Raw genomic sequence first — 56,927 nt, forward strand, 5'->3', positions numbered from 1 at the left:
TGGTGGCCTGTTTATGCAGTTTGATGTTCATGAATACGCTCCTGAATGATCTGCTGAAGGAGACCCTTTGCAGCAAGCAAAGGATAACTCCTCAATGAGATTTGATCATCCGGAATCTGACAGCTAAGAGCAAGTGAGTTCAAAAGACTGGCTAGGATACCTCTGATTAACTACTGTGCTTGGTGATGCTGCGTTTAAATTGACCTCAAAATGCTCATTTACTTTATGTAAACTCCGCTTTCTCGGCCAATTTTGCCTTGCCTGACCTGCGCTCGTGACGTTGATCAGAGGCTCCCTAGGACAATTAAAAGCAGTCGAGCTGGTCAGTTGGCTGACCAGCTGCTTTGGGCTCTATTCAAGGTTTCCTGGGAGGATTCAGGGGGTGAGAGGGGTGACCCACTGGGGGTCAAGGTCGGCATCGATATAGGCCAAGCCCAGTTGGGTTAGATAATCCATGCGGTCGGCTTTTCTCAGATCCACCAGGGGCGGTTCCAAGCCATTTTCCTGATAACAACCTGCTAGGTAGGCCAGGTAATTTTCACCTTCCTGAAGCAATAGCAGGCTGGCAGCGCCTACATCGGGTTTAACGGCCTGGTTGAGTGCATCAGGCAAGTTGATTGCCAGTACCAGAGGCTCTTCTTCGCCCTGAATGCGCAAGCTACGGTTGCGAACCGTTTGCTCGGCCCAGTAGTAGGCCAGCTCTTTACTCGGGGTCAGGAAGACAGGTTCAGTGGTTTCTGTGTAGCTGTTACCGATGGTTTGCATCGTCTTGCGTGTCGCTTCCCTGATCGCCTGGTCCCCGGAACCTACCAGTCCCTTTTCCTGAATAGAAGAAAGGAGTGCGGAGGAGGTGCCGTGATACCAGGTATTGCTGGTGGTAAATCCTTGTTGGCTCAATACTTCCTGGCAATCTTTAAGAAAAGCGGGGGTGGTTGTCATGATTGAATCACTTCATTGGGTTGCAGATAAAAGCAGGCTGCTATTCTAACGTAAAACCTGTCCGGCTTCTGTAAGCAAAAAAGGCGGCACCTGCAAGAGGGCCGCCTTTTTTAGGAGACTGCTGATTCAGCGAGGCTGAATCAGCAGTGTTCCTAGACCAGCTTAGCTGAACTGGTTGGAGGTGTTTTTCGCACCACCTGCTTTCAGAGCCATCTCACCGGCGTAGTATTCTTTGTGATCATCGCCAATGTCGGAACCGGCCATGTTCTGGTGCTTAACACAGGCGATTTGCTGACGGATCTCTTTACGCTGTACACCTTCTACGTAGCCCAGCATACCGGCTTCACCGAAGTACTCTTTCGCCAGATTGTCTACTGACAGTGCAGTAGTGTGGTAAGTCGGCAGAGTGATCAGGTGGTGGAAGACGTTCGCTTCACGTGAGCAGTCAGCCTGGAAGTTACGGACCCAGCGATCAGCTTCTTCAGAGATTTCCGAACCGTCGTACTTGGCATTCATCAGGTCAGCACGGTCGTAAGCGGAAACATCCTTGCCTTCTTTTTCCCAAGCATCAAATACTTGCTGGCGGAAGTTCAGTGTCCAGTTGAAGGAAGGTGAGTTGTTGTAAACCAGTTTAGCATCTGGATGAACCTTGCGAACTTCGTTCATCATGTCACGGATTTCGTAAACTGTAGGAACAGCCGTTTCAATCCACAGGAGGTCAGCACCGGCATTGATGGCTTCGATACAGTCGAATACACAACGCTCGTGACCTGTACCCTGACGGAACTGATACAGACCGGAAGGCAAACGCTTGGGACGAACCAGCTTGCCATTACGGCTGATCAGAACATCACCTTCAGCCGTGTCTTCTGGAGCCACTTCTTCGCAATCCAGGAAGGAGTTGTAGATATCGCCCTGGTCACCGGGTTCGCGAACAACAGCGATTTCCTTGGTCAGGCCAGCACCTTCAGAGTCGGTACGGGCAACGATAACACCGTCATCAACACCCAGCTCCAGGAATGCATAACGCAGAGCGCGGATCTTGGCGTGGAAGTCAGCGTGAGGCACGGTTACCTTGCCATCCTGGTGACCACATTGCTTCTCGTCAGCAACCTGGTTTTCGATCTGCAGGGCACAGGCACCGGCTTCGATCATCTTCTTGGCCAGCAGGTAGGTCGCTTCAGCGTTACCGAAACCAGCGTCGATATCAGCAATGATGGGGACAACGTGGGTTTCGTGGTTGTCAATCTTGTCCTGGATTTCAGCTTCCAGTTTGGCATCGCCAGCTTCGCGGGCCTTGTCCAGCTCACGGAACAGACCGCCGAGTTCACGGGCATCAGCCTGGCGCAGGAAGGTGTAGAGTTCTTCAACCAGGGAAGCAACGGCTGTTTTTTCGTGCATGGATTGGTCAGGCAGAGGACCAAACTCGGAACGCAGGGCGGCAACCATCCAGCCGGAGAGGTAGAGGTACTTACGTTCGGTGGTTCCAAAATGCTTCTTGATGGAGATCAGCTTCTGCTGACCAACAAAACCATGCCAGCAGCCCAGAGACTGGGTGTACTTGGTTTTGTCCTTGTCGAACTCGGCCATGTCACGACGCATAATGCCTGCAGTGTACTTAGCAATGTCCAGACCCGTCTTGAATTTGTTCTGAGCACGCATACGGGCCACGAATTCTGGGTTGATCGCATCCCAGGCAGAACCGTTGGCTTCTTTCACTTTTGCTGCTGCATCGATGTCTTGCTTGTAAGTTGACATGCGTTTTCCTCTACTCGGATTAAAATCAAACAAATGCTGTTAAGCAAAGAGCACAAATAATAATTAGTGGGTCACTTATCCATCTGTGCTTTTATGCTCTCAGGGATCCAGGGATTACCCGAAGAGCCAGGCCTGCCGTAGCGGGCGAGATGGGATGCATCTTGATTGAAGTCCGAGGGCTACGCAAATAGGCATTAGTCGATGCTATTTGGTTGTAATTTGACTACAGTGTTATTCAACTACAAATGGTTGCTTTGTAAGTGTTTTACCACTTCACCTTTCTGCCAGTGAAGCTTGAATTTCTGGCTCTGGCGATAGGCTTCACGATGGTCTGCAGTAAAGAGTTCAACCCGGGGTTCCTGGTAGTGAGGCCACCAGAGCAGATGCTTGTCATCAACCAGTAGATAGGCTTGCTGGCTGGGCCGATAGAGGCTGTGGGCCCGGCGGATTTCGATATGTGAAGGTGCCCGCTGATGCAGGTTGAGCAGTGGGCTGGACTGGCGGGAGAACTGACGGGTCTCGCCCAGCAAGAATTCCACGCGGCTGTGGGCATGGCGCTTGGCCAGACTTAATAGTGGGGTAAAGGCTTCGGATGCAAACCAGCGTTGCATGAATTCCGGTGTTTCCATACGTAAGCTGCGCGCAGCCTGATGAATGAGTAGTTCAACGGCTAGCTGAATTTGCTCGCGTCCCTGTAGCCTGACTTCCTGCGTTGTCTGAAGTGCTTCAAGTAGCTCTTCACGTGTCAGTGAAGAATCTTTCTGTAGGTCAGCTACCAGACTTTTGCTCATGGGAAGATGGGGAATGCCCACTTCCAGGTATTCTTCACCGGAAACCCGGTAACCCAGGTGGCGGTAAAAATCCGCCACTTCAGTTTGCGCATTTAATTCCAGCTTTTTTAAACCCTGGCGACGCGCATCCTCTTCGATGCGCTGCATCAGGCGCAGGCCGAGTTTCTTGCGACGCAATTGTGCCAGTACCGCAAAGCGTCCCACCTTGCCATCCGGAGTGAGGCGCGCAGTGGCGGCAGGCCGGTCATTGAGTAGCAGCAGATAGTGGGTGCTGAGCGGGTCCTGAGCATCCCATTCTTCTTCTTCAGGAATTTGTTGTTCTTCTACAAAAACCTTGTGACGAACCTGGCGACACCAGGAACCCAATTGCTCCCAGCTACCCTGGCGGGCAGTCAGGCGTAAACTCTTCTTATCTGCTGAGGTTTCACTCATTGCCGTATTTCCTGCAACATCAATCAGTCGCTGTCTTCTTCCTGTTCAGCATAGATACTGCCTTGATTGATCAGCTGCAGCAAGAGATCCCTGGCTTCGGGGTGTTTCAAGGCGGTGGTAATCAGGGCAGCATCCAGCTGGTAACAGCGGCAAAGATCCTCGACCCAGCCTTGTAGCTCTTCGCTATAGGGCCAGGCTTCGCCATCGGCAAACAACCAACGACCCTCATCGCCGGCACGAAAAGCCAAGCGACTACCTTCAGCAATTCGCAGTAGTGGAGAGGCATCCCCGCTATCCACTTCAGCCACCAGCGCCTGCAAGTCTTCAGGCTGCCAGGGTTCTTCCGGGGGCAAGAGTTGATCTGGATACTTGGTTTGGGTCATGGCCCGGCCAAACCATTCATTGATGGCTGCAGGCTGGTCGATCACCTCCAGCAACAATTGGCGTAAACGCGAGACGGCTGCTGCATCGATTTCGGCCGGATGCTGCAGAGGTTCCAGATCCGCATCGGTGTAGCGTTGATCTTCCTGAAGTTTTTCACCGACAAAATCAGCAGCCCCGCAGAGGATTTCTTCGGCACTCAGGGCACGAAAACCGACCGACCAGGTGGTGCAGTCTTCACTCAGCGAAGTGCCCCAATGAGCCAGTTGTGGTGGCAGATAGAGTAGATCACCTGGTTCCAGCACCCAATCGGCTTCGGGGTCGGCCTGAAAATCAGTCAGGATTTTCAGGGAGGTGTCCTGACGCAGTGGAGTGCTTTCATCACAGAATTGACCCAATTGCCAGCGCCTTTGTCCACTGGCCTGGAGCAGGAAGACATCATAGTAGTCAATATGCGGGCCGACACTACCACCCGGTGGTGCGTAGCTGATCATGATATCGTCCCGGCGCCAACGTGGCAGAAAATCAAAATCCTTAAGTAGCTCAGCTACTTCGGGCAGGAGTTGGTCAACAGCCTGAACCAGTAGCGTCCAGTCTTTGGATGGCAACTCTTGTAGGAAACTTTCTTCAAAGGGCCCGTTAAACAGTTGCCAGGGACCTTCCGGCCCCTGTTCCATCACAATTCGCGACTCCACGGTTTCTTCGCAGGCCAGTCCGGCCAGTTCATTGATATCCAGCGGGGGCTGAAACCCCGGGAGGGCCTGACGGATGAGCAATGGTTTTTTCTGCCAGTAGTCGCGCAGAAATTCTTCAACTGAAAGCTGACCGAGAAGTCGCGTTTGCATATTAAATGGCCTTGGCCTGGGCGATGGCATTGCCCAGATAGTTAGCGGGGGTGAGCTTTTTCATCTCGTCTTTGGCTTCTTCCGGCAGGGCCAGGGTATCGATAAAGGCGGTCATGGCGGCCTGATCGATGGTTTTACCGCGAGTCAGCTCTTTCAGCTTTTCATAGGGTTTTTCAATGCCGTAGCGACGCATCACTGTTTGGATGGGCTCAGCCAGAACTTCCCAGGCGGCATTCAAATCGGCTGCTAGGCGCTCGGGGTTGGTTTCCAACTTACTGATGCCTTTAAGGCTGGCCTGGTAGGCAATCAGGCTGTGGCCCAGGCCTACACCCAGATTGCGCAGAACAGTCGAATCAGTCAGGTCGCGCTGCCAGCGGGAGATGGGCAGCTTGGCAGCCAGGTGATCAAAGAGGGCGTTGGCAATACCCAGGTTGCCCTCGGAGTTTTCAAAGTCGATGGGGTTGACCTTGTGAGGCATGGTGGAAGAGCCGATTTCACCGGCAATGGTCTTCTGCTTGAAATAACCCAGGGAGATGTACGACCAGATATCCCGGTCAAAATCGATCAGGATGGTGTTAAAACGGGCCAGGGTATCGAAGAGCTCGGCAATATAGTCGTGAGGTTCGATTTGGGTGGTGTAGGGATTCCAGCTGAGGCCCAGCTGCTCGATAAAGGTTTTGGCATTGGCCTGCCAGTCAATCTCCGGGTAGGCACTCAGGTGGGCATTGTAGTTGCCTACGGCACCATTGATTTTACCCAGCAGCTCTACGCTTTCCAGTTGGGCCAGCTGGCGCTCCAGACGATAGACGACATTGGCCATTTCCTTGCCCAGGGTTGAAGGGCTGGCGGTTTGACCATGGGTGCGGGAGAGCAGGGGGACTTCGGCATTGGCGTGGGCCAGGCTGCGAATGGCTTCGGCTACTTCGCGCATGCTGGGCAGGAGAACCTTCTGCAGGCCGCCTTTGAGCATGAGGGCATGCGAGAGGTTGTTGATGTCTTCACTGGTGCAGGCAAAGTGCACAAATTCAGTAATGGCCTTGAGTTCGGGGAGGACTTCGATCTTGTCCTTGATAAAGTATTCAACGGCCTTAACGTCGTGATTGGTTACTCGCTCATGGGCCTTGACCGCTTCGGCATCCTCGACCGAGAAATTGGCCACCAGCTGGTCCAGCAGTTGTGTCGCTTCGGCCGAGAGGGCTGGTACTTCACTGATTTGAGGGTGTTCAGCCAGACGCTGCAGCCAGCGGACTTCCACTTCCACCCGGGCCCGGATCAGGCCGTATTCGGAAAAATGTTCACGCAGGGCAGTGGTTTTGCTGCCGTAGCGGCCATCAACAGGAGAAATAGCAGTCAAGGCGGTCAGTTGGTCAAGTGACATGAAGAGTTCCAGTTCGTTGGTTAGTTAAATCTTGGGTTAAAGGAGATAGGTGGTCTCGTCGATCAGCTTTTGAAGCCGAGTTGATCCAGATCGCGCAGCAGTCTTTTGCGGGCAAAAATCAGTTTCCAGCGTTTACCGCCTGCCTGCTGCCAGAGCATGGCTGAGCGCACACCGGCCAGAAGCAGTGCCCGGATTTTATCGGCATAGACCTGCTGCTGCAGTATCTGGGGATCACCCTGGACTTGAACCCGAAAAGAAAAGGTGCTCAGGGTATCCTGATAGAGTCCAGCCAGCGCAGCGACTATGTTTTCATGAGTGGGATTAAAATGCTGGGCCTGGGCCTGGATAGCATTCAGCCGCTCGCCCAGAGCCGTGAGCATGGCCTTGTCCTTGCTGAGCTTGGTTTGCAGAACCAGAATGCCCACCGCATAACGTAAAATATTGGGGTGAATATCCTTCTTTTTGAGCAGGATTTTGCGCAGGGCTGAGGCACCAGGGCGCAGATTGAAAAGATCACCGCCGTAAATTTCCTCGAAAGTTTCCGGGTCGGTGACCAGGATGCTTTCAATGCTGGTAGCAAAGGTGTGCTGGTCAACCAGGCCGCGTTGCGCCATTTCATGCACTAGCTGGGCCGCTTGCAGTACCCCGGCCAGAGCCAGGGTTTGGCGCCTACCAGCATCCAGATTATTCATGCTTACTTCACCTTTTTTGTAAAAAAGTTTCTTCGATAACCCCGCCACCCAGGCAAACCTCGCCCTGATAGAAAACGACCGACTGGCCGGGGGTTACGGCTCTTTGCGGATGGGTAAAGGTCACCCGGCACTGACCTGAATCCAGCACCTCAAGGTGGCATTCCTGATCTTCCTGGCGGTAGCGAACCTTGGCCGTGCAGGACAACTGCTGGGCAGGAGGCTGGCCAGCCACCCAATCAGGGGCTGAGGAAATCAGGCCATCGGTAAATAGCAGAGGGTTATCTTCGCCCTGAACCACGGTCAGCTGGTTGGTCTCCAGATTTTTGCCTGCGACAAACCAGGGGGCGTCCGGATAGCCTTTGACACCGCCAATGCCCAGACCCTGACGCTGTCCCAGAGTGTAGTACATCAGGCCGGCATGCTCGCCGATAACCTGGCCAGTATCGGTGATGATCTCGCCGGGTTGTGCGGGCAGATAGCGTTTAAGAAAATCACTGAAGCGCCTTTCGCCGATAAAGCAGATGCCGGTGGAATCCTTTTTCTTGGCCGTGACCAGGTCGTGTTCTTCGGCCAGCTGTCGAACGCGGGGTTTTTCCAATTCGCCAACAGGAAAAAGAGTCAGGCCGATTTCCTTGTGGCCCACGGCATGCAGAAAATAGCTTTGATCCTTATTGGTATCCAGGCCTCGCAACAGCAGGGCCTTTTCAGCCTGATCATCCCAGCCCCGACGAACATAATGGCCGGTGGCAATCAGGTCTGCTCCCAGATACTGGGCGTATTCCAGGAAGGCTTTGAACTTGATTTCGCGATTACAGAGGATATCCGGGTTGGGGGTGCGTCCAGCCTGGTATTCAGCAAGGAAGTGTTCAAACACAAAATCCCAGTATTCAGCCGCAAAATTGGCTGCGTGCAGCTTGATACCGAGTTTGTCACAGACGGCCTGAGCATCGGCAAAGTCTTCCTTGGCCGTACAGTATTCCGTTCCATCGTCCTCTTCCCAGTTTTTCATGAAGAGGCCTTCAACCTGATAGCCTTGCTGCAACAACAGCAAGGCGGATACCGACGAATCTACACCGCCGGACATGCCGACGATGACACGGGTGGATGCAGGATCGGATGTAGGCATGGCAGTCGCCTGGGGCACAGGAATCTCCGCTGGTTAAAAAAGCAGGATTATACCCTAACGAAAGTCCTTAATCAGCTCCAGCGGGTAGCTTTGTCCTGCTAAAAAGTCTCGACAGCAGGGGAGTACCATGGGGCTGCGCAAACGTGCCTGGCGCTCTTCCTGTTCAAGTTCTTCCAGCGTCAGCCACTGGGGGCCGATGATGCCATCATCCAGTTGGGCTCCAGGCACTTCCGACAAAGGCCGGGCGATAAAACAATGCCGATGGTAGGTGATGCCATTGGGTGCAGTGTTGATGTAAAGCCCCAGGTAGGACTGGATTTCCACCAGCCAGCCGGTTTCTTCCAGGGTTTCCCGCTCAGCAGCTTCGATCAGGGATTCATCCTCTTCCAGGTGACCGGCCGGTTGGTTGAGAACCGGTTTGCCCGGCTGGGAGATGCGATCATATTCCTCGACCAGCAGGAAGCGCTCGCCATCGTGAACCAGGGTGGCAACGGTGGAGTTGGGGGTCCAACGGCTCATTTGGCCTCCTTCTTTATACCTTTTTTACGTGGCTTGAGAGCGACCTTGCGCTCTTTGCTGGGCAGATGTACCCGAGTCTGCTTGATTTTGCCCGGTTTCATATTCTGCAGTGACCAGTTACCAATGGACCAGCGTAGCAAGCGCAGTGTGGGAAAACCAACATGGGCTGTCATACGTCGCACCTGACGATTGCGGCCTTCGATCAGGGTGATTTCAATCCAACTGGTGCCCTTGCCCGGGCGAGGGCGCACCGGCTCTTCGCGTGGAGGCAGTCCTGGATCTTCCATTAAGCGGGCCTTGGCGGGACGGGTACGTCCGTCATTCAATTCCACCCCTCGGCTCAATTCTTGCAGAGCTTCCTGGGTGATTTGCCCTTCCACTTGTACCCAATAGGTTTTGGGGAGTTTGAATTCAGGATGGGTGATACGGGCCTGAAGTTCCCCGTCACCAGTAAGCAGCAACAGGCCTTCGGAATCATAATCCAGGCGCCCGGCCGGATAGATATCCGGGGTTTTTATAAAATCAGCCAGGGTACGGCGCCCCTTGTCATCGGTAAACTGGGAAAGCACCTGCCAGGGCTTGTAGAACAAATAAAGGTCACTCATGGATTGTCCGCTTGTGTTTTTTTGGTGTCTTCACTTGTGATTTTACCAAAACATCCCTATTTTCTAGTTAATACCAGTGAAATGACAGTGCTAGTTTGCAAGGCGGATGGAATTTATCCGCCGATTCAGTGACTAAGCTTGAGTATAAAGTAAAGAATTGACGAAAAGAGGATTGAGCAGTTGAAGTCATCGATGTTGGCAGCGGAGAGGATAACCTCTTCTCGGGTTTCAGGAAATGATGATAGCGATCCGTATGAGGATGATGGCTTGGCGACAGCAACGGCCAAGCCCCAGATCAAGAAGCCACCGCTGTACAAGGTTGTCATGTTGAACGATGACTTTACGCCCATGGAATTTGTGGTGGAAGTATTGATCCGTTTTTTTCATATGGACATGGAAAAAGCTTCGCAGGTGATGTTGACCGTACATACGGAAGGCAAAGCCGTCTGCGGAGTCTTCACGAGGGATGTCGCAGAAACCAAAGCAGCGCTGGTGGTCGATTTCGCTCGCGAGAACCAGCATCCATTAATGTGCAACGTAGAAGTGGCGGACGAGTGAGACCTGAGATCAAAGCTCCGAGTCCACTAGAAATCAAAATTGGTTCCCAGGCGGGTAAGTGAGGGTAGGCTCATGCTTAGCAAAGATCTTGAACATACGCTGAATGAGGCGTTCACCCTGGCAAGACGCCAACGTCATGAATTCATGACCGTCGAGCATCTGCTGCTGTCCTTGTTGGATAACGAGTCTGCTGCTCAGGTGCTGAAGGCTTGCGGTGCAGATCTGGGGGAGATCCGCAGAGATCTCGATGATTTTATCAATGCCACAACGCCGCTTATTCCCGAAGATAATGTCGACCGGGAAACGCAACCCACTCTGGGATTCCAGAGGGTGCTCCAGCGGGCTGTGTTCCACGTTCAGTCTTCCGGTAAAAGTGAAGTCACTGGTGCCAATGTCCTGGTTGCTATTTTCAGTGAACAGGAAAGCCAGGCGGTTTATTTCCTCAAACAGCAGGATATCGCTCGGGTAGATGTCGTCAATTACATCTCTCATGGAATCTCCAAGGTGTCTGACGATCCCGAACAGGATCACGGCATGCTGGGTCATGATCAGGAGGAGGCTGCCGAAGGCGTCAGCTCCAATCATCCACTACACAGTTTTTCTACCAACCTGAATGAACAGGCCCGTATTGGTCGTATCGATCCTTTGGTGGGTCGCGATCATGAAGTGGAAAGAACCATTCAGGTGCTGGCGCGTCGCCGTAAAAATAACCCCCTGCTGGTGGGTGAAGCCGGTGTGGGTAAAACAGCCATTGCCGAAGGTCTGGCCAAGCGCATTGTCGATGGTGAAGTACCGGAAGTCATTGCCGATGCGGTCGTCTATTCACTGGATTTGGGTGCTTTGCTGGCAGGTACCAAGTACCGCGGTGATTTCGAGAAGCGCCTCAAGGCCCTGCTGCACGAATTGAAAAAGCAGGACAATGCCATCCTCTTTATTGACGAGATCCACACCATCATCGGTGCGGGTGCTGCCTCGGGTGGAGTGATGGATGCCTCCAATCTGCTGAAGCCCATGCTCTCCAGCGGTGAGCTGCGTTGCATCGGCTCCACGACCTTCCAGGAATTTCGCGGAATTTTTGAAAAGGACCGTGCTCTGGCTCGGCGTTTCCAGAAAATCGATGTGGTCGAACCCAGCGTGGAAGACACCATCGCCATTCTCAAGGGGCTCAAGAGCCGCTTCGAGGAGCACCATCATCTGAAATACGATGATATGGCCTTGGAAACGGCTGCTCGTCTGGCTGCACGCTATATCAATGATCGTCACCTGCCCGATAAGGCAATTGATGTTGTTGATGAAGCGGGAGCTTACCAACAGCTACTGCCCGAAGACGAACGGGTTGAAGTGATCAGCATGGCGGAAGTAGAGGCGATTGTATCCAAGATTGCCCGCATTCCACCGAAAACCGTGTCCACCAATGACAAGGAAGTGCTGCGTAACGTGGAAAGGGATCTCAAGATGCTGGTGTTTGGCCAGGATCAGGGGATCGAAGCCTTGTCCAATGCCATCAAGCTGTCACGGGCGGGTCTTAAATCACCCGAGAAACCCATTGGTGCCTTCATGTTTGCTGGTCCTACCGGGGTGGGTAAAACCGAGGTGACCAAGCAGCTGGCACGTACGCTGGGCATAGAGCTGGTGCGCTTTGACATGTCCGAGTACATGGAGCGGCATACCGTATCCCGCTTGATTGGTGCACCTCCCGGGTATGTCGGTTATGACCAGGGTGGCTTGCTGACCGAAGCCATTACCAAGAATCCTCACTGTGTTCTGCTGCTGGATGAGATTGAAAAAGCCCATCCGGAAGTCTTTAATCTGCTGTTGCAGGTGATGGATCACGGTACTCTGACGGATAACAACGGCCGCAAAGCCGATTTCCGCAATGTAATTCTGGTGATGACCACCAATGCCGGAGCCGAGGTGCTCAACAAGCGCTCGATCGGCTTCAAGAAGCAGGACAATTCCACTGATGGTATGGAGGCACTGCGTAACTTCTTTACGCCGGAATTCCGCAACCGTCTGGATGCTGTGATTCAGTTCAAGGCATTGGATACCGAAGTCATCAAAAATGTGGTCGACAAGTTCCTGGTTGAACTGCAAGCCCAACTGGATGACAAGCGGGTGGTACTGGATGTGGATGACAAGGCCAGAGCCTGGTTGGCAGAAAAAGGCTATGATCAGGCGATGGGTGCAAGACCCATGGCCCGCTTGATTCAGGAGAAAATCAAGAAACCCATGGCCGAAGCCATTCTCTTTGGCGAGCTGTCGGAGAAAGGCGGCACCGTGCATGTCACGGCCAAATCCAGTGACAGTGAAGATCTGCAGCTGGAGTTTGAAGCCGCTGCCGAGCCGGAAGAAGAAGGCGCCGTTTGATGCCTGCAAGGCAACAACAAAAAACCCCGCTGCGGCGGGGTTTTTTATTAGCTAAGCTGCTACTGATTAACGGGCGCGGTAGGTGATGCGGCCCTTGGTCAGGTCATAAGGAGACAGCTCGACCTTGACCTTGTCACCGGTCAGGATGCGAATGTAGTTTTTACGCATTTTTCCGGAAATATGCGCAGTCAGCACGTGGCCGTTTTCAAGCTCAACACGAAACATGGTATTGGGAAGCGTATCAATAATGACGCCTTCCATTTCAATATGGTCTTCTTTTGCCATTCGGTAAGAACCTCTGAATTGGCTGTTTAAATTTTGCCAGAATAAAAAATCGCCAGTATTTTGCCTGAATTTTCAGGAAAGCGCAAAATTTCCGCTTGTTAGCGGTTTTCTTCTGGATGAAAGGGAACCCATTCCTGTTGTTGCAGAATTTCAAGAGGCTGGTAATTCTGTTTGTAATTCATTTTCTGGCAATCCTGAATCCAATAGCCCAAATAGACGTGAGGCAGGTTCAGTTTCTTGGCCAGCTCAATCTGCCAGAGAATGGCATAAACACCCAGGCTTCGCCGCTTTTCTTCCGGCGCATAAAAGGTGTAGATCGCCGATAGACCGGCATTTAGCCGATCCATGGCGGCCACCGCCAGAAGGCGATGATCGGGGTCTCGAAACTCGACCAGGCGTGCCCAGGATGCATTAAGCAGTAAGAAACTACGGAACTGATCGACTGAGGGAGGATACATGTCACCATCAGCATGCCGTACTTCCAGGTAGTGCTCATAGAGATCGTAGTATTCCTCCTTGAATTGAGCCTCAACCACCCAGGTGGTTAAATCCTGGTTACGATTCCAGACCTTGCGCTGCTGGCGGTTGGGCTGAAAGTCTTCGGCCCGGATACGCACCGATTGACAGGCATTGCAGTTTTGGCAATGGGGACGGTAGAGGTGACGTCCACTGCGGCGGAAACCTACCTGGGAGAGGCTGTCATAGACATCCTGCGTCAAAGGCTGCTGGGGGTCCAGAAACAGCGTGGTCGCCTCACGGTTGGGAAGATAGCTGCAAGTGTGCGGCATGGTTTGGTAAAAACGTAGAGAGAAAACCTCTTCACCGGGACTAGGGCTGGTCACACCTCAACTCCTTGCTGCAATAAACGCAAAAACTCATTTCTTTCTAATTCCCGCGCTCCCAGACTGGCCAGATGCGGGGAATAGACTTGGCAATCAATCAGGGTAAAGTCCAGGGCTTCCAGTTTTCGGGCCAGGCTGACCAATGCAATCTTGGAAGCATCAGTGATACGGCTGAACATGGATTCTCCGAAAAACACCCGACCTAATGCCAAACCATAAAGACCACCAACCAACTGATCGCCCTGCCAGACTTCCACAGAATGCGCATAACCCTGTTGATGTAACTCATTATAGGCTAATTCCATGCCTGGCGTGATCCAGGTGCCTTCACGGTAGCGGCGTACTTCACCACAAAGATGGATCACCTGGGCAAAATCCTGGTCAAAAGTCACTTCCAGATCACCACGCTTCATGCGCTTGCGCAGGCTGCGGCTGACATGAACCTCGTTGGGGAAGAGCACCATGCGCGGGGCAGGTGACCACCAAAGCAGAGGTTCACCTTCGCTGAACCAGGGGAAAATCCCCCGGCTATACGCTAGAAGCAGGCGCTGGGGCGAGAGGTCACCACCGACTGCAAGAAGGCCATTGGGTTCTTCCAGTGCCTGATCAACAGGGGGAAACCAGAGTTCATCATCCAGTTGCCAGATTTCCAGCATAAAGGGGCCTTTTACAGTGGAGGGTGCAGATCTATCCAGCTTCAATGCGTTATGATAAGACTTTCACCCAGTCATCAACAAGCGGGGATACCCAGGCCGGTTACTTGACAGGAGGCCACCCCCAACCAAATGGAATCGCCAGTGAGTGATCAGGACAAAACAGTAACTTCAGCCGACTCAGCCCATCTGAGCAGTCGTTTGCGCAAGGTTTTACATGAAGCCGGTGCCCTGAGCCTGGTGCTGGTGGGTAGTATGCTGGCGCTGGCCCTGTTTAGTTTCAATCCCAAGGATCCGGGTTGGAGTACAACGGCTCAGATACCGGCCAGCAATTTAATGGGCTTGAGCGGTGCCTGGCTGGCTGATGTGCTCTTGTCACTGGTTGGTGCCAGTGCCTGGCTACTCCCTATGTCGCTGATTCATCTGGCCATTCAGGTATTGCGTAAACCCTGGCAGCAGGAACACTGGGATCCTTTTATCCCCTCACTGCGATTTTCCGGTTTTCTGCTGTTATTAGTGAGCCTCTCCAGTCTGGCGGCCTTGCACTTTTATGCTTCCGAAACAGGTTGGTCCTATGGTGCCGGCGGCATCCTGGGAGAAAGCCTGGCGAGTCTGACACGTCCCCTGTTGGGTCACCTGGGCGCTACCCTGATCTTTCTGGCAGCCTGTATTGCCGGTTTTTCTCTGGTCACCGGCTGGTCGTGGTTGATGATTATGGATGAAACCGGCCACCTACTGATTGCAGCCGGTGAAAAAATTCGTCAGCTCTGGTGGCAGGCCGAAAAATCTAGACGTCAGGAAAAAAAGGATTATTACCAACAGCCCGAAAAGGCTATTCAGGATAATACCGGCTGGCTGGCCGGGCTTCAGGAAAAGCTTCCCAAGCCCTCGGCTCCGGTAAAGAAAAACAAGGTATTGGAAGAGCCGCGCCTGGGATTTGATGAACAGGATGAGCCAGCTGAACCGGAATTATCTTTGAACCCTGCTGGCGATAAAAATGAACCCCGTCTGGTCACTGCACGGGATCTACAGCCAACGCGGCCAGCTTCCCAGGCTCCAGTGGAAGGCGAAAAACCCGGTCTGGGTCTGTTGGATGCTCGTCAGCCCCAGCAAGCCGGTTTTACGGCTGATGAACTGGTGGATCTGGGGGAGCTTCTGCAGCAACGCCTGATCGAATTTGGGGTTAAGGCCGAGGTCGTGGATGCCCATCCAGGCCCAGTGATTACCCGTTTTGAGCTGGAATTGGCTGCAGGGGTGAAATCCAGCAAGGTGGCCAATCTGGCGTTGGATCTGGCTCGTGCCCTCAAGGTGCCCAGTGTTCGAGTGGTGGAGGTCATCTCGGGTAAGTCCACCATCGGTATCGAACTGCCCAACGCCAAGCGGGCGCTGATCCGCCTGACCGAAGTCCTGGATCATGAAGTGTTTACCCAAGACAAGCATCCTCTTCCCCTGGCGCTGGGTCAGGATATTGCCGGTAATCCTGTAGTGGCCAATCTGACCAAGATGCCCCACCTGCTGGTTGCGGGGACCACCGGCTCGGGTAAATCCGTGGGCGTCAATGCCATGATCCTGTCTTTGCTGCTGCAAAGAACCCCTGAAGAATTGCGCCTGATCATGATAGATCCCAAGATGCTGGAACTGTCCGTGTATGAAGGCATTCCACATCTACTGGCTCCTGTGGTCACCGACATGAAAGAAGCCGCCAATGCCCTGCGCTGGTGTGTAGCCGAGATGGAAAAACGCTACCAACTGATGGCCGCCCTGGGGGTGCGCAATATCAGTGGTTTTAATGCCAAGTTACAAGAAGCCGAGCGCGCCGGTAACCGGGTTCAAGACCCTCTGGCTGATCCTGAGCTGGGTGAACCGGGTCATCTGGAACCCCTGCCTTATATCGTGGTGGTGATTGACGAATTTGCCGACATGATGATGCTGGTGGGCAAGAAGGTGGAAGAGCTGATTGCACGCCTGGCCCAAAAAGCACGTGCTGCCGGGATTCACCTGATTCTGGCAACCCAGCGTCCTTCGGTGGATGTAATTACCGGCCTGATCAAGGCCAATATCCCCACCCGGGTGGCTTATCAGGTCTCCAGTAAAATTGATTCACGCACCATTCTCGATCAAGGCGGTGCTGAACAGCTACTGGGCAATGGCGATCTGCTCTTTCTGCCCACGGGGGCGCCTCAACCGGAAAGGGTGCATGGAGCCTTTGTCGATGATGATGAAGTTCATCGTGTGGTTGAGGACTGGAAGCAAAGAGGCACGCCGGACTACGAAGAAGCCATTCTATCCGGGGATGTGGAAGCCGCCAGCCTGGCCGGATTGGAAGCGGAAGGCCAGGATAGCGATGATGAATCCGATCCTCTCTATGATGAGGCCGTGGCCTTTGTGATAGAAAGCCGCCGAGCCTCAACGTCTGCTGTGCAGAGACGCTTCAAGATAGGTTATAACCGGGCCGCCCGGCTGGTGGATGCCATGGAAAGAGCTGGTCTGGTTTCGCCCTTGCAGGCGAATGGTCAGCGGGAACTGCTAGTCGGGGATTAGGTCTATTTAGCTTGGAAAGCGCTGATTAACTTTTGCACTCATTAGGTTGATCGGAGGCTTCCTGATCATCATTCAACAAGGAACCTTATGTTTAAACGCTTGATTCTTCTCGTGGTGCTTGTTTTTCTGGTTCAGCCACTGCATGCAGCGACTTCTCCTGAAGCTCGCCTGGAAACCTACCTGGAAAACCTGGAAACGGTGGCCTCCGAGTTTGAACAGCAGCTGCTGGATGCCAGTGGGCAGCGTTTACAGGAAACCCGTGGCATCATGCGTTTGCAAAAGCCGGGGCGTTTCTACTGGGAGACGCAGTTTCCTTTTCCGGAAATTCTGGTGACCGATGGCGAAACCCTGTGGCTCTATGATCCGGATCTGGAACAGGTGACCCAACAACCCCTGGATCAACGCCAGGTCGCCACGCCTGCCCTGATACTTTCGGGCGAGGCGTCACAACTGAGTGAACACTTCCAGATCACCTATACTGAGGGGCAAATAGAAGAAAGTTTTACCCTGGTGCCCCGCGGCGAGGAAAGCCTGTTTGAAGAAATGAACCTCTACTTTGAGGAGGGACAGATCAGGGCGTTACGTCTGGTTGACAGCCTGGGGCAGAAGACCCGGGTTGATCTGATTAACCCGCAATACAATCAAAGCCTGGACCCGGCCATTTTCGATTTTACCCCGCCTGAAGGCGTGGATGTGATTCGTGACCCTTCGCTGAATAGCGACAACAACGGATAAAGAAATCAGCCTCTTTCCTATGTCCGAAGATCTTTTTGCACAAGCAACTCCCGGTTGGCAGCCACTGGCCGCGCGTATGCGCCCCCGTGATCTGGGTGAATTTCTGGGTCAGGAGCATCTGCTGGGTCCGGATAAATCCCTGCGCCAGGCGCTGGAGGCGGGACAGCTCCACTCCATGATTTTCTGGGGCCCGCCGGGGGTCGGCAAAACCACCCTGGCGCGCCTGTTGGCCGAACAGGGTCAGCTTCGCTATACCAGCCTTTCTGCGGTTATGAGTGGGGTCAAGGAAATCCGTGCGGCCGTGGTCGAAGCCAGGGAGCACCAGGAGTTTACCGGCAAACCCACGCTCTTGTTTGTCGATGAGGTGCACCGCTTTAATAAATCCCAGCAGGATGCCTTTCTGCCTTATATCGAGGAAGGGCTTTTTGTATTTATCGGAGCCACCACAGAAAACCCCTCCTTTGAGTTGAATTCGGCTCTTTTATCGCGGGCCAGGGTTTACGTGCTCAAGTCTCTGGGTGAAGAGGTGTTGTTAAGACTCCTGCAAGAAGGTTTGCAGGAGCCGGAGAGAGGGCTGGGTCAGCAACAACTGCAAGCTGACGAAAACGCCCTGCTGGTATTGGCAAGGGCTGCCGATGGTGATGCCCGACGGGCTTTAAACTTTCTGGAAATTGCCGCCGATCTGGCTGAAAACGGGCAGATTACGGAAAAAACCGTGGCCGAGGTGGTCCAGGAAAGCCTGAGGCGTTTTGATAAGGGTGGCGAAGCCTTTTATGACCAGATTTCTGCCCTGCATAAATCCGTGCGTGGCTCCGATCCTGATGCGGCTCTCTACTGGATGTGCCGGATGCTGGATGGCGGTTGTGATCCCCTGTATATCGCCCGACGGGTTGTACGCATGGCCAGTGAAGACATCGGTAATGCGGACCCGCGCGGGGTGCAGTTGGCGCTGAATGCCTGGGATGTTCAGACTCGTTTGGGCAGTCCCGAAGGTGAATTGGCGATAGCTCATGCTGTGGTGTACCTGGCTGTAGCTGCCAAATCCAATGCCGTTTACAAGGCTTATAACGCCGCCATGCAGACGGTTAAAAACTCGCCCAGCTACGAGGTGCCACTACATTTGCGCAATGCACCGACCAGCCTGATGAAAGATCTGGGCTATGGTCATGAATACCGCTATGCCCATGATGAACCTGAAGGCTATGCTGCCGGAGAAAACTATTTTCCCGAGGCGATGGGCGTGACACGTTTTTATCAGCCGGTGGAGCGGGGACTGGAAATCAGGATTGCAGAGAAACTGCGTCACTTGAGGCAACTGGATGCCACCTGGGCGCGGGGTAGTAATTCAGAAGTGTGACAAGCTTAGGCAGCAGAGTGCTTCTTGTTGCCCAGATTTTTATTCTCGTAGAGGTCTTCCAGTGAAAAGCAGAGATCATAGTCATTCCATTGCAGATCACCATCACTGATTTCAAAACCGGCAAAAACTTCAGGGTCCTGGTATTTTTGGATATGAGGGTTGGTGGATGAAAACAGGAAGTTCTCCAGGTCAACTTCCTGAATATGACCATCACTGAAGTACAGCCTCAGGCGGTACTCAGCAATCTGCTCTGCTTTTTCAATACTCAGGGGTACACTTTCTTCAATCATTTCACTTTCTCATCAATGCGCTGACACTCAAATTGGCGATGATAGACAAAGTAATCAACCCATTTGGCTACTATCTCATCAGCATAAACGGCTGTAAAGGATTTGAAATCACGTAGCTGAGCTGGTGGCAAGGGCTTGCGGCCCTTAACTGCTTTAATCAGGATGTCCTTGATCTGTCCATTGACCAGAATAAATTCAGCTTTGGATTCATGACCCTGATACTTGCCGTGGACATGGACGGGCTCATGCTCATTACTATAGAAAAGCAGGATGATTCCAAAGTACTCAAATATCTTGGGCATAACACCCCCTTCGAATCAGAACGCCCAGCGGGTCATCTCCAGCCAGGGTGTCAGTTGTAACCAGCCAGCCAGCTCACGGCCACCCAGCAAGAGTGCCAGAGCTGCCACCACCAGGTGGGGGCCAAAAGGCAGGCTGCTGCTGTTCATCTGGCCTGTGGCTTTACCCAACGCAGCCGTGATCAATCCGGACAAGGAGGCCAGGAGAATCACCGGCACCAAAGCGGGGGCGCCCAGCCAGGCTCCCAGGGCAGCCAATAGCTTGAAGTCACCAAAGCCCATGCCTTCACGACCTGTCAGCAAGCGGAAAACCCAGTAGAGAGACCAGAGGCTCAAATAGCCCCAGAGGGCACCGGCAAAAGCCTGATCAAAAAGGGTGGCGGATGAAAACAGCCAGTGGTAAATCAAACCAGCCCAAAGCAGCGGCAGGGTGAGGTGATCCGGCAGCAGTCGGGTCTGGGCATCAATGGCTGCCAGAGCCAGTAAAGTCAGGGCAAAGCCGGTCAAGGCCAGTCCCTGAAGACTGAATCCATAGCGCCAGATCAGCCCGACAGCAAGCAGGCCTGCTAGTAATTCCACCAGCGGGTAGCGCAGGGAGATGGGCTGCTGGCAGGCACTGCAGCGACCTTTTTGCAGCAGCCAACTGAGTAGAGGAAGATTGTTGTACCAGTGCAACTGAGCCTGGCATTGCGGACAGTGAGAGGCGGGCCAGGATAGGGAGAGCTGGGGAAGATCGGTTTCACCCCAGCTGCGCCTCAGCATCAGTGGCAGCCGGTAAATCACAACGTTCAGGAAGCTGCCCAGTATCAGGCCAAAAAGAGCAGCAAAAGCCAGCTGTAATCCGGTTGGCCAGGTTGCCAAGCCCAGAGGATCGAGTAAATCCATTACATGATGCTTCCCATCTGGAAAATAGGCAGGTACATGGCAATCACCAGCCCCCCTACAATGACACCGAGTACGGCAATCACCAGAGGTTCGAGTAGGCTGGTCATGCTGTCGACCATGGTGTTGACTTCCTCTTCAAAGAACTCGGCTACCTTGAGCAGCATGGTATCCAGGGCACCGGATTCTTCACCGATGGCCACCATCTGGTTAACCATGGTGGGGAAGATGCGCGCCTGACGCATGGCAAAATTCAATTGCTGACCGGTCGCTACATCCTCCTTGATGTTATGGATGATTTTGCGATAAACCAGATTACCGGTGGAGCTGCCAGCCGAATCCAGGGCATCCACCAGAGGTACACCGGCAGAAAAGGAGGTGGCCAGGGTACGGCTAAAACGCGCTACCGCGGATTTATGTAAAAGCTGTCCGGCAATCGGCAGACGCAGGGTAAACTTACTCAGGTTGTAGGCAAAGGTTTCCGAGCGCTTGCGCCAGAAAAAAACCAGGTAAAGGGCCACGCCCAGACTACCAAAAACCAGATACCACCATTCCTGCATAAAGCGGGACAGGTTGATTACCATCTGGGTGTAGGCGGGCAGTTCCGCGCCAAAGCTGGCAAACATGCGTTCAAATTCCGGTACTACCTTGATCAGCAGCAGCGCAGCAACGGCCAGACCAATGACCATGACAAAAATTGGATAATAAAGGGCTTTTTTGATCTTGTTCTTGAGGGATTCCATGCGCTCCTTGTACATGGCCACCCTTTCCAGCATGTCTTCCAGAGCACCCGAGGCTTCACCGGCTTCGACCAGGCTGCAAAAAAGATCATCAAATATAAGCGGATGGCGGCGTAGCGCCTGGGCGACCGGAATACCTGCCGAGACCTGATCACGTAGATCAATCAACAGATCACGCATCTTCTTTTTGGTTTGACCTTCAATGGTAATGGTCAAAGCCTGCACAACAGGAACTCCGGCCTTGATCATGGTAGCCAGCTGGCGCGAAAAAAGGGTGATATCGCGCGCAGTGACCTTTTCACCCAGCTTCAGGGAAAAAGACGACTTCTTGCGAATGCGCTTGGGAGAAATCCCCTGTTCTCTCAGTTTGGCACGAACAAAGTTGATGTCTTCCGCTTCAATTTCGCCTTTGATGCGCTCACGGCGGGCGTTAGTGCCTTCCCAATGGTAGAGATGAATCTTGGGTGGTTTCTTGGTAGCCATAAGGGGGAACCTATTCCATGGTGACGCGTGTGAGTTCATCAATGCTGGTCAGACCTGCCAATACCTTCTGTCGCCCGGACTGGCGCAGGTCTTTGAAGCCCTGCTCCCGGGCTAGCCGGTTAATCTCCAGGGCACTGCCGGATCGCATGATGAGATCGGCCAGCTCGGGAGTGATTTTGACCACTTCATAAATCCCCAGGCGGCCTTTATAGCCCTTGGTGCATTGGCTGCAACCAACAGCTTGATAGATAGTAGTGTTTTCCACCTCTTCTGTGGTAAAGCCCAGCTCCAGCAGGGTTTCCACGGGTAGATCCGTTGGTGCTTTGCACTTGGAGCAAAGGCGACGCGCCAGGCGCTGAGCAATAATCAACTGAACCGAGGCCGCCAGGTTGTAGGGAGGGATTCCCATGTTCATCAAGCGGTTGAGTGTAGCCGAGGCTGAGTTGGTGTGCAGGGTGGAAAGCACCAGGTGCCCCGTCTGGGCCGCTTTAACAGCGATTTCAGCCGTATCCAGGTCACGGATTTCCCCGACCATGACAACATCCGGGTCCTGACGCAAAAAGGCTCGCAGGGCCGAGGCAAAATCCAGCCCCACCCGGGTATTGATATTGACCTGGTTGATCCCTTCCATATTGATTTCCACGGGATCTTCAGCACTGGCAATATTACGCTCCGGGGTGTTGAGCAGGTTCAGGCCAGTGTAAAGAGTGACGGTTTTACCGCTGCCAGTAGGGCCGGTGACCAGAATCATGCCCTGGGGGTTGGCCAGTGCCTTCTCATAGAGTTGCTGCTGATCGGGGTCGAAGCCCAGTTGCTCAATGCCCATTTTTGCGGCATTGGCATCCAGAATCCGCAGTACGATTTTTTCCCCCCAGAGTGTCGGGAGGGTGTTAACACGAAAATCAATGGCTCGGGTCTTGGACAGGCGTAGTTTAATGGCCCCATCCTGAGGTAAACGCCTTTCAGAAATATTCAGTTTGGCCATAACCTTCAGGCGAGCTGCTAGGCGGCCGCGTAAAGAAAGAGGCGGGCGGGTCATTTCATGCAGAATACCATCAATCCGGCAACGAACCCGGTAGCTGTGTTCATAGGGTTCAAAATGGATATCCGAGGCTCCCCGGCGGATGGCATCCAGCAGTATCTTGTTCACAAATTTGACGATGGGAGCATCATCCTTGCCACCCACCGAATCAGCCAGGGATTCTTCTTCAACCAGATTGGTTTCACCGCTTTCCAGGCCTTCCAGCTCAACATCATCCAGATCGCCCAGGGCACCGATATCCGTTTCTAGTGAGGCCTCCAGAACCTGATGAAGCTTGGGTTCGGAGACAATCACCGGATTGACCACCAACCCCGTTTGAAACTGGATTTCATCAATAGCTGCCAGGTTGGTCGGGGTCGTCAATGCCAGTGCCAGCTGATTTCCTCGCAGCAGCAGAGGCAGCGCCTGATGCTTGCGAAGCAGGCTTTCATCCACCAGCTTTTTGGGGAAAAGTTTGGGATCAAAAGCCTCAAGATCCATGTAGGGCAGACCAAACTCTTCGGCAATGATATTGGCCAGTTGATCACTGTCGACATGACCGGTTGAATTCAGGTAGTGACTGTAAGACTGGTTATTTTCTTTAGCCTGAATCTGGGCCGCCAGGGCTTCTCCTTCATCCAGGATTCCTTCACGAATCAGGCGTTTGGATAAAGAACTGAGAACATGCGGGTTGGAGACGTCCACCATATAGCAGGAATCCTTGCACGGGGGAAACTTAAAGGTAATGAACTGATTATGACATTGGCTACCTAACCTAGGCTAGGTAACTTTATTCTTGTGTTTGTGTGACTTGATCGAAATCATGGTTGCATTAAGTAACAAAGTGTTTCATAGTTGGCAGGTAAGCTCAAGCCTTCCCGCAGGGAAGCTGGAGAGTCACCCAAGGCCCCTGACATTAATGGAGAAGTAACCAATGAAAGCAACTCAACAAGGCTTTACTCTTATCGAACTGCTGGTGGTCATTGCCATCATCGGTATTCTGGCTGCTGTAGCTGTGCCTCAATATCAAAAGTATGTAGAGCGCGCAGAAGTGACTGCTGATTATTCAACAGTCCGTGCTTTTCAAACAGCTGTTGATGCAGAAGTATTCAGTAGTTCCTCTATTACTGAGACACAGTTAGTGTCCAACTTGGGTTCTGAAGTAACTGCAGATGGATCCAATGACACCATTAATCTTTCTGGTTCAGGTGGCAATGAAATCACCTTGGTAAAAGGCGTTGTAACATTAACTCGGGCTGCTGATGGTGGTTGGAGTTGTTCTTACAATAAAGCTGGTGTAACTCTTGAAGGTTGCACAAATACTGCAAGTGGTAGTTAAGCAATAATTTTAAAGCCACTTTTGCTTAAAAAGTGAAGGTGGCTTTTTAGTATGTTGACAGGGAAACAGTCATTGCAGATTTGGCTAAAAACTGCCGCTGTATTGGTAGCTGTTAATTTTCCTTTTTTCTTTCTTGCTTCTTACCTAGCTGTCCCTCGCCCCTGGTTGAACCTTGATTATGCTTTGCTGTTGGTTATTTTTGCGCTGGGATATCGCTGGGTGGGGATAATCTTGACCGGTTTGTTCGTCAGCCTGGATCTACTAGCCATCTTTGTGCAGGTATTTCCTTTTATACGGGTCACCGATGCCTGGTACCTGCTGCAAATGTTTTTTCTCACCTCGGCTTCCTATCAGTGGTATACGGTTTTTTTAGGTTTGTTTTTGATTGCCAGCTGGTGGCTGGTGGTCAGATTGCAGAAATATGCTAAACGTCTGCCCGCTTTAGTTATTTTAAATCTGCTGCTTATTATCTATTTGTTCTTACAGCTCTCGGGATTTAATGATGAGCGAAACCATCGCAATGTAGATCCCGATATGTTTGTTCAAAGTCAAAGTGAATACTTTGTCGCAACTCGTTTTTCCGGTTTTGCTCAAATGTTTGAAGGTGAAATTGACCCCTTTAAAGCCTACTCTGGAAAAAGCCTGTCGCGCTTGATGAGTTTCAATGAACCCTCAACAGATAAGATACTGTTTATTATCGCTGAATCCTGGGGTGTTCCTAAAAACCCTCAAATACAAGAAGCTCTACTGCAACCTCTTTTGGATTTGCCTGCTGTTAAATTTGAGCATGGAAATTTCTTATTTACCGGAGCGACTGTTGCTGCCGAATTTCGCGAACTCTGTGGATTGCAACTCCAGCATTTCAACCTTAAAGATTTAGATCGGGATTATACGGCCTGTCTGCCTCGGCAGCTCGCACAAAGAAACTTTTCCAGCCTAGCGATGCACGCTGCAACTAGTAACGTTTACGATCGCTATGCCTGGTATCCGCAAGTAGGCTTCGATAGCACACTTTTTTATGAAGACAAGGAATGGGAAAGGCAATGCTATTCCTTTCCGGGTGCTTGTGACCCCGATATGTTGCCAGAAGCCTTTTCTTATCTGAATCTTCCGGGTCGACGCTTTGTATACTGGTTAACCTTGAATTCACACGCCACCTACGATGCCCGAGACCTTTTTATCGAGCGTTTTGACTGCAGTGCTTTTAACATTCCTTCAGGAGAGAGCTGTCGTAACCTAAAACTTCAAGCGCAGTTTTTTGCTTTGCTGGCGCAAGAACTGCAAACGACAGGCTTGGAGGGCTTACAGATTGCAATCGTCGGTGATCATGAACCCCGCATTATGAATCTAGAAGAAAAAAATACCATTTTTATATTATCTCGCGTTCCCTGGGTGTTTTTTGCTCTTCCCTAACCCTTTTCTAAGTCCTTGGTTTTTCTAGGATAGTTAATAAAATATTCATGTTCGGTAAAGTTTTGCTAAAATTAGCCGATATGTCCCTATATCCAGAAAAAATTCCTTATGAGGGCAATTTTATGTCAAATGATAATTTTGCTGTTGCTTCCAGCCAGCTAACGACTCCGGGGCAGGCCAACCCGTCGCAGGCGAAAGCTGTTGAAATGCAAGCGGAAAAAGCAGCACAAGCACCAGGACTGGAGGGTAAGGAATCAGGGACAGATTGGAATGCACGTAAGGCCGAAGCCAAGGTTGAAGCCAATCAGGGTTTGTTGAACAGCATGTTTGGCAAGGCGGCACGCACTAGCACCTCCAATGCACAAAAGATCAACTACCAGGAAGTTGCAACCCAGATCGAAGACGTTCTGCGTAAAGAGCTGGGTGATGAAAACTTCAGTCTGGATAAGCTGGCTGAATCTACAGCAGCCGTTGAAGGTGAAGAAGACTACTGGTCGCCTGAACGTACTGCTGAGCGCATTGCTGTTGGTGCCACCAGCTATTTTGAAACCTTTAAAAAGCAGCACCCCAACCTATCCGAAGAAGAGCTGATGGATCGTTATATGGCGGTGATTGCACCGGCTATTGACCGTGGTTTTGAAGAGGCCAAGGATATTCTCAAGGGCTTTAAGGTTTATGACGGCGAGATAGAGGCCAATGCAGAACGCACCCAGGAATTGGTGCATGAAAAGCTGGCTCGCTTCCGTACAGAAGTACTGAATCCACCCAGCCAGGAAAAACCACTGATTGATGATGCCCAGGGACTAACGAATCAGGGTTAATCAGCAGTCTTCTGCTCTTTTGGAAACCTCATCAACCAGTTTTTGGCTAGCCTGGGTCAGCATACTGACCTGGGCTTTTCCCTGATGAAGAGCATCGGCTAAAACTTCCGGATCTTCGATATATTCATGGATCATCTGGTTACGAAGCTGGCGACTAAGTAGCCAGTTTTCGCTGGATTCGATCCAGCCAAAGCGCTCGGCTTTGTCGAGGTTATCGATTGCCGCTCCCTTGGGTTCCCCCAGAAACTCCAGTAATTGCGGCAGTAGCTTGTCACCCAGGGTGTCCTGCAAGCGTCCAAAACGCGCCACAAAAGCATCCAGTTGTTCGGCAATCAGGTTATCCTGAGTCCATTCTTTGACCCTTTCCGGGGTAACCCTATCTACACCTTCAAAAAGCCGGTTGGCAGTAAAGCTCAGCAAATCGGCTTCTTTTACTGCAATTCTTTTTAAGAAGATCAATCTTTCCTTGAGAGTTTCACGGCTCATAAGAGTTCTCCCTGCTCTTCAGCAATCCTGTGGATGGGCAGATATTTCAGGTTAGGTGCGATCAGAAGGACATCCACCTTGCGCCCCTGGAGTAGACGACTGACTCGGGTGCTCAAAAGTGCCGACTTTCTGGCTGGCTCCGGGATGGGCTTTAGTGATTTTACCAGGAGATCGAGATCTCCCCCCTTGAGTTGGTCATCCAGGCGAGAGCCGAAAACTTTGACAGACACTTCCTGGCCAAAGATCTCTGCGCAGAGGTGTTGGATGCTTGTAGCCTGCTGGGGGGTTAAGCGCATGATTTTTCCAAGTACTTAAATCTTCTACGCAGTTTAGCAAAAAATAAGGCGGCAACCAGAGGTTGCCGCCTTGCCAGTGGAGATTAAAGCCTTAGCTATTTTTGGCAGCTCTTTGGCGGCGCTCTTCCAGTACCGGGCGCAGTTTATCGGCCATTTCGGTCAGGGTCTTTTCGGTGGTTTCCCAATCGATGCAGGCATCGGTGACTGACACCCCGTATTCCAGCTGGGTTTTATCTTCAGTAATCTTTTGATTGCCCCAGCCCAGGTTGGATTCAATCATCAGGCCGACGATGGATTCGTTGCCATCCATGATCTGGTGGGTAACATTGTCTAGCACTAGCGGCTGCAGGCCAGGGTCCTTGTTGGAGTTGGCGTGGCTGCAGTCGATCATGATGTTCTGTACCAGGCCTGCCTTGTGCAGGTCGGCCTCGCACAGCTTGACGCTGACCGAATCATAGTTGGGCTTGCCGTTACCACCACGCAGAACGACATGGCCGTAGCTATTGCCCTTGGTGCGGATAATCGCGACCTGGCCTTCGTTATTAATACCCAGGAAGTTGTGGGGGTGAGCCATGGATTTCAGAGCATTCACGGCCACATCCAGGCTGCCATCGGTACCATTTTTAAAGCCGACCGGGCAGGAAAGGCCACTGGACATTTCCCGGTGGGTTTGCGATTCGGTTGTACGCGCGCCAATGGCACTCCAGGCAATGCAATCCTGCATATACTGGGGAGAGATGGGGTCCAGGGCTTCGGTAGCCAGCGGTAAGCCCATTTCGGAAAGATCCACTAGCAGCTTGCGACCAATGCTGAGGCCTTCTTCAATCTGGAAGGAATCATCCATGTGGGGATCATTGATCAAGCCTTTCCAGCCAACCGTGGTGCGAGGTTTTTCAAAGTAAACGCGCATAACCAGATAGAGGGTGTCGCCGACTTTTTCTGCCAGCTTTTTCAGGCGCTCGGCATAATCCAGTGCGGCATCGACATCATGAATCGAGCAGGGGCCGACCACTACGAACAGGCGAGGATCTTCACGATCCAGAATCTTCTGGATGACCTGGCGGCCTTCAAGAACGGTTTGTTCGGCAGCCTCGGTCAGGGGCAGCTTGTCTTTCAAACGATCCGGGGTGATCAGGATTTCCTGGGAAGCAACGTTAAGATTGTCGACCCTTTTACTATCGGTCATAGAGTTTCCTTGGTTAAGCTTAAAGGCATGAAAAATTTAAGGGACATTGTATTGCAACCCGCGAAGGAAGGAAAACCGCTACGGCCTATCCATAAGAATTACTTGGGCGTGGCGCGCTAGGCAGCCGCACAGCTGATGGAGCTGTAACCCGGCGATGTTAAAGACAGTTATCCGGTTTGGGCAAGCCTGCTAGCCGCGCTGCTTCCTTGGCCGGGCTTTCTCCAAATAATTGCATCAGATAAATGCTGCGGGCCTGATCAGCACCCAGGTGCTGGCGCAGGTATTTACTGAAAGGGCGCATGGCCGGCGACATTTCAAATTCCTGATAAAACTGGCGCAGCAGCTTAAGAATCTCCCAGTGAGCCGGTGTTAGCTGGCGTTCTTCTTGCGCGGCCAAGATTTCTGCGACTTCTTCGGACCAATCCTCAAGATGGATCAGATAGCCTTCAGGGTCGAGGGGAGGGAGGTTACCAGCTGCAGACACTCTTCACCTCCAGTGTTTTGGCCACCCAGTCACTGTCCTTGAGTAGTGTGATTTCATCACCAAGAAAGCGGCTCAGCCCTCTGGCCGCTACATCGGCTTCCAGCGCCAATAACTCGATGGACTCGGGAAGTTCTTTTAGCCAGTGGTCCTGAGTTAACAGGCTCACAGCAGCTTCCATCAATAGCAGGTTGTCACCCGGGCGCAGCAGGGGCAGGCAGAGTTGAGCCTTGTCGCTGGTATTGAGTTGATGCAGGGTCGCCATTTAAAACACCAGGTGGTTGTTGCTGGAGGCTATCAGATCAGCCAGGGCTGTATCACTGAGAGGTTCTGCCTCCAAGAGGAGTTCATCAGCCTTGAGTTTTCGGCTTTCCAGGCTGGTTTGCTGCACAAAAACAGCGTCCAGATCATACAGAGGAAGGGCCTTGAGCATGGCCTGAATGCCCTTGCTATCGACGCGATCCGGCTGCTGGTCGGGCAGCAGTTGCAAAACCCCTTCTCCCACAAAAGCCAGGGCGGTTTTGCGGTCAAAGGTAGCACTGACCAGCGCGGTATCCAGTGCTTCTTTGCTTTGAGCACCAATCAGGGGTGGTTGCGTCATGACCACCAGTAAATCGTAGTGAGCCTTTGTCATGAGGTAAACGTCAGGGTTCGGTCGGCCTGCGCCATTGCGGCAATCAGCTCGCCCAGACCAGCCAGGGTAAAGCCCTCGGCCAGATTGTTGGTATCCAGCCCGTGGCGCAGGGCTTCCTTGGGATCCACCAGACCGCGTTTGAGAGCGGCTGCGACACAAACGAGTAATTCCAGCTGGTGTTCCTGGGCCAGTTGCTGCCAGGCCTGGGTCAGATGGATTTCATCCTGGGGCGGACAAGCCAAACGGGTCGCCAGTTGCACGCCTTCCTGGTAGAAAAACACCTTGTCGATCTGATGACCGTCAGCCAGTGCAGCGCGAGCAAACCTTAAAGCGGAAAGGGGCGCCCCACTGGCGTAGGGCGCCCCGCAAATATTAAGAACAAAACGGGCCATGCGCTTAGTCGTTGCTCATACCCAGCAGTGACAGCAGGCTCAGGAAGAGGTTGTAGATAGCAACAAACAAGCCCACGGTGGCACGGATGTAGTTGGTCTCGCCGCCATTGACGATCTGGCTGGTTTCAAACAGGATCAGGGCGGAAGAGAAAATTACAAAACCGGCACTTATGGCCAGGTGCAGACCAGTCAGACCCAGGAAGAGGTTGGCAATTACGCCACCCATTAGAACCAGGCCACCGACCAGCAGGAATTTACCCAGGAAACTGAAATCCTTTTTGGTGATCAGCGCAACGGCAGACAGGCCAAAGAAAACCAGCGCAGTCATAGCCAGGGCAGAAACCACGACACCACCCATGCCCGCGCCAATATAGGCATTCAGGATGGGGCCGATGGACAAGCCCATAAAGCCGGTGAAACCGAAAACACTGAGCAGGCCCCAGGCCGAGTTGGCCAGCTTGTGGGTCAAAAACATCAGGCCATAGGCACCGATAAAGAAGACAAAGATGTTCAGACGCAGGCCAGTGCTCATGGCAAAAAAGGCCGTGAGTGCACTGAATGCCAGGGTCAGGCCCAACAGCATGTAGGTGTTACGCAAAACCTTCTGGGCTTCGGGGTTGATCGCCCGGGAATCGCTGTAGGTGGTTGTTTTAGCGTCGTAACGCATGGTGTCTTCTCCGTTGATTGATGACATTTCAGCTTATTAGATAGTGAAACAGATTAAGGGTTCCCACCTAAAATGGCAAAACCCTGTTTGTAACCCAAACCGCCGTTGCCGTGAACGCCGCCCAGCAACTCGGGTTGTTGGTGCAGTGCCTGGGTCATTTCTACCAGAGCTCTTAATGCTGGCAGGTTCCAGGGCGCACGGTTCAGATTCATACCGCCCTTGAGAGTCAAGGGGTGTTTTTCCAGCCAGGCAGGCAGGGCTTCCAGGCTGTCCACAAATTTACCGCGCAAGAGGAGGGCAAGGGGGACCACTGGATAGCAGGTATAGGCTTCCAGCAGAGCACGCCCCTGATTGAATTCTTCAGCGAACTCCAGGCCGGCTTGCAGATTGGCATAGTGGACGGCCTTTTCCAGATGCCAGTAATCGGCCAGCTCTTCCAGATGATCGGCACCATCGCCCTGGGCAAAGCCCATGCCGACACCACGGACCGGGACAGGAGGAAATTCGGTATCAAACGAACCCAGGAGGTCATCGCGGGTGAGCAAGAGAGCCCCCTTGTAATCCGTGTAGGGGTTGGCGCAATCTACCCCGCGGAAGAGCTCGGTGATTTCTGTATACCAGCGTTCATCCACCTTAACCTCGGGTGCTGAGCCTTGGTAGTTGCGAAAAAGGGTATCCCGCAATTCCTTGAAGCGGGTGAAATCGATACCCTGTTGATGGCAAAAGGAGCGGGCCAGATCGGTATAGGCTTCGGGTAGAGGATAATCCGGGCCGAAAACCTCCTGCATGAGTTCATCACGCTGCTCCCGTGAATAACCCGTTTTGATGGCATCCTGGCCTTCGATTAAAACAGCTTCAAAGGCGCCTTCACGCAGCTGCGTCTGGGCAAAAGCCAGGGCTTCCAAGGGGCCGCAGCCAGAACGAAAATGATGCCTGGCCAGAGGTGAAGACCAGCCGCTGGACAGCGGATCTATAACCAGTCTTTCCAGCTTCAGACCGGCCTGGGTGACTTCTTCGCGCAGGCGTTCGACTTCGGTTAGTTGGCCCTGGCCGTCCTGACGGCCACCGGCAGCAATGATATAAACCTGGTGCATGGACAATCCTGATTGTTGTTATTGGGCGATTTCCGGATAATCTTCGGGATGGGCTAGCATCGTTTCTGTCAGATCAACATCCAGTTCCGGCCAGTAAAAATGCCCAGGGCGTATTTCTTCCACAGCAATAATAGCGGCTACTGGCTGCTCTCGAAACCAAGGAAACTCAGAATAAGGCAGAAAGAACTCATGATCTCTGACCAACAACCAGATTCCATGGGTAGAAATATTGGTGACTTCAACATCCGAAATGCTTTTGCCAAGCGTTGATAAGCTCATCTTTGTGTGCTCCAACCAGATTTTGTATTTCCTTGAGTTGTGGTTGATTGAAACCATAATCCCGAGCAAGGGCAATCTCGGGTTCCAACCAAAACTTTGCTTCTCCATCAGACGAAATTACATGAACATGCATTCTTGACTCTTCACGAGAAAAGAAGAAAAAACGGTACCCTCTTTCCTTGAAGACTGTCGGACTCATAAGCAGTCACCTTTCTATTCCGTTGCTTCCTCCAGCCATTGAATATTGTCCAGGGCTTCTTCCCGCTGCTGGCCGCAAACACTGGTATCAAAATGAAAATCTGCACAGGCCCGGGGTCTTGCTGCCTGACCAAAGAGGTCACAGAGCAGTTCCTGGTTTAAGTGGACGCAGCGAAGACCGGCCTTTTTTCCCTGGGGGTGACCAGGTGTTGCGGTGCTGATGGAAGGGGCGATGCAGCAGGCTCCGCATCCAGCTCGGCATTGATGTTCATTTGATTGGCTCATGGGCGTTAATATAGCAGAAAACCATGTTAAGATACTCGTTTAACCCAGCTTAACACTCAGGTATTGTTTGTCATGAAATCTCCCGAGCTTCTTTCCCCGGCAGGAACCTTCCGCAACATGCAGTATGCTTTCGCTTATGGTGCGGATGCCGTCTACGCTGGCCAGCCCCGCTATAGCCTGCGGGTGCGCAACAATGACTTCAAGTTGCAGAATTTGGCCAAGGGGATCGATTATGCTCATGAGCGTGGCAAGCTGTTTTTTGTGGCCAGCAATATAGCGCCGCATAACACCAAGGTGCGCAGTTATCTGAAAGACATGGAGCCGGTAATCGAGATGAAGCCGGATGCCCTGATCATGTCCGATCCTGGCCTGATCATGATGGTTCGGGAAAAATGGCCGGACCAGGAAATCCACCTCTCGGTTCAGGCCAATGTGGTCAACTATGCCTCGGTGCGCTTTTGGGAAAAACTGGGGGTGCGCCGGATCATTCTTTCGCGCGAACTCTCGCTGGATGAAATTGCAGAAATCCGCCAGGAATGCCCGGATATTGAGCTGGAAACCTTTGTTCATGGTGCGCTTTGTATCGCCTATTCCGGCCGTTGTCTGCTTTCCGGCTACTTCAATCATCGTGACCCCAACCAGGGCACCTGCACCAATGCCTGCCGCTGGAAATACAACACGGTACAGACCACTGAAGATGCCACTGGGGATTTGATTCCCGTGACCCAGGCCGATGCCCAGGGCATCTGGACACCGGACCAGGGATCGACCCAGACTGCAGGCGGTAGTGAAGGCCAGGAAGAGCTGTCAGCCCTTATCGAAGAAGCCGGTCGTCCCGGCGAACTCATGCCCATTTTTGAAGATGAGCATGGCACCTACATCATGAACTCCAAAGACCTGAGAGCCGTCCAGCATGTGGCTCGCCTGGCGGAAATGGGCATTGATTCTCTGAAGATCGAAGGTCGTACCAAGAGCCACTATTATGTAGCGCGAACCACCCAGGTTTACCGCAAGGCCATTGATGATGCTGTAGCAGGTCGCCCTTTTGACATGAATCTGATGAATGCCCTGGAAAACCTGGCCAACCGCGGCTATACCGAAGGCTTCTATCGTCGTCATGTGCATGATGAATACCAGAACTATGAAACCGGTAACTCCATTGGCGTTCATCAGCAATTTGTTGGCCAGGTACTGGACACTGATGATCGCGGCTGGCTGGACATTGAAGTCAAAAACAAATTCCAGTTGGGTGACACCCTGGAAATCATGACCCCCTCCGGCAATCGCCGCTTCAAGCTGGATGCTCTGGAAAACTGTAAAAATGGCAAGTCCTTGGATGTCGCTCCGGGAACCGGCTACTTCGTGCGCATTCCCTTGCCCGGAGAGGGCCTGAGCGAAGAAGACATGAAATACGCCATGATCATGCGCGATCTGCCGGGTGCTTGATTTTACAAAAGTCTTTTCTTGAGCTGTGATGAGTCAGTAACTGCTAGTTAGCCTCTTGTCGGGCGGCTGCTTGTGGACCGCTGATTACAGGAGTCAGGATGCTTTTAACGGATGCCCATTGCCACCTGGATTTCCCTGATTTTGAAAAGGATCGGGAAGCCATGTTGGAGCGTGCCAGGAAGGCGGGTATCAAGCGCTTTGTGCTGCCGGGAACCACAGCTGCCACCTGGCAGCATACCCTGGATCTGGCAGCCAGCCATGACGATCTTCATCCCTGCCTGGGGCTGCATCCCTACTTTATGCAGGAACACCAGGGAGATCAGCTCAGTCATCTGGATGAGCTTTTGGAAGCCCATTCTGAGGTCGTGGCTGTGGGTGAAATCGGTATCGATTTCTGGGAAAAACCTTCCCAGGAAGAACGAGACAAGCAGTGGGCGCTTTTGGATGCCCAGTTAAAACTAGCTAAAAAACATCGCCTGCCAGCTGTTCTGCATATTCGTAAAGCCATGGATTCTGTCAGTAAGCGCTTACGACAGCTGGATCTACCTCGTGGTGGTCTCGCCCATGCCTTTTCCGGTAGCCCCCAACAGGCGCGTAAGTTGGTCGATCTAGGGTTTAAACTGGGTCTGGGTGGTGCCATCACCTATCCGCGTGCCAAAAAACTGCATGAAGTGGTTCGCCAGCTGCCTGTCTCCGCCTTTCTGCTGGAAACTGATAGCCCGGATATGCCGGTTTGCGGCTACCAGGGGCAACGTAATGAACCAGCGCGAATCACTAAAGTTTTCCAGGCCTTTTGTGATCTGCGTCAGGAGTCACCGCAAAAGCTGGCCGATCAACTGGAAGAGAACTTGCACCAGCTTTTTTACTTTCCCTAACCTAAGGTATAGGCGGCAGAGCAGCTTTGTTGCACACTGGTTGTTCACGGTTTCTTGTTTTTGCAGGTGATGAACCCTTATGACTCGACATCCGATCACTGTGGCGCTAGTGGAAGACAACCCCGCCGTTCGTCAACGTTTCCAGGCATCCATAGAAAACCAGCCCGAGCTGATCTGGATGGGAGCCGCAGGGAGTGTCGATGAGGGAAAAAAACTGCTGCTGGAAACCTGTCCACGAGTCCTGCTGGTGGATCTGGGGCTGCCGGATGGCTCCGGTTTGGAGGTGATCCAAGAGGCCGCTCGTTCCTGCCCGGCAACGGAAGTACTGGTCATTAGCATGTTCGGTGATGAGGGGCATGTCATCCAGGCCATCGAAGCCGGTGCCAGCGGCTATCTGCTGAAGGATAGCGAAGATGCCAGCCTGGTTGAGCATATCGTGCAAGTTGTGGATGGTGGCAGTCCCATGAGTCCCATGATTGCCCGCCACCTGCTAAAAAAAATGCAGCAGGATGCCGGACTTGGAAAGCCGGAACCAGAAATTGCCCTCACCAAACGTGAGTTGCAATTGCTGAAACTCCTGGCCAGAGGCTATACCTACCGGGAAGTGGCTGAAGATCTCTCTGTTTCCAGTCATACCGTGAATTCTCACATCAAAAATCTTTACCGAAAACTTTCGGTCAAAACCAAAAATGAAGCCGTTTTTGCAGCTACCCGCCACGGCCTTCTGGATATGCGCAATCTGGATTGAAAATGCGCTGGTGTAGTGGCTTGCTGCTGGTCTTGCTGTTCAGCCCCTTTATCCAGGCAGGTGCTGCTGAACTCCTGCAGCCCGACGCTTATTACGGTCAAGCCCTTTTACAGACCGATTATTATCGCGATGCCAGTCAGCAGCTAACCCTGAAGGAGGTTCAGGCCCTGGCTGCCTCAAGCTGGACCCCCCAGCAACCTGACAATCGCGGTTTTGATTCGGCCGCTCACTGGTATCGCTTTCAGGTGCATCCCCGTCAGCCTGGCTATCTGGTGGCTCCCTTTACGCTTTTGGACAGGCTAGAGGTTTATTGGCTGGATACCCGGGGGCAGGTGGTATCCCATCAGCTTTCCGGAGATCATCAACCTTTGTCCAGGCGCCCTGACTGGCGCAAGCGTTTTGCCTTTCCTTGGCCTGAGCAAACACTGTTAACAGCCTATGTGCGCATTCAGACCCTGGGGTTGGCCAATAACCGCCTCCTGCTCTGGCCAGCGGATGCCTTTCATCATTTCAGTCAGCGAGAAGCGCGGTGGTTGAGTTGGTGTTATGGCCTTTTGGGTGGTTTGGGCTTTTTTTTCGTTTTTATCTATCTGGCACTCAGAGATCGGCTTTTTTTGTATTTTGGTGGCATGGCCCTCAGTGTGCTGGTGATGTCCATGAGTATTGCTGGTGAATTTTCCGTTAGCCACTGGGTGGATTTCTGGCCAGGTCTTAATGATTATCTGCTGGTTATTTGGCCACTGGTGACAACACTTGCCACCATCCTTTTTTTACGTAGTTTTTTTCAACTGGACCACCTGGCACCGGGCATGGTGAAAGTTTTTTATGGACTCTTGGGTTGTATGCTTTTGGCTCAGCTGCAACTCTTGCATGATTATGCTTTGGCTTACCGTCTGACTTTTTTGCTGGTTTTAACCGTCACCCCTTTGACGCTGGCCATCATCTACCTCAGTTGGCGACGGGGGCAGCAGCCTGCCTACCTAATTCTTGTCGGTCTGGCTTTTTCCCTAGTGGGCGCTTCTGTGGATATCAGCCGGGCTTTTACTGACAGTCTCGAACCTTTTCTGCTGGGAGACTATGGTTTTGAACTCCGCTTTTTCAGCCGGCACGCCACCCTGACCGGAATGACTCTGGAGATGGCCTGCTTCGCACTGGCTGTGGCCGGAAAGATTTTTCAGGAAAGACGTGCGCGGGAAGTCGCTCTGGAGCAGCTTATCCTGGCAGAAAAAGAACAAAAACAATTGCAGGAAACCAGCCAGCAGCAACGTGAAGAATTGCTTCGGGAAATGCATGATGGCCTGGGTTCACAGTTGACTACAGCTGTTTATTCAGCCCGTAACCCGGTAACAAAAAAAGAGGATCTGGTAGCCGAACTGCAGGAAGCACTGGAAGATTTGCGCATGATGATGGATAGTCTGCAATCACCAGGTGGCAATCTGGCAACGCTTTTGGGGCAACTGCGCTATCGACTGGGAAGGCGTCTTCAGGCTGCAGGCCTGAATTTGCACTGGCAGGTGGGTGATCTTCCACTTGAAAAGGATCTCACTCCTCGCCAAGCGTTGCATCTGCAACGGCTTGTTCAGGAGGCCCTAGCGAACGTAATTAAACACGCGCAAGCTGATGAAGTCCGTTTTGAGGCACACCAGACCGCAGACAGGAATATTGCAATAAAAATTTGTGACAATGGTCAAGGTTTCAGCCTGCCACCCATGACAAGAGGGCGGGGTCTGGATAACATGCGCTACCGCGCTAAAGCGCTGGATGGTCGGCTAGAAATCTCTTCTTCAACATTAAAGAAGGGAGGGACCTGTTTGCTGTTATTACTGCCCAATTAAAAGGTATTTTCCAAGTTTACAGAGGTAGTTATGTTTAATCTGGGTCGCTTTTACCAGTTATGGCAGAATTTTGTGACCTGTAATCAAGGGATCACCAATCAGCATCCAGATTATCGTAAGGCCTACCTGGTCAATGTCATGCTATTGGCTGCTCTGGGAGTGTTTGGGCTATTTACCCTGCTGAACATCACCTATTTTTTTCTCTACCACGTCGCTATTCTGGATTTTATTGCCTTTGTTCTGGTGCTCTCGCTACTGCTCTGGTTTCGTCGCAGTCGTCGAGTGGGCTTGGCCAGCCTTCTCACCAGCTTGGTGATAGCGATCGCTCTGTTTGGTTATGTTGCCTTGGAAAGGCACCATGATTACAGCTTTTTCTGGCTGGCCACCTTCCCGCCCTTTGCTTATTTTCTAAATGGCCTCTATCGCGGCACCCTGATCATTGCTCTGGTCTACTTGCCTGCCTACCTGTTGTTATTTTCTGGTCTGGGGGCTTGGCCTGCTGCTGACTACACCCCGGGTGCCTTTTCCAATATTCTGGTCGCTTCCTTCGCTTTGGCTGCGCTGGTTTACTTTTATGAAAAGAGCCGTTCGGCGGCCGTTGAACAGCTGCAAAAAATTCAGGCTCGGGAAGCAACCGAACAGGAGCGTAACCGCCTGCTGAGGGATATGCATGATGGTCTGGGATCACAATTGACCACTGCTGTTTATATGGCCAGGAATAGTAAAACTTCAGTGGAAGAGATAGGTGCTTGTGTTCAGGCTGCTTTAGATGATCTGCGACTGATGATGGATAGCTTGCAAACCTTTGATGGTGATATTGCGACTCTTTTGGGGCAACTGCGTTATCGTTTGGAAAAACGTTTGCAGGCGGCGGGTTTGCAACTGCTTTGGAGAGTCGATGATCTCCCTGCTTTTGCAGAGTTAACCCCTCAAGATGCTCTGAATCTTCAGCGTTGTGTTCAGGAAGCCCTGACTAATGTGATCAAGCATGCCCAAGCGACCCGCGTTGAGGTGGCGGCAATCCAGCAAGGACAAAGGCTGGTTATCAGCATTAGTGATAATGGTCAGGGCTTTGATGCTGACCATATTTATCCGGGGCGAGGACTGGACAACCTCTTTCACCGTGCCTCAGAATTGGGCGGCCAGTTGAATCTTCTCAGCCAGGCTGGTGGCGGGGGAACCCGCGTAGAATTGATACTGAACTTCAGGACATGACGACATCCCATGAATGAACAAGCCAGCGGTTATAAACCCACTTTCACTTCCTCCGGTTCAGCTTTGAGAACCCTACGCGTCGGTAAAAGCAATCCCAATTGGCAGGCGGCAGCTGAATTCTTACTGGAAAGAGCGGCCCCGGATGTACGCCTGTTGGTGGAGGCAGCGACTGAGATTGAGCGAGAAAAGGTCGAACTGCGTACTGAAAAACGCCAGGTAGGCGGCAACAAGCGCAAAAGTAAATTGATATTCAATTTAAGTTGGCTGCAATGGGTGGCTTTACTGGCCGTTGGTGGTGGTTTTATCGGCCTTTTGGTCTGGATTTTTCAAAATGCCAGTTTGAGGGCTTGCTAAATTCTAATAAGCTAATCAACTTGCAAGACTGCCAGTAATAACAGATATTAATTACAGATAAGCCTTATATTGATACTTAAGTTTTAGATATTGGTGAAAGCCATGCGCTCCTCCTCGTTAGTGTATTGTTTTGCATTTCTGGTTGCCTTGCAGTTAACGGCTTGTTCCGATCCCGGCGCCAGCTCAAGTGGATCAACCACTACAGCCTCAGCCAGTTTAAGTGCTCGTTTGCCTCAGGATCATCAAGCCCAGGCCGCTTACCTCGACCCGGCCACCCGCTATATTGAAGTGACGGTCAGAGAGACGGATGTGCTGGGTTTTAATGTGCCCGGTTATGACGTCAATGAGCCCGCTTGGCAGTGGAGACTCTGCTATTCAGAACTTTATTACGAAGCAGGTAGTGTTGAACCTGATGCGGCAAGTGTTTTGGAGCAATGTGGCCATAAACCTGGCAGCGATGACTTTCCCTTGGCGACTTCGGCAAAGGTGATTGGCCCCGATCAACCGGTCGTCGAGTTCAATGAGCTGGAGGTGGATAAGACCTACCGCTTTAAAGCCGTGCTTTATGATGGCGACCCGGCATCGGCAACCAGCCAGCCCCTGGCTGAAGCAACGACCTTTGCCACCCTTCAGGCTGGTAATAATCCACTGGTTCTGAATATGCTGCAGGGCACCTGGGAGGTTGCCAATACCAGCTCGGTTCAGCTGCAATTGCTCAATCGTGATCCAGCCCAGGTGAATGTGTTAGTCGATGACCCTAATACGCCCGAAGTAGTTGAATCCTTGACCTATTTTAATCCCGATGATAGTGAAGCTGGTGGAGGAACCGGTTTTACCTGGCAGCAATCTGAATCTACGACAGCTACTACACCGGCCCAACTGTTAGGTTTGACCAGCACCCCCGGAAATAGCCTGGTGCTGGAACGCTTTCATGTAGGAACTTATGACTACTACCTGACGGATGGTGCCAGCGGCACTGCGCCGACCGGCGTCCGTACTCTGGAGGAATACCCGGAGTATGCTGGTCCAGTTACTTCTATGCCCCTTGATATGATGATGCCCCATAAGCTACTGCTGGAGTTGACAGAAGCTGGCAGTACCGCAGTATCTCTGGGGGAAGGCTTTACCGATGTTATTATTAGCGGAGGGATTAATGCCTATTTTGGTATGGATCTCTCGGCCAGCTTACTGCAGCAATACCGACCTGATACCGGTAATCAACACCTGCTTTCTTTGGGGCAGTGGTCGGTGGATCAGTCGGGGTATAGTGAATGGGGTGATACTGCCTATGCCGGTTTGCATTTTCTTGACCCTCTGGATGGGATCTTCAAGGCTTTAAATGAAGGCAGTTTTCAGGTCAGTGATCCTGAGATTGTCCTGGATCGTTATTCAATCGTTTCTGATTCAGCGGGCTATCAGGTCAAACCCGGTTTGAATATTGCTCAATACAGCTTTAATGACCGTACCAGTACCTTTACCCTCTCTTCGGGTTATGCCGATGATTTTACCGGACTGCTGGAAGCCCAGGCCCTGCAATTCAAGGATGCCGGTACTTTGGAGGGGACGCTTCTGGAATACATGGGCTATGATCGCTATGAGATGGCGTCATCAGTCTTGCCTTTCCCTGATCAGTTGCAAGAAAACAGCGAGGGTGAGCTGGAGGTGATCTCCACGACGACCCTGGCGGCGGGTGTTGCTGCTGCCGCTTCCAGTGCAGAGTCAACGCTTACGCGGGAAGAGCGTAAAGCCCGTTTCTTATCCTGGGTGAACCATATGGCCCGCCTGCATTGGATCTCGGATCAATTGGGTGTCAGTGCGGCTTCGGTTCCGGCCTGCTTTGTGGAAAGCTTTAGTGAAGATTATCTGGGTTATTCCTGGTATGAATTGGGCAGCGATGGCATCTGGCGACTGGGTGCGATTACCTATGGTGAATGGTATAAGGATGCTAATGGCGAGATTATCAGAAATACCGAGGGTGAAGTGATTTATTTCAACTCTACAACAGGAACCTATAGCGAATCGGGTTGGACGCCACCTGCTGATTCCTCTCCCGTCTATGGCATAGTGGAAATTGATACTTCGACTCAGCCAACTCTCCCTTATCAGGAAACCGGAGCCGGTGAATCTGAGATTTGCCTGCAACCGGTTCGCCTGGAAGCTACAGGGTTAAATGCGCCTGCCGGTTTCTAATTGCTGAGTTAGTTATTTTTAACAAAAAAGGGGCTGAAAATTCAGCCCCTTTTTTGTTCCCCTAGTAACCTACTGGATGCTTCATCTACTAGTAATGACAGACTTAACTGGCATTACAAGGCAGTACAGGTGAAGTCGGCTGCTGTCACCGGGTTGGTACTATCACTATCAAGGTCTGAAAAGTTCACATTGTTTAGTGTGCACTCCTCACCCGGCTTGTCATCAAATTCACCAATCAGATTATAGGTGTAGTCGCCATTGGCGGTAGCCGTCATCCAGGTGCCGTTCAGCCCTTCAATTCTTGCACTGCCGCCGTCAGGTTGCCCACCTAAGTAGCTGAGAGCGGAATCCGTGGAAACGCGAACCGCGCCTGGCATAAAATCCAGGCTTAAGTAGTATTCGGGATAAATGGGTTCGCCAGTACCTGAATTCAGATCAAGATTAAAATGCTGGTAGCCAACGCCCAGAGGTTCTACAGCAGGATCCGCTGAGATCATTTCAAACTGGAAATAATTGCCTGCCAAATCCGTTGTCAAGGGGGGGGTAGAGAAATACTCCTGACGAATATCATAGTCAGCCTGGTAGTGAAAGCCGGTGTAATCTATTCCGGAAAAATTTCGGGTGACCCCGCCATAAAAGCTTGTTTTCAAATCTTGGGTTTGAACATGGATATCTGCAGTGATACTGGTCAAGCTGCTGGGGTTTTCAATGCGACCACGAAGCTGGACCTGCCCGGAATAGGTGTCACAGAGCAGACTTTCATTAATATCGGGGCAGCTAATGTCGTAAAGATTGAGAAGAGCTGTGGGTACTTGGCAGTTTTCGTAGGTAATATCAGCAACCCAGGGAGGAGCACCGGTTGCTGTGCCTACAGGGAGATTAATACTGGAGTTACCCGATGCACACCATTCTCCTGTCGCGCCATTGGCATAGTGAGATAGCGTTTCAATAAATATTTGTGAGAGAAGTTCCTTGTTTTGCTTGGGGTTGCCATTAACATCCAGGGCTTCAAAAGCCAGTTGTCCGGCTTTATCCAGGGTTAGTGCAGCCAGCTGTTCAGTAGCCGTTTGATACAGATCCGGATTACCCTGGGGGCCAGCAGTCATGGTAAAGGGATGCAGGCAGACGCGAACCAGTTGTGCTTGCCAGATGCCTGTTTGAGTAAACCCACTGAGGTATTGGAAAGTCGAGGTGTCATAGTTGGCACTGGCCCACTGATGGCGGTTTTCGAAAGTAAAACAGCCCGAACCACTGGCAAGTGTTGTCACTGCTTGAGTATCCGCTGCACGCAACTCACATTTGATAGGCGAGATGCCTCCAAAGGCTCCCTGTTCACACAGGGGGTGGCCGTCAGGGTAGGTGTGAGCGCCGACATTCAGGCTAGGCAGGCTTGTAGGCAGGTCAGCATTTGTTGACATCAGTTCCGGATCTAAACTGGTCAAGCTTTGATCATAGGTCACGTATTCAACCAGAGTGCCCCGGATTTCATTGGCCGAGACCATTTGGGTCAGGGGGAAGTGGCCACTGGGAAAATCAGCATCCACCCAGAAATTTTGGGCTTCGGCAGTGAGCGTGACACCACCGGAACCATCGTGACTTTGAACAGTAAAATAGTTGCTGCCCTGATTACTACTTCCTGGGGTAAATCCTGGATTGAAAACCTGATAGTCGGGATGATCGGCCGTTAAAAAGAAAATTCCTGCATTCTTATAGGTATAGGGAGGCGAAAGACTGCCGTTGGGTAAATAGGGCTGAGTCGCTATATGACCCAGATCCAGCCAGTTGGAGTTACTGCCATCAAACTCCTGAGCGAAAATGGCGGGTGCTTCTATGCCGCCTGACTGATAAATACCGGTGGTTATTTGTGGGTGCTTTTTCCAACCTGTTCCCAGGAAATTTCCATCAAGCGTTTCCAAAGTAAGACTTTGATAAGGAATGAAAGCTTGGCCCCAATGAAAGAGATTGCCGCCAAGGGTTCGGCTACCGTAGTAGAGACTTTTATCTTCAGAGCTGACGCCATTAAGCAGGGGCTGGGCCGTATAGCCTCTTAACTGTTCATTGCCGTTCAGGTGAATCGCTTTTAACTGAACTTCACTTGTGTCCAGGCTGAGTCCTAACCCTTCTGCGATGGTTTCACTAATCGGTGAGTAGAGATCCTGGCTCCAGTCCTCACTACCAAGTGTCGAATAATCGGCACTGGTCAGGCGATCGGTACCACTGATTCCTATAGGCAGGCTGGCTGGAAACTGGTTAGCAAAGGTGGCATCCAGCAACTGCAAGTCCAAGGGGCTGGTGAACTGCCAGCTCCCATAAAGGAGGTTAATCACTACCGCATTATTGCCGGATTCCAGGGTGACAAAGCTGGCAGCCTTGGCAAAGGCTGATTGAGGATTGTTCGGATCCTGGAGTTGTTCGACTTGGAGCAGGTAGTTGCCTGCAGGTACTTGTAAATTAATGCTGGGGTTGCTGTAGCTGAGGGTATGTTCTTCAATGAGCTGTCCCGGCTGGTAGTTGCAACTGGCTTGGTTATAAAGGTTGTCAGCCAGGCAGTTGAAATAGACTTCCCATTCCCCGGTATTAAACGTCAGAAAAGCATCCCAGAAGCTTCCCCATTCTGCGTCATACACCTTCAGCGTGAGCCCGTAGGTTTTGCTGGTGTCCAGGTAGGAAGCTACCACCTGAGATTCTGGCAGTTCCACAGCAAGATTAAGCTGCGCGGCACCGACATGACTGCTAGACCCGGATTCATCATTTGTTCCTTGGGAGCAGGCTGTTATGAATACTAGAAGGCTGGTTAACCCAATTAAACGGATGCAGGCTTTCATGGCGTTACCTCGAGATAAAAAACAGAGAAGCAGGGCCTGGCTAGAGGGTTGCCAGAAGCGGGGTAAAAGGTTGTAGCCCTTTGTCCAATCTCTTGGTAGCGTGATGCTAAATTGAAGGGGCTGGTAGCAGTCAAAAGAGTGGGTTGTCGTGCCATCCTTGGGGGCTCCTGAGGGAATCAATGCTTCCTGATTTTTAGGTTCTGGTTTCTATAAGATGGATAAAAAGCAATTAGGCTTTAAAACGACTAAAACCATGAAGTGCTAGTTTACTCAATCTAGCCCTTCATGGTTATTTGTTTTTTATGCAGATTGGTTGGCTTGAGCCTGTTCTATGTGAACAGGCTCACAAGTTGCAACTACAAAGCGGTGCAGGTGAAGTCGGCGGCTGTTATCGGATTGGGTTCGGTGTTGAGTAGGGACCAGTCTACATTGTTGTAGGTACATTGCTCTCCCGGTTTGTCATCAAATTCACCGGTAAGATTATAAGTACCGTCACCATTGGCGCTAGCTGTCATCCAGGTGCCATTAACCCCTTCAACTTTTACGGTGCCGCCATAAACCTGGCTGCCGCCGGAATAGGAAAGGATGGAATCAGTCGATACTCGAACGGCGGCCCCCTCGATGAAATGTGGGCTAAGATAATATTCGGGTAAGAGGGGATTACCAGTACCTGTATCCAGATTGAAATTAAAATGCTGGTAACCGACTCCCAAGGGGTCAACTGAGGGATCCGTTGGGATCATTTCAAATTGAAAATAGTTGCCTGCAAGATCAAGAGCATAGCGAGCACTGGCATTCATATTGAAATCATAATCGGCCTGGTAGTGAAAGCCGGTGAAATCAATACCGGAAAAGCTACGCTGGCTGGGGAAGGTTCCTTTAAGATCCTGGGTTTGAATATGGACAGGGCTGGAGGTGTTGCCACTTAGCGCATTGGGAGCAACTGAATCACCACTAACTCTCACCTTGCCAGTGTAGCTGTCGCAGAAAGGGCTTTCATCGGGATCGGGGCAGGACACGCCATAGTAATCCCAGAGGGTTGAGTTGGGGGTGCAGTTGTCATAATCAATTTCAGCAACCCAATTACTGGTGCTTGTTGGGCCTCCCACCAGATAGGTAATGCTTGAGCTGCCAGAAGAACACCATTCGCTGGTGATGCCAGCGTCATAGTGGTTGAGGGTTTCGGTAAAGACTAATGAAAGCTCTTGCTTGTCCAGCTTGGGGCTAGCATTAATGTCCAGGGCTTCAAAGGCCAGTTGCCCTGCCTTATCCAGAGTCAATGCAGCCAGTTGTTCTGAGCGCGGTTGATATTGGTCCGGATTACTCTGGGGACCAGCGGTCATGGTGAAGGGATGCAGGCAAACGCGAACCAATTGTGTTTGCCAGTAGCTTTGTTTGGTAAAGCCGCCCAAGGGTTCCAGGGTTGTTGTGTCGTAGTTAGCCCCAACCCATTCATGGCGGTTTTCAAAGGTGAAACAACCGGTACTGGTAGCTTGATTGGTCAAGATATTAGTATCTGCAGCCCGCAGCTCACAACGAATACTCTCTTCAATACTGCCGAAGGTATATTTTTCACATTGAGGGTGGCTGTCGGGATAGGTGCTCGCCTGTAGTTCCAGGCTGGGTAAAGTGGGAAGATCACTAAGACTGGATGTTAAAACGGGATCGAAGGCCACTTCATACATTTGTTCATAGGCAACGTATTCAACCAGGGTCCCCCGAATTTCATCTGCCGATGTCATGCGTGTTAGCGGAAAGTGCCCCTCGGGAAAACCTGAGTCTACCCAAAAATTCTGCATTTCAGCACTGAGAACCACGTTACCCGAACCATCATGACTTTGGACTGTAAAGTAGTTGCTACCCTGCTGGCTGCTTCCGGCAGTAAACGCGGGATTAAAAGCCTGGGCCTCAGAGTGATTGGCGGTTAGAAAAAAAAGCCCGGCATTCAGATCTTTCATGGAACCAGAATAGTTAGGTTTGCTGACGATCTGACCCAAATCCAAGCGATTAAAATTGTTGCCAGTAAATTGCTGGGCCAGGGTTGCCGGATAGCTGACCCCACCTGATTGATAGCCTGATACAGGGCTAGGGCTTTTTTTCCAGCCCATTCCCAGGAATTCACCGGCATTGGTCTCCAGAGTGATTCCCTGATAGGGTATAAAAACTTGACCCCACTGATCGAAATTAGCACTCGTGCTGCGGTTGCCGTAGTAAAGGTCTGTACTAGCGTTTAATGCTTGCTGACCATAGCCTTTTAATTGCTCCAGACCGGTCAGATGGATTGCCTTAAGCTGGGTGCTGGCTGTTGCTGGCGCGAGCCCTAGCCCTTCGACAACGGTTTCACTCCCGGGGGAGAAGAGATCCTGACTCCAGTCTTCATTGCCTAGGTTGGTATAATCTGTGCTGGTGAGTCGATCCGTACCACTGGCATCTAACACTAGACTGGATGGGAATTGATTGGCAAAGGTGGCATCAAGCAGCTGTAATTCCAAAGGTGTCGTGAATTGCCAGCTGCCATAAGCCAGGTTGATCACTACATCGTTATTACCACTTTCTAGTGTGGCAAAACTCGCAGCTCTGGCAAAAACGGACGCCGGGTTATTGGGGTCTTCTAACTGCTCAATTTGGAAGAGATATTGACCAGTGGGTAAATCGATTTGAGTACTGGGATTGTCGTAGCTAAGAGTGATTTCTTTAACCAGCTGTCCTGGCCGATAATTACAAGAAGAATAGTCATAGCTATTATTAGTGAGGCAATCCTCATAAGCCTGGTTTTCCCCGTTGTTCCAGGCAGTGACGGCTTCCCAGGTACTACCCCACTGGGATTCATAGACCTTGAGAGTCAAACCATAGGTTTTGCTGGTATCCAGGTAGGATGCCGTAACCTGAGGTTCAGGTAGATTTACGGCCAAGTTGAGCTGGGCAGCCCCGACACTGTTTTGATTGCCGGACTGCTGGTTTTCAGATGGGCTACAGCCTGTTAGCCAGAGAATAATAAGGCCAAAAATAAGAAGGGGATAGGTTTCGCGCATAGTCATAGTGCACCTGTTGCGCAAGGAAGTTTAACGCCAGCCATAATCGAATGACTGGCGCCGGGTCAAATTATTGAATCGTGATGGTTGTTCCCTCAGAGCCTTCAATAGACTCTTTCAGGGTTTCGTTGAGAGTGCGGATGTCTTCTTCAGTTAACCCCAAGTCCTCAAGAGTAGGAAGATACTCGTCCAGCTCTTCATCACTAAACAGGCCGTCTCCGAAAGTGGCGTCCTGATCTTCGTTGTTGCCTTCTTCATCGCCACCGGCTTCCTGGTCTTCTTCATCGGAAGCTTCGCCGTCTCCGTCTGTTGTGCCTTCTTCGCTGCTGCCTTCCTCGTTGTCGGTTTCGCTACCCGTGCTTTCTTCGTCCAGTGCCTGGATGGAAGGGGGGAGTCTGGGAATCCGGCGAGGCGGCTGGCTCAGACCACCAGCGGCAATATTGCCAGCTGGTACGATCATTTCTGCACCACCTGAGCGAATAATGCCCGTACCCTCATTAACCCGCAGAAATGCCTGGGGAGGGGGTGATGTGTTGCCCGAGGCGTTTTGGTTTGCTGGAGGGGGCAGGAAAAAGGTGTCCATATCCGTCCCGCGAATCCCCATGGTGGCAACGGGGGTATCGATTTGAACCCTCTCTGGTCGAGCTTTACCCAGAGCACCTGTAACCGTCCTCAGCCCGCCTCGAGTCAAGCTGACCAAGGACGAATCATCCTCGTCATCATTAAAGGTGTATTCGTCCACAACCAGCTCGGTGCGAGGGCGCAAGGCCATACGGGCACCATCGACCATGCGTAATTGGGCGCTACTCGCAGCAGCAGTGATCAGGGTGTCACCGGCAAGAATATCATCACCACGGTTGGCTTCAATTGTCTGATTGCCACGCTGAATACGGACATCGCCATGAACAAATTGAAAGCTGCCCACCGGTTCAGCGGCCCAGCTTGATGAGGATAATAGGAATAAGCCAATCAGAATGGCTAAGAGTCCTGCTGATGCTTTAGAAACGATAGGGTTGGAATTCATAACGCACACTCATTTTTACAGTCAGACGATTGTATTCGGCCACTTCGTTGCTACTGGTCAGCAGGTTGTAGTTCAAATTCGGCTCTAGAACCCAACGGGAAGTTGGCTTGTAAATAGCACCAAAACCTAAAGAAAACAGGTTTTCATCACTTCTATCACCGGAGTAAGTGCGGTTAGACCAGCCTGCCTTGCCTTTTACTTGTAAGTGATCGGTGAAATTGAAAGCGACTGAAGAATTGATTCCTGGCGCTGCCAGGTTGCCGCTGTTGGCATCGGGCTGTTCGCTTCCTAGATAATGGCCGGTAAAAACGAGTGTCATGGGTGCAGACGAATTACCAACCTGGGTTATCCAGCCACCCCCTAGAAGATAAAAGTTGCCATCATTATCAGGTGTCTCGTCATAGCTAAGGCTGGAGAGGTTGGAAAAAGCCAGGAGATGGTTACTCGTGGAGAGGGAGAAACGGCCATTGAGACTCAAAAGCCCCTCTTGGACTTCTCCTGCTCCATCTCTCCAGCCGCGGTTCCAACCCGGTTTAAGACTGGCTTCCCAATGGCTGGCAGTATAAGTGCCGCCAAGATTAAAACCCAATTTTTGACGAATATAATCGGCTTCTTCGAAAGGTCGGCTATCCTCCAATCGATAACCTGCACTCAAACTCAAGCGGTCACTAGCTTGGAATCTTAAGTTTTGATGTGCTGCTAATTCGGAAAAAAGACTGGGTTCTTCGGTGAAGGTGAGGGTGTTGCCACCTTGATCAATACTGGTGCTGGGTGAAGAGGAAACATTGGAGTCATGTCCAAGAGCAGCAATCACGCGTGTAGTGAGCGTGAAGCGTTTAGGGGCTGTTAAGCGGGTTAACCTGGCTCTTAGTTGGTTGACTTGCTGTAAGACCGCTTCTGAAGTTGCATTCCTCTCGAGGCGTTTAAGCTGATTTTCGGCACGTTCATAGCCTTGTATTTCAATGAAGGCTTCAGCCAACAAAACCCTGCCTTGATGATTATTGGGTTGAACCAGAAGTAGTCGCTCCAGTGCCCAGATGGCTTCATGGGGCTGCTGTTGAGCCATAGCCGCTTGAGCGAACAGTAAGTCGTAACCTGCCTGGCCAGCAAATTCACCCTCTCGAGGCTGGAGTTGTTGATAGACCTCTTGGCTTTCACCGGACTCCAGGCTTTGCTGTAAAGCATTTAAAGAAGGCAGCTCACTGGCCATGCTGGCTAGGGGCAGGGTTAGGCTTGAAAGCATCAAAGTTAGCGCTACCCCCCTAGGGGGTAATAAAAAGCAGGTAGATTGCATGAAGATGTACTCAGTAACAATTAGAGGAAGCGAATTCGATCCACAAAAAGCTCAGCCGGTTGGTGAAAAAGCTGACTTTAATTACCATATATACCTCGTCAGATTAGCTAATTTATCATGGCCGGGCAAGCTGAGATGTCGCTGACAAGCAGCCTGTTGACGAGAATGTGAAGTAGATCAAATCTATTTGCATAGAATTAATCATTATATTTAAAAATATTTTTATAGAGTCATTTTTAACGAATAGTTAATTTAACATTTATTATTTTTGACTGTTTTCTAGTGTAATTTTTTTTGGGAAAGCGTAGCTGGGCCTACCGGCTTTTATGTTTCTGATATATATTCTGGCAGTCAAGATAATTCCGGTGCAGGGTGTAAAGGAGATACCATGGAAAATAAAATGCTTAAGCTAATGGGTTTGGCCTTAAGTGCGGGACTGATGACAGGTTGTATAACCGGCAGCGATGATTCTTCATCGGGCTCTACTGGCTCCACTAGTAGTTTTGATGCGCCTGAAATTCAAGCAGCAAGAACGCCTGTTGCCATTACCACAGCCAATGCGCCGGAAGCGGCAAAATCTACTGTCGATGCCATGGATGCTGATGAATTAGATCCTTTGGATAATTTGGATCTGGGTACAACTACCGCATCAAGTGAAACCAAGGCGTCAGAGAATCTGGTGGCCTGGTCTCATGCTACGTTGGATGGTCTTGCTGACTGGGCGATGATGGAAAGAGTTGCCAGTGCTGAAACTCAATCAGAGGTTCAGGCCTGTACTGGCGGCGGTAGTATCAGTGTGACCATGTCGGAAGAAGGTGATTCCACTCAGGGTTATTTGGTTGCCGTTATATCGTTCAACTCTTGCATAGCGGATACTTTTAACGCCGATGGCAGCCTGTCCGTGTCCTCACAGTGGACTTCCAGCAGTGATAAGTCGGAAATCGTCGCACGTAATATGAAAATTACCCCGGCGACCGGTGAAAGGATCACGATGAATGGCGGTTTGACTGAACAGTGTAGCTATACTTCGGATAATGATTATTGTAAAGCCACATCTGCTGGGCTTGAAATCAACGTAGGTAGCGAGTTCTTCCGAGTCTATTCCTTGAATGAGGAGTACTGGGACTATTCTTACAGTTCAACAAGCGACTGGGATAACCAGATTAATTCGTCTCTAAGTCTTGATGCCAGTCATCTGGACGGCAGCTTGAATTTTAGTACTCCGCAAACCCTGAGCTATAAGTATTCTTGGGATGACTTTCCCAGTGAGGGTCAGATGAAGATGCTGGGTGCTAATGACAGCAGTATTCTTTTGACTTTCAGTCGACCTGGTTCTAGTCCGGTTGTGCAGATTGATGTGGATACCAATAACGACGGGGTCTACGAGTGTACACAATCCGGCGTGACGGAAACCCAGTTGTCTGAAGGAACCTGGAGTTGTTCTACATCCACGAGTACTGAATCGAGCTTGTAAAGCTATAGGTTAGTAATATTGAAAGAGGGCCTTAGGCCCTCTTTTTTTATTTGATCCGCTTTCCTGTTCCAGCCTAGTAAAACGTACAGACAAGTTAACCTGAGGTATACTTGGGTTTGAACGTATTTTAAGGGGGCGGCATGCGTTTTTTGTTACTGGTCATCTTCCTGTTTTGGTCTGTGCTGGCTACAGCCCAAGGGCTCCTGGTTGCCTGGGAGCCGGGTCAGGCTCCAGCTGTTATTCAGGTGCCTGCTACCGAGGATCAATCTACCTATCAGCTAGCCGGTGAACGTCAAAGAACGGCACCCAGTGTCGACTACGAGCTTTACCTCTACGAAGTAGAAGACCGTATCCAGTATTTACAACTCTTTCGGCAGCTGCGTGCCGATCAGCGTGTTCGTTTTGTCGAAAAAAATGCCAGGGTTGAGATTCAGGCCGGTCTGTCGCCGCCGGAGCATTTTGTTGCTTTGGGGCTGGTGGATGCTTCGGATCAATTGATCCAATACCCCTGTGACCAGTTTCCCATTGCTATCGTTGATACTGGTGTGGACTTGGATCATCCTGCATTAACAAATGGCGTGACTCTGGATTATCAAAAGAACTACCTGGATGAATCCAGCTTGCCCGACGATGATCATGGCCATGGAACCCATATTGCCGGTTTAATTGCTGCCGAGCCCGCTGAATTAACCAATAAGGATACCAATGAAAAGCAGAGTATTGCCGGTGTTTGTTCAACGGCAGTTTTGCATGTTCAAAAAACCCTGGATTCCGTCTCTAGGGGCCGTTTGTCCGATGTAAATGCTGCCTTGCTGGATGCTCTGGAAAGTCACGGTTCTACAGATGGACCCCGTTTTCCGATTATCAATACTTCGCTGGTGGCTTCGGGAGGACGTTCGACCCTGGAGGGCGTTCTCGGAGATTTGAGTGATCGGGGGCAATTCGTTATTGCTGCTGCGGGTAATAACGGTCAGTTGATTGATATCTACCCCAAGTACCCGGCTGCGTTTAGTAATGACTTGCCTTTAGTGATCAGCGTGGGCAATTCCACTTCAAGCAATCAGCTGCATTCCACCAGTAACTATGGCTACCAGCAGGTCGATCTGGCTGCACCCGGGGAGTTATTGTTCAGTAGTTGGAAGGAGGGTGAATACCGCTTATCGACAGGCACTTCCATGGCGACTCCGTTGGTAGCAGCTACTCTGGCTGCCTTGATGCAGAAATATTCGACGGATACCAGCTTAACTTCAGAAGCCTATCGGGCTGCCTTACTCAATAGCCTGAGTCTTAATCGCACAGACCTGGAGGGCAAGCTTCGCTACCCAGGTGTTTTGAATACCCGAACGGCCTTGACTGCAGATAAAACCGACTTGTTCAAGCCCACCTGGTTCAACTTCGACTGGATTGACGGTGCCGATGCCCTCTATTTAAAGGGCTATGAGTTATCTCAGGTGGATAGCCTGGTTTTCAGAAAGGAAGGAGCCAGCTCTACAGAGACTGTTGCTTTCGAGTATGAGGCGACCGAAGATCGTTTGAGAGTCACCTTGCCTTCAAATTGGCAGGAAGGACGACTGGAAATTCAAGCAGGCAGCCAGGATTTAGAGCCTCTCGATTTTACCCTGATGGTTCAGGATAGCCTGCCGGAGGATGTCACCCTTTGTGAAGCGGAAACCTGTCGGATTGCCTGGGGTGCTTATAATGTCGATGTTACTCGGCGTGATGGCAACGCTGATACGACCTGGTGGTTATCCACCCGTGATGAGGGCAGTGACGAACTCCTGGTTATTACCGGCGTGGATCTGAGCGCCAACTGGGAATTCTATTTTTCCGGTCATCCGCGTTTGCGCCTGGTGGGTATGGAGGCCAAGCAAGCGAGCCAAGGCTATCGGCTGTTAACTAGTACGGAAGGCTATACCGCCGGTTCCCAGGGTTACTCGGGGAGTTGGGTCGTGGATCAACCGGGTGACTGGTCAACTTTGGAGCCTCCTTTCCAGCAGTTGGTATTACGTCCTGATGTGCGCCTGGCTTCCAGCTCCAGTAGTCGAGTGGAGTGCTATATTGCCACTCAGGTTTATGGCGATGCTTATGCGCCACAAGTTCAGTCTTTGCGGGATTTTCGTGATGAAGTTTTGATGAGCTTCAGTGCGGGACGCTGGTTGGTGGAGCAGTACTATACCTATTCGCCTGATATTGCCGAGTGGATGGCCGACAAACCCCGGCTTGAAGCCGGAGTTCGTTGGGTTTTGGATGCCTGGGTGAGTCTGTGGGAAAAAATCAGCTAGGAGCCCTAGGAAACCACTGATTTTTTCTTGGGTATTTCCTAGGTGGGCAGGAGTCCGGCAAAACTGACGCCGCTTTCCCTGGGCGTGACCTGGGGATCACCTAGACTGCGGGTAATCACCTGAGTACCTGAGTCCCGTCCCAGGCTCCAGTCGGCCAGCGCTTTGAAGGGATGTTCCAGGCTGGTTTTACCCTCAATATGGGGAGTAGCCACTGAGGTGTCTTCCAGGCGAGCAATTTCTTCGTTCGGGAAGAGTTCCCCATAAAGACCACCGTTGACCTGCTCGCCGATGACCAGCATGTAGTTGCCTTCTCCATGATCGGTTCCCTGGTCGCCATTGCTGCGAATCTGGCGGCCAAATTCACCACTCAACATAAAGACGGTATTATTTTTGACACTGGAGCTTAGGTGTCGGGTAAGCATATCCAGCCCCTGATCGTTGCCAAAAAGAGTATTCAGCAGGGGTTCAATCATGTCGGCCTGGTGTTTGTGACTGTCCCAGCTGCCCAATCCCAGGGAAGCTACTTTCATATTCAAGAGGCCGCCGGTGTGATTGAGTAGATCATAGAGAGTCGTGATTTGACGATGAAAGTTCTTTTCCAGATCCAAATTGGCTAAGCCCTCAGGGAGAGGGTTGCTGGAAAGGATGCTATCCAGGTTTTCAGCCAGATTGCGCAGTTCTCTTTCATGATCCAGGAGCAGTTGCAGGTGATCGGGGAGTTCGGTTCGTTTACTCTGCAGGCTGCCATAGTAGCTGGCCTGGGCGCGCGAGAGAACGGCGCGCCAGTGCTGCTCATTGATATCATCATGCAGGCGATGGTCAAACAGACCCGCTGCCCGGGAGTCTTCCAGCGTGATGAGGTTGTCGCTGCGTGCCCGCCGATCCAGGTTGGTATCCGATGGGCCAAAGCAGAAATTGCGCGGTGTTGAGGTCAGAGAAATGACCCGCCCTGTTGTGTGTTCTGCAGCCAGGCGTCCTCCCCAGCCGGAACCCAGCAGGGCGGTGGATTCAGTATCCCAGCGGCCATAATCCAGTGCCATAAGTGAGCGGACGTGGTTACGCGAAGGGGAGCCTAAAACATTGCTGATGATACCGACTTTGCCGCGATTAATTTGCTGAGTCAGCCAGCCGGCTTTTTTGAGAATACCAAACGTCTGGCCGCTCAGAGTGACCGCATCATAATTCTCATCCCAGTAGGTCTGCACGGTATCGGTATTGCCATTACGTAGCTCGTGGGCAGTGAAATGATTCTTCCAAAAGCTTTTACCAAAGGTGCTTGAGGGGAGAGGGGTGATCAGATGGCGCAGATCCGGCCCACCATCCAGAGTGATTTGCACCACCTGGCGACTGCTGATGGGGCTGGCGTTTGCTGAGGTGGATGCCAGGCTACCCAGTCCCAAAAGCCCTGATGACAGGTAAAAGGGGCTGGCCAGTCCGGATAGTGACAGGGCTTTCAGAAAATCACGACGTTGCATTAGCGCCCCTCCTGAAAAAACATATAGGGGGTATTGGTAATAAAGTTGACCGCTTTACCCAAATGATCGGCCACTTCCAGGCGCTCCTCCCTTGTGCTGGTAAAAACACAGGCGTTAGCCTGGTGCTGATAATACTCATGCAGGCCGCCACCTTCGCTCAGCTCGGTTTCACTAAACTGGCTATCATAGGCAACCCCGCCGACATAGGCTTCATGCCAGGTAGCTGCTGCATCCTTGCCGTTATTGATCAAGGCATAGACTTGAACCCTTTCCAGAGGTCCAAAGTTTTTCAGGCCATCGGCAACAAAACGCTGCCAGAGCCATTCCCCCACAGTTTTTGCGGTCAGGCAGGAGAAACCACTTTCAGCGGGAGGAAGCAGGCCTGACCAGTCTTTTTCCCAAACCAGGGTGTCATCTTCATGGCGGGTGGTGCGTGCAAAACGCCAGCTATCGCGGGTAAATCGATTAAAGGTACGCAGAAAATATTCACTGCTGCCGTAGGCATCTTCACCGGTCTGGGCACCAAAGACATTGTGGTGAGGCCGAAAAACGCTGAAGCCGCTGGAATTGATACTCCCCTGGGGGTCATAAATGTTTCTAACCGCATCCTGGACATCGGTAATCATACGGTTACTCAGGATCAGGGAACGATCAAAGGTGGAGTAGTACTTGATTCTTTCCCCGGTATGAAAATCGGTGCTGGTGGCATAACCCTTAAGGAAGGTCATCAGGTTTTTTTCATCCAGGCTGGCCCAGTAGTCCCTGATACGTTGCTGACGAGCAGGGTAGTCGCTGAGGGTATCATCAGCCAACCATTGCACGATAATGATGGGCAGGTTGTTGAGGCTGTCAGGATGTTGTATGGCTAGTGGACCCAACTGCTCCAGTGCTTCCTGGGCATTACCGGCTGAAATCGTATGGTGCAGAATTTCTAGGGGGCTGCCAATCTTATAATTCTCGTAAATCATGGTTGCCGAGGCGGCGCCACGGCGTTCCTCGGGATACATTTCGGTCAGCAGGCGCGCCATGTTGGGGATGCTGGTATTTTCATGGTAATCATCACTGCCGTTGCGGTCACTGAGGATGCCAAAGAAAAGCTGGAAGTATTCCCGGGCAAAATCCTCATTAACCTGATAGGCACCACCATCGAAGTGATTTTCCTTGTGGTTGTATTGAACCGCAATGGCGGCATGGCCTGCAGCCCTGGTGAGTACCTGGTCAAAACTGAGATCGGCTGCAACTGCTTCCATGATCTGGTCGTAGTAGTTGACGATCTGATGGCGGGTGACTCCGGCATCCTGATTGGCGGCCAGGTGGTAGTTGGTTAGGTAAAAACCGATTTTTTGGCGAGCAGGATTTAACCCCGGCGTGTGAGCTGCACGAACCCAAATACGTTCAGGTGCTCGCCAGGCATCCAGCGTGTAGTTGTCGCGAGAAGCTGCCGGAATGAGATTCTGCGCGTGGTTGCTCGACCAGAAATCACTCAGGCCTTGCAGACTGCCGTGTTCGCCAGTCGCTGATGCGGTTTGTAGAGGTGATACCAGGGGATGAAATTCCCCCATATAGAGGATTTCTTCTATGGCATGATGAGGCGGTTGGTCAGCTCAGGCCTGAATTTGAGCATCAGTCGCATGGCTGCCATAGGCAAACAGATGCAACACCTTGCGTACGGCGGTTTCATCCCAAGTCTCATCCGAGACCCTTTCAAGCCCGGTCATTTCCCTGGGAGCTGCTGTTTGTGCTCCTTGAAGGGTTACAATTTGCGGATTCAGGTTATCATTACTACCAGAATCTGATCCACCGCCACATCCAGCCAGCAACCAGAAAAGGCACAAGAGTCCAATTAAACGCAAAGAGAAAAAATCAATCATAAAGCCTGTCTCTTAAAAGCCTTGGTTCGATTGTATCCCTGGCTAGAGCAAAAGAGTAGTTCAGAATGTAAGCTTTTTTGTCTGTTAAAATAGACAAGCTGGCTCACAGGTATCTATATACTTTTGAAAACAGGGGTTTATTTTTTTATTACTTGTTTTGTCTGGGGATTTATTTAGTTACTATTCTTTCTTTGAATTGGAGTTGAGGGAACACCTGTCCATGCCCACTTTTTCCCGTCGACGTTTTTTGCAGGCTTCAGTTGCAGGCTTGGCAGCGACGAGTTTATCAGCCTGTACGAGCCAGTCGGTTCGCCGTCAAGACCTGCCTGCTGCGGGTGAGCAGCTACAGCTTCTTTTTTACGCCGATACCCACGCGCATTGGCTGCCGGTTACAGCCCATCCCCCGGCTAACCACCTGGGACCGATGGATCTTTTGGGCCAGGCTCCCTACATGACCGAAAGCAGTCGCTTGGATGCGCTGGGATTAAGTCCAGAAACTTCTGCGGCTGCCTGGCTGACAGCCAGGGGGGCACGCCAACAGGGGCTAGGCCTGGGCAAAATGGGCGGCTATGCAGCCTTGGCAGCAGGTCTTAAAGCCCGTCGGGAAGCTTTTGGCCCCCAGGCCAGTCTGACACTGGAAGGCGGCCAATGCTGGAATGGCAGCGGTCTGGCTCAGGTATCTTCTGGTCGTCACGGGCCTTTGTCCAGCCACTGGCTGGGAGCCGAGGTTAGAATTGCTAGTGAAGAGCAGCAAATCTGGCCAGACACCTACAGTGAACTCTATCAGGCCTACCAGCGCCCGGTGTTATCCGATGAACACCCCCTGAGCTTTTTTGACAAGGGCGGCATGCGCCTGGCTGTGATTGGCGTGACCTACCCGGATACTCGGGCCGAAGG

The 56,927-nt window shown here is 51.6% G+C and carries 54 protein-coding genes (1 of these 54 running past the window's edge); 18 read left to right on the forward strand and 36 right to left on the reverse strand.

What is annotated here, in order from left to right; all coding sequences use genetic code 11:
• Window positions 1-375: 375 nt before the first annotated feature.
• The 9 genes from DFK18_RS08095 to DFK18_RS08135 form a co-directional block, all read right to left on the reverse strand.
• The gene (locus DFK18_RS08095; protein WP_114417758.1) at window positions 376-939 is read right to left on the reverse strand and encodes a hypothetical protein; all 564 of its coding nucleotides are present in this window, start codon (window positions 937-939) and stop codon (window positions 376-378) included.
• A 162-nt stretch (window positions 940-1,101) separates the two neighbouring features.
• Complete coding sequence (locus DFK18_RS08100) at window positions 1,102-2,697, reverse strand: isocitrate lyase (protein ID WP_114417759.1); 1,596 nt, start codon at window positions 2,695-2,697, stop codon at window positions 1,102-1,104.
• 239 nt (window positions 2,698-2,936) lie between these two features.
• On the reverse strand, window positions 2,937-3,920 hold the full coding sequence (locus tag DFK18_RS08105) for a GNAT family N-acetyltransferase (RefSeq protein ID WP_114417760.1): 984 nt from the start codon (window positions 3,918-3,920) through the stop codon (window positions 2,937-2,939).
• Between the two features lie 23 nt (window positions 3,921-3,943).
• A complete protein-coding gene (locus DFK18_RS08110; RefSeq protein WP_114417761.1) occupies window positions 3,944-5,146 on the reverse strand; it encodes a cupin domain-containing protein in 1,203 nt (400 codons plus the stop codon).
• A gap of 1 nt (window position 5,147) precedes the next feature.
• Entirely contained in the window at window positions 5,148-6,524 is a 1,377-nt protein-coding gene (gene purB, locus DFK18_RS08115) for an adenylosuccinate lyase (protein WP_114417762.1), read from the reverse strand.
• A gap of 62 nt (window positions 6,525-6,586) precedes the next feature.
• Window positions 6,587-7,216: a high frequency lysogenization protein HflD gene (gene hflD / locus DFK18_RS08120; protein WP_114417763.1), complete on the reverse strand. Its 630-nt coding sequence runs from the start codon at window positions 7,214-7,216 to the stop codon at window positions 6,587-6,589.
• 7 nt (window positions 7,217-7,223) lie between these two features.
• Window positions 7,224-8,342 (reverse strand): tRNA 2-thiouridine(34) synthase MnmA, encoded by a 1,119-nt coding sequence (mnmA, locus tag DFK18_RS08125; protein WP_114417764.1) that lies wholly within the window; start codon window positions 8,340-8,342, stop codon window positions 7,224-7,226.
• 54 nt (window positions 8,343-8,396) lie between these two features.
• A complete protein-coding gene (locus tag DFK18_RS08130; protein WP_114417765.1) occupies window positions 8,397-8,861 on the reverse strand; it encodes an NUDIX hydrolase in 465 nt (154 codons plus the stop codon).
• Window positions 8,858-9,466: a pseudouridine synthase gene (locus tag DFK18_RS08135; RefSeq protein WP_114417766.1), complete on the reverse strand. Its 609-nt coding sequence runs from the start codon at window positions 9,464-9,466 to the stop codon at window positions 8,858-8,860. Before DFK18_RS08135 ends, DFK18_RS08130 begins: the two co-directional genes overlap by 4 nt.
• A 180-nt stretch (window positions 9,467-9,646) precedes the next feature.
• On the opposite strand from DFK18_RS08135, the gene clpS reads away from it, so the two are divergent.
• Together clpS and clpA are read left to right on the forward strand one after the other, a co-directional pair.
• Window positions 9,647-10,024: an ATP-dependent Clp protease adapter ClpS gene (gene clpS / locus DFK18_RS08140; protein WP_245944355.1), complete on the forward strand. Its 378-nt coding sequence runs from the start codon at window positions 9,647-9,649 to the stop codon at window positions 10,022-10,024.
• Between the two features lie 72 nt (window positions 10,025-10,096).
• A complete protein-coding gene (gene clpA / locus DFK18_RS08145; RefSeq protein WP_114417768.1) occupies window positions 10,097-12,391 on the forward strand; it encodes an ATP-dependent Clp protease ATP-binding subunit ClpA in 2,295 nt (764 codons plus the stop codon).
• 66 nt (window positions 12,392-12,457) lie between these two features.
• On the opposite strand, the gene infA is transcribed toward clpA, so the two are convergent.
• The 3 genes from infA to aat all read right to left on the reverse strand — a co-directional run bounded on the left by infA (window position 12,458) and on the right by aat (window position 14,174).
• Window positions 12,458-12,676: a translation initiation factor IF-1 gene (gene infA, locus DFK18_RS08150; RefSeq protein WP_027849523.1), complete on the reverse strand. Its 219-nt coding sequence runs from the start codon at window positions 12,674-12,676 to the stop codon at window positions 12,458-12,460.
• Window positions 12,677-12,774: 98 nt separating this feature from the next.
• On the reverse strand, window positions 12,775-13,518 hold the full coding sequence (locus DFK18_RS08155; RefSeq protein ID WP_114417769.1) for an arginyltransferase: 744 nt from the start codon (window positions 13,516-13,518) through the stop codon (window positions 12,775-12,777).
• Window positions 13,515-14,174, reverse strand: coding sequence for a leucyl/phenylalanyl-tRNA--protein transferase (aat, locus tag DFK18_RS08160; RefSeq protein WP_114417770.1), 660 nt, complete (start codon window positions 14,172-14,174; stop codon window positions 13,515-13,517). Before aat ends, DFK18_RS08155 begins: the two co-directional genes overlap by 4 nt.
• A 129-nt stretch (window positions 14,175-14,303) precedes the next feature.
• Here aat and DFK18_RS08165 point away from each other — a divergent pair, with 129 nt between their 5' ends.
• From DFK18_RS08165 to DFK18_RS08175, 3 genes are all read left to right on the forward strand, one after another.
• Complete coding sequence (locus DFK18_RS08165; protein WP_114417771.1) at window positions 14,304-16,712, forward strand: DNA translocase FtsK; 2,409 nt, start codon at window positions 14,304-14,306, stop codon at window positions 16,710-16,712.
• A gap of 87 nt (window positions 16,713-16,799) precedes the next feature.
• Window positions 16,800-17,447 (forward strand): outer membrane lipoprotein periplasmic chaperone LolA, encoded by a 648-nt coding sequence (gene lolA / locus DFK18_RS08170; RefSeq protein WP_114417772.1) that lies wholly within the window; start codon window positions 16,800-16,802, stop codon window positions 17,445-17,447.
• A 19-nt stretch (window positions 17,448-17,466) separates the two neighbouring features.
• Complete coding sequence (locus DFK18_RS08175) at window positions 17,467-18,804, forward strand: replication-associated recombination protein A (protein ID WP_114417773.1); 1,338 nt, start codon at window positions 17,467-17,469, stop codon at window positions 18,802-18,804.
• Window positions 18,805-18,809: 5 nt separating this feature from the next.
• Here DFK18_RS08175 and DFK18_RS08180 read toward each other — a convergent pair whose 3' ends face one another.
• From DFK18_RS08180 to pilB, 5 genes are read right to left on the reverse strand one after another with little or no spacing between them, the layout of a single operon-like run.
• Window positions 18,810-19,094: a DUF2442 domain-containing protein gene (locus DFK18_RS08180; RefSeq protein ID WP_114417774.1), complete on the reverse strand. Its 285-nt coding sequence runs from the start codon at window positions 19,092-19,094 to the stop codon at window positions 18,810-18,812.
• Window positions 19,091-19,396: a DUF4160 domain-containing protein gene (locus tag DFK18_RS08185; RefSeq protein ID WP_114417775.1), complete on the reverse strand. Its 306-nt coding sequence runs from the start codon at window positions 19,394-19,396 to the stop codon at window positions 19,091-19,093. The genes DFK18_RS08180 and DFK18_RS08185 overlap by 4 nt, the downstream gene beginning before the upstream one ends.
• A gap of 15 nt (window positions 19,397-19,411) precedes the next feature.
• Complete coding sequence (locus DFK18_RS08190) at window positions 19,412-20,278, reverse strand: prepilin peptidase (RefSeq protein WP_114417776.1); 867 nt, start codon at window positions 20,276-20,278, stop codon at window positions 19,412-19,414.
• Window positions 20,278-21,498 carry a type II secretion system F family protein gene (locus tag DFK18_RS08195; RefSeq protein ID WP_114417777.1) on the reverse strand — a complete coding sequence of 407 codons (1,221 nt, stop codon included), beginning with the start codon at window positions 21,496-21,498 and terminating at the stop codon, window positions 20,278-20,280. The genes DFK18_RS08190 and DFK18_RS08195 overlap by 1 nt, the downstream gene beginning before the upstream one ends.
• Window positions 21,499-21,508: 10 nt before the next feature.
• Window positions 21,509-23,227: a type IV-A pilus assembly ATPase PilB gene (pilB, locus tag DFK18_RS08200; RefSeq protein ID WP_178006182.1), complete on the reverse strand. Its 1,719-nt coding sequence runs from the start codon at window positions 23,225-23,227 to the stop codon at window positions 21,509-21,511.
• Between the two features lie 226 nt (window positions 23,228-23,453).
• Between pilB and DFK18_RS14755 the strand changes: the two genes are divergently transcribed.
• The 3 genes from DFK18_RS14755 (at window position 23,454) to DFK18_RS08215 (ending at window position 26,092) form a co-directional block, all read left to right on the forward strand.
• Window positions 23,454-23,858, forward strand: coding sequence for a pilin (locus DFK18_RS14755; RefSeq protein WP_114417778.1), 405 nt, complete (start codon window positions 23,454-23,456; stop codon window positions 23,856-23,858).
• A 51-nt stretch (window positions 23,859-23,909) separates the two neighbouring features.
• Window positions 23,910-25,271, forward strand: a complete 1,362-nt coding sequence (locus tag DFK18_RS08210) for a sulfatase-like hydrolase/transferase (RefSeq protein WP_114417779.1) — start codon at window positions 23,910-23,912, stop codon at window positions 25,269-25,271.
• A 122-nt stretch (window positions 25,272-25,393) separates the two neighbouring features.
• Complete coding sequence (locus tag DFK18_RS08215) at window positions 25,394-26,092, forward strand: DUF5610 domain-containing protein (RefSeq protein ID WP_162299732.1); 699 nt, start codon at window positions 25,394-25,396, stop codon at window positions 26,090-26,092.
• Here the strand turns inward: DFK18_RS08215 and DFK18_RS08220 are convergent, their stop codons facing one another.
• The 12 genes from DFK18_RS08220 to DFK18_RS08275 all read right to left on the reverse strand — a co-directional run bounded on the left by DFK18_RS08220 (window position 26,093) and on the right by DFK18_RS08275 (window position 32,090).
• Window positions 26,093-26,578, reverse strand: coding sequence for a hypothetical protein (locus DFK18_RS08220; RefSeq protein WP_114417781.1), 486 nt, complete (start codon window positions 26,576-26,578; stop codon window positions 26,093-26,095). It lies immediately after the preceding gene.
• On the reverse strand, window positions 26,575-26,874 hold the full coding sequence (locus DFK18_RS08225) for a nucleotidyltransferase domain-containing protein (RefSeq protein WP_218563921.1): 300 nt from the start codon (window positions 26,872-26,874) through the stop codon (window positions 26,575-26,577). Before DFK18_RS08225 ends, DFK18_RS08220 begins: the two co-directional genes overlap by 4 nt.
• 91 nt (window positions 26,875-26,965) lie before the next feature.
• Window positions 26,966-28,060, reverse strand: coding sequence for a 3-deoxy-7-phosphoheptulonate synthase (locus DFK18_RS08230; RefSeq protein WP_114417782.1), 1,095 nt, complete (start codon window positions 28,058-28,060; stop codon window positions 26,966-26,968).
• A gap of 157 nt (window positions 28,061-28,217) precedes the next feature.
• Window positions 28,218-28,544, reverse strand: coding sequence for a TusE/DsrC/DsvC family sulfur relay protein (locus DFK18_RS08235; RefSeq protein ID WP_114417783.1), 327 nt, complete (start codon window positions 28,542-28,544; stop codon window positions 28,218-28,220).
• Window positions 28,528-28,806 carry a sulfurtransferase complex subunit TusB gene (tusB, locus tag DFK18_RS08240; RefSeq protein WP_114417784.1) on the reverse strand — a complete coding sequence of 93 codons (279 nt, stop codon included), beginning with the start codon at window positions 28,804-28,806 and terminating at the stop codon, window positions 28,528-28,530. The genes DFK18_RS08235 and tusB overlap by 17 nt, the downstream gene beginning before the upstream one ends.
• Complete coding sequence (gene tusC / locus DFK18_RS08245) at window positions 28,807-29,175, reverse strand: sulfurtransferase complex subunit TusC (RefSeq protein ID WP_114417785.1); 369 nt, start codon at window positions 29,173-29,175, stop codon at window positions 28,807-28,809.
• Window positions 29,172-29,567, reverse strand: coding sequence for a sulfurtransferase complex subunit TusD (gene tusD, locus DFK18_RS08250; RefSeq protein ID WP_114417786.1), 396 nt, complete (start codon window positions 29,565-29,567; stop codon window positions 29,172-29,174). The genes tusC and tusD overlap by 4 nt, the downstream gene beginning before the upstream one ends.
• A 4-nt stretch (window positions 29,568-29,571) precedes the next feature.
• A complete protein-coding gene (locus DFK18_RS08255; RefSeq protein ID WP_114417787.1) occupies window positions 29,572-30,234 on the reverse strand; it encodes a Bax inhibitor-1/YccA family protein in 663 nt (220 codons plus the stop codon).
• A gap of 53 nt (window positions 30,235-30,287) precedes the next feature.
• Window positions 30,288-31,328 (reverse strand): hypothetical protein, encoded by a 1,041-nt coding sequence (locus DFK18_RS08260; protein ID WP_114417788.1) that lies wholly within the window; start codon window positions 31,326-31,328, stop codon window positions 30,288-30,290.
• A gap of 18 nt (window positions 31,329-31,346) precedes the next feature.
• A complete protein-coding gene (locus DFK18_RS08265) occupies window positions 31,347-31,607 on the reverse strand; it encodes a DUF2442 domain-containing protein (RefSeq protein WP_114417789.1) in 261 nt (86 codons plus the stop codon).
• A complete protein-coding gene (locus DFK18_RS08270; protein ID WP_114417790.1) occupies window positions 31,567-31,806 on the reverse strand; it encodes a DUF4160 domain-containing protein in 240 nt (79 codons plus the stop codon). Before DFK18_RS08270 ends, DFK18_RS08265 begins: the two co-directional genes overlap by 41 nt.
• A 14-nt stretch (window positions 31,807-31,820) precedes the next feature.
• Entirely contained in the window at window positions 31,821-32,090 is a 270-nt protein-coding gene (locus tag DFK18_RS08275) for a YkgJ family cysteine cluster protein (protein WP_114417791.1), read from the reverse strand.
• 72 nt (window positions 32,091-32,162) lie between these two features.
• Between DFK18_RS08275 and trhP the strand changes: the two genes are divergently transcribed.
• From trhP to DFK18_RS08310, 7 genes are all read left to right on the forward strand, one after another.
• A complete protein-coding gene (trhP, locus tag DFK18_RS08280; protein WP_114417792.1) occupies window positions 32,163-33,536 on the forward strand; it encodes a prephenate-dependent tRNA uridine(34) hydroxylase TrhP in 1,374 nt (457 codons plus the stop codon).
• A gap of 98 nt (window positions 33,537-33,634) precedes the next feature.
• Entirely contained in the window at window positions 33,635-34,411 is a 777-nt protein-coding gene (locus DFK18_RS08285) for a TatD family hydrolase (RefSeq protein ID WP_114417793.1), read from the forward strand.
• Between the two features lie 79 nt (window positions 34,412-34,490).
• Complete coding sequence (locus DFK18_RS08290) at window positions 34,491-35,159, forward strand: response regulator (protein WP_114417794.1); 669 nt, start codon at window positions 34,491-34,493, stop codon at window positions 35,157-35,159.
• A gap of 2 nt (window positions 35,160-35,161) precedes the next feature.
• Window positions 35,162-36,994 carry a sensor histidine kinase gene (locus DFK18_RS08295; protein ID WP_114417795.1) on the forward strand — a complete coding sequence of 611 codons (1,833 nt, stop codon included), beginning with the start codon at window positions 35,162-35,164 and terminating at the stop codon, window positions 36,992-36,994.
• Between the two features lie 30 nt (window positions 36,995-37,024).
• Window positions 37,025-38,209, forward strand: a complete 1,185-nt coding sequence (locus DFK18_RS08300; protein ID WP_114417796.1) for a sensor histidine kinase — start codon at window positions 37,025-37,027, stop codon at window positions 38,207-38,209.
• A 9-nt stretch (window positions 38,210-38,218) separates the two neighbouring features.
• Window positions 38,219-38,563 carry a hypothetical protein gene (locus DFK18_RS08305; RefSeq protein WP_114417797.1) on the forward strand — a complete coding sequence of 115 codons (345 nt, stop codon included), beginning with the start codon at window positions 38,219-38,221 and terminating at the stop codon, window positions 38,561-38,563.
• A 102-nt stretch (window positions 38,564-38,665) separates the two neighbouring features.
• Window positions 38,666-40,753, forward strand: a complete 2,088-nt coding sequence (locus DFK18_RS08310; RefSeq protein ID WP_162299733.1) for a hypothetical protein — start codon at window positions 38,666-38,668, stop codon at window positions 40,751-40,753.
• 113 nt (window positions 40,754-40,866) lie between these two features.
• On the opposite strand, the gene DFK18_RS08315 is transcribed toward DFK18_RS08310, so the two are convergent.
• The 4 genes from DFK18_RS08315 to DFK18_RS08330 form a co-directional block, all read right to left on the reverse strand.
• Entirely contained in the window at window positions 40,867-43,431 is a 2,565-nt protein-coding gene (locus DFK18_RS08315; RefSeq protein ID WP_162299734.1) for a hypothetical protein, read from the reverse strand.
• Between the two features lie 503 nt (window positions 43,432-43,934).
• Complete coding sequence (locus DFK18_RS08320) at window positions 43,935-46,616, reverse strand: hypothetical protein (protein ID WP_162299735.1); 2,682 nt, start codon at window positions 46,614-46,616, stop codon at window positions 43,935-43,937.
• Between the two features lie 64 nt (window positions 46,617-46,680).
• Window positions 46,681-47,535, reverse strand: a complete 855-nt coding sequence (locus DFK18_RS08325) for a FecR family protein (RefSeq protein WP_162299736.1) — start codon at window positions 47,533-47,535, stop codon at window positions 46,681-46,683.
• A 73-nt stretch (window positions 47,536-47,608) separates the two neighbouring features.
• Entirely contained in the window at window positions 47,609-48,877 is a 1,269-nt protein-coding gene (locus tag DFK18_RS08330) for an outer membrane beta-barrel protein (protein WP_162299737.1), read from the reverse strand.
• Window positions 48,878-49,316: 439 nt separating this feature from the next.
• On the opposite strand from DFK18_RS08330, the gene DFK18_RS08335 reads away from it, so the two are divergent.
• Together DFK18_RS08335 and DFK18_RS08340 are read left to right on the forward strand one after the other, a co-directional pair.
• Entirely contained in the window at window positions 49,317-50,402 is a 1,086-nt protein-coding gene (locus DFK18_RS08335) for a hypothetical protein (RefSeq protein WP_114417803.1), read from the forward strand.
• Window positions 50,403-50,542: 140 nt separating this feature from the next.
• The gene (locus DFK18_RS08340; protein WP_114417804.1) at window positions 50,543-52,684 is read left to right on the forward strand and encodes a S8 family serine peptidase; all 2,142 of its coding nucleotides are present in this window, start codon (window positions 50,543-50,545) and stop codon (window positions 52,682-52,684) included.
• 38 nt (window positions 52,685-52,722) lie between these two features.
• On the opposite strand, the gene DFK18_RS08345 is transcribed toward DFK18_RS08340, so the two are convergent.
• From DFK18_RS08345 to DFK18_RS08355, 3 genes are read right to left on the reverse strand one after another with little or no spacing between them, the layout of a single operon-like run.
• Complete coding sequence (locus DFK18_RS08345) at window positions 52,723-54,159, reverse strand: DUF1501 domain-containing protein (RefSeq protein ID WP_114417805.1); 1,437 nt, start codon at window positions 54,157-54,159, stop codon at window positions 52,723-52,725.
• Window positions 54,159-55,721, reverse strand: a complete 1,563-nt coding sequence (locus DFK18_RS08350) for a DUF1800 family protein (RefSeq protein ID WP_114417806.1) — start codon at window positions 55,719-55,721, stop codon at window positions 54,159-54,161. Before DFK18_RS08350 ends, DFK18_RS08345 begins: the two co-directional genes overlap by 1 nt.
• A gap of 42 nt (window positions 55,722-55,763) precedes the next feature.
• On the reverse strand, window positions 55,764-56,030 hold the full coding sequence (locus DFK18_RS08355) for a hypothetical protein (RefSeq protein WP_114417807.1): 267 nt from the start codon (window positions 56,028-56,030) through the stop codon (window positions 55,764-55,766).
• Between the two features lie 220 nt (window positions 56,031-56,250).
• Here DFK18_RS08355 and DFK18_RS08360 point away from each other — a divergent pair, with 220 nt between their 5' ends.
• A protein-coding gene (locus tag DFK18_RS08360; protein ID WP_114417808.1) for a bifunctional UDP-sugar hydrolase/5'-nucleotidase crosses the window boundary here: on the forward strand, window positions 56,251-56,927 show its 5' portion. 991 nt of this gene lie beyond the right edge of the window; the window shows 677 of its 1,668 coding nt (coding positions 1-677); it begins with the start codon at window positions 56,251-56,253; its stop codon lies off the right edge, out of view.

Origin of the sequence: Marinospirillum perlucidum, assembly GCF_003336805.1 — a bacterium.
Lineage (GTDB): Bacteria > Pseudomonadota > Gammaproteobacteria > Pseudomonadales > Halomonadaceae > Marinospirillum > Marinospirillum perlucidum.

Excerpts from the sequence above, each read along its gene's own strand:
- DFK18_RS08105 (WP_114417760.1), bottom strand. The coding sequence starts at position 3,920 with ATGAGTGAAACCTCAGCAGATAAGAAGAGTTTACGCCTGACTGCCCGC.
- DFK18_RS08275 (WP_114417791.1), bottom strand. The coding sequence starts at position 32,090 with ATGAGCCAATCAAATGAACATCAATGCCGAGCTGGATGCGGAGCCTGC.
- DFK18_RS08220 (WP_114417781.1), bottom strand. The coding sequence starts at position 26,578 with ATGAGCCGTGAAACTCTCAAGGAAAGATTGATCTTCTTAAAAAGAATT.
- pilB (WP_178006182.1), bottom strand. The coding sequence starts at position 23,227 with ATGGTGGACGTCTCCAACCCGCATGTTCTCAGTTCTTTATCCAAACGC.
- DFK18_RS08295 (WP_114417795.1), top strand. The coding sequence starts at position 35,162 with ATGCGCTGGTGTAGTGGCTTGCTGCTGGTCTTGCTGTTCAGCCCCTTT.
- purB (WP_114417762.1), bottom strand. The coding sequence starts at position 6,524 with ATGTCACTTGACCAACTGACCGCCTTGACTGCTATTTCTCCTGTTGAT.
- DFK18_RS08110 (WP_114417761.1), bottom strand. The coding sequence starts at position 5,146 with ATGCAAACGCGACTTCTCGGTCAGCTTTCAGTTGAAGAATTTCTGCGC.
- DFK18_RS08255 (WP_114417787.1), bottom strand. The coding sequence starts at position 30,234 with ATGCGTTACGACGCTAAAACAACCACCTACAGCGATTCCCGGGCGATC.
- DFK18_RS08215 (WP_162299732.1), top strand. The coding sequence starts at position 25,394 with ATGTCAAATGATAATTTTGCTGTTGCTTCCAGCCAGCTAACGACTCCG.
- DFK18_RS08260 (WP_114417788.1), bottom strand. The coding sequence starts at position 31,328 with ATGCACCAGGTTTATATCATTGCTGCCGGTGGCCGTCAGGACGGCCAG.
- DFK18_RS08265 (WP_114417789.1), bottom strand. The coding sequence starts at position 31,607 with ATGAGCTTATCAACGCTTGGCAAAAGCATTTCGGATGTTGAAGTCACC.
- DFK18_RS14755 (WP_114417778.1), top strand. The coding sequence starts at position 23,454 with ATGAAAGCAACTCAACAAGGCTTTACTCTTATCGAACTGCTGGTGGTC.
- DFK18_RS08165 (WP_114417771.1), top strand. The coding sequence starts at position 14,304 with ATGGAATCGCCAGTGAGTGATCAGGACAAAACAGTAACTTCAGCCGAC.
- DFK18_RS08305 (WP_114417797.1), top strand. The coding sequence starts at position 38,219 with ATGAATGAACAAGCCAGCGGTTATAAACCCACTTTCACTTCCTCCGGT.
- DFK18_RS08290 (WP_114417794.1), top strand. The coding sequence starts at position 34,491 with ATGACTCGACATCCGATCACTGTGGCGCTAGTGGAAGACAACCCCGCC.
- DFK18_RS08320 (WP_162299735.1), bottom strand. The coding sequence starts at position 46,616 with ATGACTATGCGCGAAACCTATCCCCTTCTTATTTTTGGCCTTATTATT.
- DFK18_RS08225 (WP_218563921.1), bottom strand. The coding sequence starts at position 26,874 with ATGCGCTTAACCCCCCAGCAGGCTACAAGCATCCAACACCTCTGCGCA.
- DFK18_RS08180 (WP_114417774.1), bottom strand. The coding sequence starts at position 19,094 with ATGATTGAAGAAAGTGTACCCCTGAGTATTGAAAAAGCAGAGCAGATT.
- DFK18_RS08175 (WP_114417773.1), top strand. The coding sequence starts at position 17,467 with ATGTCCGAAGATCTTTTTGCACAAGCAACTCCCGGTTGGCAGCCACTG.
- DFK18_RS08190 (WP_114417776.1), bottom strand. The coding sequence starts at position 20,278 with ATGGATTTACTCGATCCTCTGGGCTTGGCAACCTGGCCAACCGGATTA.
- mnmA (WP_114417764.1), bottom strand. The coding sequence starts at position 8,342 with ATGCCTACATCCGATCCTGCATCCACCCGTGTCATCGTCGGCATGTCC.
- clpA (WP_114417768.1), top strand. The coding sequence starts at position 10,097 with ATGCTTAGCAAAGATCTTGAACATACGCTGAATGAGGCGTTCACCCTG.
- infA (WP_027849523.1), bottom strand. The coding sequence starts at position 12,676 with ATGGCAAAAGAAGACCATATTGAAATGGAAGGCGTCATTATTGATACG.
- tusD (WP_114417786.1), bottom strand. The coding sequence starts at position 29,567 with ATGGCCCGTTTTGTTCTTAATATTTGCGGGGCGCCCTACGCCAGTGGG.
- DFK18_RS08330 (WP_162299737.1), bottom strand. The coding sequence starts at position 48,877 with ATGCTTTCAAGCCTAACCCTGCCCCTAGCCAGCATGGCCAGTGAGCTG.
- DFK18_RS08270 (WP_114417790.1), bottom strand. The coding sequence starts at position 31,806 with ATGAGTCCGACAGTCTTCAAGGAAAGAGGGTACCGTTTTTTCTTCTTT.
- aat (WP_114417770.1), bottom strand. The coding sequence starts at position 14,174 with ATGCTGGAAATCTGGCAACTGGATGATGAACTCTGGTTTCCCCCTGTT.
- DFK18_RS08195 (WP_114417777.1), bottom strand. The coding sequence starts at position 21,498 with ATGGCTACCAAGAAACCACCCAAGATTCATCTCTACCATTGGGAAGGC.
- DFK18_RS08345 (WP_114417805.1), bottom strand. The coding sequence starts at position 54,159 with ATGCAACGTCGTGATTTTCTGAAAGCCCTGTCACTATCCGGACTGGCC.
- DFK18_RS08300 (WP_114417796.1), top strand. The coding sequence starts at position 37,025 with ATGTTTAATCTGGGTCGCTTTTACCAGTTATGGCAGAATTTTGTGACC.
- hflD (WP_114417763.1), bottom strand. The coding sequence starts at position 7,216 with ATGAATAATCTGGATGCTGGTAGGCGCCAAACCCTGGCTCTGGCCGGG.
- DFK18_RS08340 (WP_114417804.1), top strand. The coding sequence starts at position 50,543 with ATGCGTTTTTTGTTACTGGTCATCTTCCTGTTTTGGTCTGTGCTGGCT.
- trhP (WP_114417792.1), top strand. The coding sequence starts at position 32,163 with ATGAAATCTCCCGAGCTTCTTTCCCCGGCAGGAACCTTCCGCAACATG.
- DFK18_RS08350 (WP_114417806.1), bottom strand. The coding sequence starts at position 55,721 with ATGGGGGAATTTCATCCCCTGGTATCACCTCTACAAACCGCATCAGCG.
- DFK18_RS08230 (WP_114417782.1), bottom strand. The coding sequence starts at position 28,060 with ATGACCGATAGTAAAAGGGTCGACAATCTTAACGTTGCTTCCCAGGAA.
- DFK18_RS08095 (WP_114417758.1), bottom strand. The coding sequence starts at position 939 with ATGACAACCACCCCCGCTTTTCTTAAAGATTGCCAGGAAGTATTGAGC.
- tusB (WP_114417784.1), bottom strand. The coding sequence starts at position 28,806 with ATGGCGACCCTGCATCAACTCAATACCAGCGACAAGGCTCAACTCTGC.
- lolA (WP_114417772.1), top strand. The coding sequence starts at position 16,800 with ATGTTTAAACGCTTGATTCTTCTCGTGGTGCTTGTTTTTCTGGTTCAG.
- DFK18_RS08210 (WP_114417779.1), top strand. The coding sequence starts at position 23,910 with ATGTTGACAGGGAAACAGTCATTGCAGATTTGGCTAAAAACTGCCGCT.
- tusC (WP_114417785.1), bottom strand. The coding sequence starts at position 29,175 with ATGACAAAGGCTCACTACGATTTACTGGTGGTCATGACGCAACCACCC.
- DFK18_RS08285 (WP_114417793.1), top strand. The coding sequence starts at position 33,635 with ATGCTTTTAACGGATGCCCATTGCCACCTGGATTTCCCTGATTTTGAA.
- DFK18_RS08355 (WP_114417807.1), bottom strand. The coding sequence starts at position 56,030 with ATGATTGATTTTTTCTCTTTGCGTTTAATTGGACTCTTGTGCCTTTTC.
- DFK18_RS08130 (WP_114417765.1), bottom strand. The coding sequence starts at position 8,861 with ATGAGCCGTTGGACCCCCAACTCCACCGTTGCCACCCTGGTTCACGAT.
- DFK18_RS08335 (WP_114417803.1), top strand. The coding sequence starts at position 49,317 with ATGGAAAATAAAATGCTTAAGCTAATGGGTTTGGCCTTAAGTGCGGGA.
- DFK18_RS08310 (WP_162299733.1), top strand. The coding sequence starts at position 38,666 with ATGCGCTCCTCCTCGTTAGTGTATTGTTTTGCATTTCTGGTTGCCTTG.
- DFK18_RS08100 (WP_114417759.1), bottom strand. The coding sequence starts at position 2,697 with ATGTCAACTTACAAGCAAGACATCGATGCAGCAGCAAAAGTGAAAGAA.
- DFK18_RS08135 (WP_114417766.1), bottom strand. The coding sequence starts at position 9,466 with ATGAGTGACCTTTATTTGTTCTACAAGCCCTGGCAGGTGCTTTCCCAG.
- DFK18_RS08185 (WP_114417775.1), bottom strand. The coding sequence starts at position 19,396 with ATGCCCAAGATATTTGAGTACTTTGGAATCATCCTGCTTTTCTATAGT.